At 41.7% G+C, this 53,597-nt stretch carries 52 protein-coding genes, 5 tRNA genes and 1 rRNA gene; 22 read left to right on the forward strand and 36 right to left on the reverse strand.

Features of this window, described 5'->3' with window-relative positions:
- Positions 1-97: 97 nt before the first annotated feature.
- The 18 genes from BUA59_RS21705 to lptM form a co-directional block, all read right to left on the reverse strand.
- A complete protein-coding gene (locus BUA59_RS21705) occupies positions 98-1,648 on the reverse strand; it encodes an HD-GYP domain-containing protein (RefSeq protein ID WP_072842056.1) in 1,551 nt (516 codons plus the stop codon).
- Positions 1,649-1,670: 22 nt separating this feature from the next.
- Positions 1,671-2,981, reverse strand: coding sequence for a flagellar hook-associated protein FlgL (gene flgL, locus BUA59_RS21710; RefSeq protein WP_072842058.1), 1,311 nt, complete (start codon positions 2,979-2,981; stop codon positions 1,671-1,673).
- Between the two features lie 4 nt (positions 2,982-2,985).
- On the reverse strand, positions 2,986-4,962 hold the full coding sequence (flgK, locus tag BUA59_RS21715) for a flagellar hook-associated protein FlgK (protein WP_072842060.1): 1,977 nt from the start codon (positions 4,960-4,962) through the stop codon (positions 2,986-2,988).
- Between the two features lie 108 nt (positions 4,963-5,070).
- Complete coding sequence (gene flgJ / locus BUA59_RS21720; protein WP_072842062.1) at positions 5,071-6,057, reverse strand: flagellar assembly peptidoglycan hydrolase FlgJ; 987 nt, start codon at positions 6,055-6,057, stop codon at positions 5,071-5,073.
- A gap of 8 nt (positions 6,058-6,065) precedes the next feature.
- A complete protein-coding gene (locus BUA59_RS21725; protein WP_072842064.1) occupies positions 6,066-7,154 on the reverse strand; it encodes a flagellar basal body P-ring protein FlgI in 1,089 nt (362 codons plus the stop codon).
- A 49-nt stretch (positions 7,155-7,203) separates the two neighbouring features.
- The gene (locus BUA59_RS21730; RefSeq protein WP_072842065.1) at positions 7,204-8,055 is read right to left on the reverse strand and encodes a flagellar basal body L-ring protein FlgH; all 852 of its coding nucleotides are present in this window, start codon (positions 8,053-8,055) and stop codon (positions 7,204-7,206) included.
- A 13-nt stretch (positions 8,056-8,068) separates the two neighbouring features.
- Positions 8,069-8,854 carry a flagellar basal-body rod protein FlgG gene (flgG, locus tag BUA59_RS21735; protein ID WP_072842067.1) on the reverse strand — a complete coding sequence of 262 codons (786 nt, stop codon included), beginning with the start codon at positions 8,852-8,854 and terminating at the stop codon, positions 8,069-8,071.
- Positions 8,855-8,922: 68 nt separating this feature from the next.
- Complete coding sequence (flgF, locus tag BUA59_RS21740) at positions 8,923-9,666, reverse strand: flagellar basal-body rod protein FlgF (RefSeq protein ID WP_072842068.1); 744 nt, start codon at positions 9,664-9,666, stop codon at positions 8,923-8,925.
- A 140-nt stretch (positions 9,667-9,806) separates the two neighbouring features.
- Positions 9,807-11,504 (reverse strand): flagellar hook-basal body complex protein, encoded by a 1,698-nt coding sequence (locus BUA59_RS21745; RefSeq protein ID WP_072842070.1) that lies wholly within the window; start codon positions 11,502-11,504, stop codon positions 9,807-9,809.
- 12 nt (positions 11,505-11,516) lie between these two features.
- Entirely contained in the window at positions 11,517-12,221 is a 705-nt protein-coding gene (locus BUA59_RS21750) for a flagellar hook assembly protein FlgD (protein ID WP_072842072.1), read from the reverse strand.
- Between the two features lie 10 nt (positions 12,222-12,231).
- The gene (gene flgC, locus BUA59_RS21755) at positions 12,232-12,681 is read right to left on the reverse strand and encodes a flagellar basal body rod protein FlgC (protein WP_048814395.1); all 450 of its coding nucleotides are present in this window, start codon (positions 12,679-12,681) and stop codon (positions 12,232-12,234) included.
- A gap of 5 nt (positions 12,682-12,686) precedes the next feature.
- Positions 12,687-13,079, reverse strand: coding sequence for a flagellar basal body rod protein FlgB (gene flgB / locus BUA59_RS21760; protein ID WP_072842074.1), 393 nt, complete (start codon positions 13,077-13,079; stop codon positions 12,687-12,689).
- A gap of 265 nt (positions 13,080-13,344) precedes the next feature.
- Positions 13,345-13,671 (reverse strand): thioredoxin TrxA, encoded by a 327-nt coding sequence (trxA, locus tag BUA59_RS21765; protein ID WP_072842076.1) that lies wholly within the window; start codon positions 13,669-13,671, stop codon positions 13,345-13,347.
- A gap of 104 nt (positions 13,672-13,775) precedes the next feature.
- Complete coding sequence (locus BUA59_RS21770; RefSeq protein WP_072842078.1) at positions 13,776-14,489, reverse strand: HAD family hydrolase; 714 nt, start codon at positions 14,487-14,489, stop codon at positions 13,776-13,778.
- Complete coding sequence (locus tag BUA59_RS21775; protein WP_072842080.1) at positions 14,486-15,151, reverse strand: DUF484 family protein; 666 nt, start codon at positions 15,149-15,151, stop codon at positions 14,486-14,488. The genes BUA59_RS21770 and BUA59_RS21775 overlap by 4 nt, the downstream gene beginning before the upstream one ends.
- Before the next feature lie 7 nt (positions 15,152-15,158).
- Positions 15,159-15,989 carry a diaminopimelate epimerase gene (dapF, locus tag BUA59_RS21780; RefSeq protein WP_072842082.1) on the reverse strand — a complete coding sequence of 277 codons (831 nt, stop codon included), beginning with the start codon at positions 15,987-15,989 and terminating at the stop codon, positions 15,159-15,161.
- A 10-nt stretch (positions 15,990-15,999) separates the two neighbouring features.
- Entirely contained in the window at positions 16,000-17,253 is a 1,254-nt protein-coding gene (gene lysA / locus BUA59_RS21785) for a diaminopimelate decarboxylase (protein WP_072842083.1), read from the reverse strand.
- A 14-nt stretch (positions 17,254-17,267) separates the two neighbouring features.
- Positions 17,268-17,387, reverse strand: coding sequence for an LPS translocon maturation chaperone LptM (lptM, locus tag BUA59_RS23720; RefSeq protein WP_198432149.1), 120 nt, complete (start codon positions 17,385-17,387; stop codon positions 17,268-17,270).
- Positions 17,388-17,611: 224 nt separating this feature from the next.
- Between lptM and BUA59_RS21795 the strand changes: the two genes are divergently transcribed.
- The gene (locus BUA59_RS21795) at positions 17,612-18,490 is read left to right on the forward strand and encodes a hypothetical protein (RefSeq protein WP_072842087.1); all 879 of its coding nucleotides are present in this window, start codon (positions 17,612-17,614) and stop codon (positions 18,488-18,490) included.
- Positions 18,491-18,576: 86 nt separating this feature from the next.
- Here BUA59_RS21795 and argH read toward each other — a convergent pair whose 3' ends face one another.
- Positions 18,577-19,977: an argininosuccinate lyase gene (gene argH / locus BUA59_RS21800; RefSeq protein ID WP_072842089.1), complete on the reverse strand. Its 1,401-nt coding sequence runs from the start codon at positions 19,975-19,977 to the stop codon at positions 18,577-18,579.
- A 156-nt stretch (positions 19,978-20,133) separates the two neighbouring features.
- Here argH and hemC point away from each other — a divergent pair, with 156 nt between their 5' ends.
- The 4 genes from hemC to BUA59_RS21820 are packed head-to-tail and all read left to right on the forward strand — an operon-like array spanning position 20,134 to position 24,359.
- The gene (gene hemC, locus BUA59_RS21805) at positions 20,134-21,072 is read left to right on the forward strand and encodes a hydroxymethylbilane synthase (protein ID WP_139248945.1); all 939 of its coding nucleotides are present in this window, start codon (positions 20,134-20,136) and stop codon (positions 21,070-21,072) included.
- Positions 21,073-21,113: 41 nt separating this feature from the next.
- Complete coding sequence (locus BUA59_RS21810) at positions 21,114-21,866, forward strand: uroporphyrinogen-III synthase (RefSeq protein ID WP_072842093.1); 753 nt, start codon at positions 21,114-21,116, stop codon at positions 21,864-21,866.
- 1 nt (position 21,867) lies between these two features.
- On the forward strand, positions 21,868-23,133 hold the full coding sequence (locus BUA59_RS21815; protein WP_072842095.1) for a uroporphyrinogen-III C-methyltransferase: 1,266 nt from the start codon (positions 21,868-21,870) through the stop codon (positions 23,131-23,133).
- Positions 23,130-24,359, forward strand: a complete 1,230-nt coding sequence (locus BUA59_RS21820; RefSeq protein ID WP_072842097.1) for a heme biosynthesis HemY N-terminal domain-containing protein — start codon at positions 23,130-23,132, stop codon at positions 24,357-24,359. The genes BUA59_RS21815 and BUA59_RS21820 overlap by 4 nt, the downstream gene beginning before the upstream one ends.
- Positions 24,360-24,477: 118 nt before the next feature.
- Here the strand turns inward: BUA59_RS21820 and BUA59_RS21825 are convergent, their stop codons facing one another.
- The 3 genes from BUA59_RS21825 to BUA59_RS21835 form a co-directional block, all read right to left on the reverse strand.
- Positions 24,478-26,025 carry a methyl-accepting chemotaxis protein gene (locus BUA59_RS21825; protein WP_072842099.1) on the reverse strand — a complete coding sequence of 516 codons (1,548 nt, stop codon included), beginning with the start codon at positions 26,023-26,025 and terminating at the stop codon, positions 24,478-24,480.
- A gap of 99 nt (positions 26,026-26,124) precedes the next feature.
- Complete coding sequence (locus BUA59_RS21830; protein WP_072842101.1) at positions 26,125-27,036, reverse strand: bile acid:sodium symporter family protein; 912 nt, start codon at positions 27,034-27,036, stop codon at positions 26,125-26,127.
- A gap of 55 nt (positions 27,037-27,091) precedes the next feature.
- The gene (locus BUA59_RS21835) at positions 27,092-27,277 is read right to left on the reverse strand and encodes a hypothetical protein (RefSeq protein WP_072842103.1); all 186 of its coding nucleotides are present in this window, start codon (positions 27,275-27,277) and stop codon (positions 27,092-27,094) included.
- Between the two features lie 91 nt (positions 27,278-27,368).
- On the opposite strand from BUA59_RS21835, the gene yaaA reads away from it, so the two are divergent.
- Positions 27,369-28,151, forward strand: coding sequence for a peroxide stress protein YaaA (yaaA, locus tag BUA59_RS21840; protein ID WP_072842105.1), 783 nt, complete (start codon positions 27,369-27,371; stop codon positions 28,149-28,151).
- Positions 28,152-28,185: 34 nt separating this feature from the next.
- On the opposite strand, the gene prmC is transcribed toward yaaA, so the two are convergent.
- Genes prmC through hemA form a run of 3 tightly spaced genes read right to left on the reverse strand, consistent with a single transcriptional unit; the run spans position 28,186 to position 31,423 of the window.
- Entirely contained in the window at positions 28,186-29,034 is an 849-nt protein-coding gene (prmC, locus tag BUA59_RS21845; protein ID WP_072842107.1) for a peptide chain release factor N(5)-glutamine methyltransferase, read from the reverse strand.
- 28 nt (positions 29,035-29,062) lie between these two features.
- The gene (gene prfA, locus BUA59_RS21850) at positions 29,063-30,151 is read right to left on the reverse strand and encodes a peptide chain release factor 1 (protein WP_072842109.1); all 1,089 of its coding nucleotides are present in this window, start codon (positions 30,149-30,151) and stop codon (positions 29,063-29,065) included.
- Positions 30,152-30,154: 3 nt separating this feature from the next.
- A complete protein-coding gene (gene hemA / locus BUA59_RS21855; RefSeq protein ID WP_072842111.1) occupies positions 30,155-31,423 on the reverse strand; it encodes a glutamyl-tRNA reductase in 1,269 nt (422 codons plus the stop codon).
- A 222-nt stretch (positions 31,424-31,645) separates the two neighbouring features.
- Between hemA and BUA59_RS21860 the strand changes: the two genes are divergently transcribed.
- From BUA59_RS21860 to BUA59_RS21920, 13 genes are all read left to right on the forward strand, one after another.
- The gene (locus BUA59_RS21860) at positions 31,646-33,433 is read left to right on the forward strand and encodes a tetratricopeptide repeat protein (RefSeq protein WP_245813222.1); all 1,788 of its coding nucleotides are present in this window, start codon (positions 31,646-31,648) and stop codon (positions 33,431-33,433) included.
- Complete coding sequence (lolB, locus tag BUA59_RS21865) at positions 33,430-34,008, forward strand: lipoprotein insertase outer membrane protein LolB (protein ID WP_072842115.1); 579 nt, start codon at positions 33,430-33,432, stop codon at positions 34,006-34,008. The genes BUA59_RS21860 and lolB overlap by 4 nt, the downstream gene beginning before the upstream one ends.
- Positions 33,993-34,868, forward strand: a complete 876-nt coding sequence (gene ispE, locus BUA59_RS21870) for a 4-(cytidine 5'-diphospho)-2-C-methyl-D-erythritol kinase (protein WP_072842116.1) — start codon at positions 33,993-33,995, stop codon at positions 34,866-34,868. The genes lolB and ispE overlap by 16 nt, the downstream gene beginning before the upstream one ends.
- 84 nt (positions 34,869-34,952) lie before the next feature.
- Positions 34,953-35,900 carry a ribose-phosphate diphosphokinase gene (locus BUA59_RS21875; RefSeq protein ID WP_072842118.1) on the forward strand — a complete coding sequence of 316 codons (948 nt, stop codon included), beginning with the start codon at positions 34,953-34,955 and terminating at the stop codon, positions 35,898-35,900.
- Between the two features lie 69 nt (positions 35,901-35,969).
- Positions 35,970-36,548 carry a 50S ribosomal protein L25/general stress protein Ctc gene (locus BUA59_RS21880; protein ID WP_072842121.1) on the forward strand — a complete coding sequence of 193 codons (579 nt, stop codon included), beginning with the start codon at positions 35,970-35,972 and terminating at the stop codon, positions 36,546-36,548.
- A 21-nt stretch (positions 36,549-36,569) separates the two neighbouring features.
- Complete coding sequence (gene pth, locus BUA59_RS21885; protein ID WP_072842123.1) at positions 36,570-37,154, forward strand: aminoacyl-tRNA hydrolase; 585 nt, start codon at positions 36,570-36,572, stop codon at positions 37,152-37,154.
- 25 nt (positions 37,155-37,179) lie between these two features.
- Positions 37,180-38,271, forward strand: a complete 1,092-nt coding sequence (ychF, locus tag BUA59_RS21890) for a redox-regulated ATPase YchF (protein WP_072842125.1) — start codon at positions 37,180-37,182, stop codon at positions 38,269-38,271.
- Positions 38,272-38,385: 114 nt separating this feature from the next.
- Positions 38,386-38,460, forward strand: a tRNA-Gln gene (locus tag BUA59_RS21895).
- 10 nt (positions 38,461-38,470) lie between these two features.
- Positions 38,471-38,547: transfer RNA gene (locus BUA59_RS21900), tRNA-Met, on the forward strand.
- Between the two features lie 11 nt (positions 38,548-38,558).
- A tRNA-Gln gene (locus BUA59_RS21905) sits at positions 38,559-38,633 on the forward strand.
- 32 nt (positions 38,634-38,665) lie between these two features.
- A tRNA-Met gene (locus tag BUA59_RS21910) sits at positions 38,666-38,742 on the forward strand.
- A gap of 22 nt (positions 38,743-38,764) precedes the next feature.
- Positions 38,765-38,839, forward strand: a tRNA-Gln gene (locus BUA59_RS21915).
- Between the two features lie 114 nt (positions 38,840-38,953).
- A complete protein-coding gene (locus BUA59_RS21920) occupies positions 38,954-39,553 on the forward strand; it encodes a TIGR04219 family outer membrane beta-barrel protein (protein ID WP_072842127.1) in 600 nt (199 codons plus the stop codon).
- 115 nt (positions 39,554-39,668) lie between these two features.
- Here the strand turns inward: BUA59_RS21920 and clpB are convergent, their stop codons facing one another.
- The 3 genes from clpB to rluD all read right to left on the reverse strand — a co-directional run bounded on the left by clpB (position 39,669) and on the right by rluD (position 44,175).
- On the reverse strand, positions 39,669-42,251 hold the full coding sequence (gene clpB, locus BUA59_RS21925; protein WP_072842129.1) for an ATP-dependent chaperone ClpB: 2,583 nt from the start codon (positions 42,249-42,251) through the stop codon (positions 39,669-39,671).
- A gap of 124 nt (positions 42,252-42,375) precedes the next feature.
- Complete coding sequence (pgeF, locus tag BUA59_RS21930; protein ID WP_072842131.1) at positions 42,376-43,122, reverse strand: peptidoglycan editing factor PgeF; 747 nt, start codon at positions 43,120-43,122, stop codon at positions 42,376-42,378.
- A gap of 69 nt (positions 43,123-43,191) precedes the next feature.
- Complete coding sequence (gene rluD, locus BUA59_RS21935; protein ID WP_072842133.1) at positions 43,192-44,175, reverse strand: 23S rRNA pseudouridine(1911/1915/1917) synthase RluD; 984 nt, start codon at positions 44,173-44,175, stop codon at positions 43,192-43,194.
- A gap of 160 nt (positions 44,176-44,335) precedes the next feature.
- Here rluD and BUA59_RS21940 point away from each other — a divergent pair, with 160 nt between their 5' ends.
- Positions 44,336-45,178: an outer membrane protein assembly factor BamD gene (locus BUA59_RS21940; protein WP_072842135.1), complete on the forward strand. Its 843-nt coding sequence runs from the start codon at positions 44,336-44,338 to the stop codon at positions 45,176-45,178.
- Between the two features lie 40 nt (positions 45,179-45,218).
- On the opposite strand, the gene BUA59_RS21945 is transcribed toward BUA59_RS21940, so the two are convergent.
- Together BUA59_RS21945 and BUA59_RS21950 are read right to left on the reverse strand one after the other, a co-directional pair.
- Complete coding sequence (locus BUA59_RS21945) at positions 45,219-45,881, reverse strand: glutathione S-transferase (RefSeq protein WP_084122642.1); 663 nt, start codon at positions 45,879-45,881, stop codon at positions 45,219-45,221.
- A gap of 123 nt (positions 45,882-46,004) precedes the next feature.
- On the reverse strand, positions 46,005-46,217 hold the full coding sequence (locus BUA59_RS21950) for a cold-shock protein (RefSeq protein ID WP_012071281.1): 213 nt from the start codon (positions 46,215-46,217) through the stop codon (positions 46,005-46,007).
- Positions 46,218-46,719: 502 nt separating this feature from the next.
- On the opposite strand from BUA59_RS21950, the gene BUA59_RS21955 reads away from it, so the two are divergent.
- Entirely contained in the window at positions 46,720-47,931 is a 1,212-nt protein-coding gene (locus BUA59_RS21955) for an ammonium transporter (RefSeq protein WP_072842137.1), read from the forward strand.
- 88 nt (positions 47,932-48,019) lie between these two features.
- Entirely contained in the window at positions 48,020-48,514 is a 495-nt protein-coding gene (locus tag BUA59_RS21960; RefSeq protein ID WP_072842139.1) for a tRNA-uridine aminocarboxypropyltransferase, read from the forward strand.
- Here the strand turns inward: BUA59_RS21960 and BUA59_RS21965 are convergent.
- The 6 genes from BUA59_RS21965 to rrf all read right to left on the reverse strand — a co-directional run bounded on the left by BUA59_RS21965 (position 48,504) and on the right by rrf (position 53,420).
- A complete protein-coding gene (locus tag BUA59_RS21965) occupies positions 48,504-49,211 on the reverse strand; it encodes a fumarylacetoacetate hydrolase family protein (RefSeq protein ID WP_072842141.1) in 708 nt (235 codons plus the stop codon). The two genes, BUA59_RS21960 and BUA59_RS21965, sit on opposite strands and share 11 nt — an antisense overlap.
- A 27-nt stretch (positions 49,212-49,238) precedes the next feature.
- A complete protein-coding gene (locus BUA59_RS21970; protein ID WP_072842143.1) occupies positions 49,239-49,877 on the reverse strand; it encodes a cupin domain-containing protein in 639 nt (212 codons plus the stop codon).
- A gap of 259 nt (positions 49,878-50,136) precedes the next feature.
- Positions 50,137-51,096: a porin gene (locus BUA59_RS21975; protein WP_072842145.1), complete on the reverse strand. Its 960-nt coding sequence runs from the start codon at positions 51,094-51,096 to the stop codon at positions 50,137-50,139.
- A gap of 398 nt (positions 51,097-51,494) precedes the next feature.
- Positions 51,495-52,040, reverse strand: a complete 546-nt coding sequence (locus BUA59_RS21980; RefSeq protein WP_072842147.1) for a DUF2058 domain-containing protein — start codon at positions 52,038-52,040, stop codon at positions 51,495-51,497.
- A gap of 164 nt (positions 52,041-52,204) precedes the next feature.
- Positions 52,205-52,414: a cold-shock protein gene (locus BUA59_RS21985; RefSeq protein WP_012071288.1), complete on the reverse strand. Its 210-nt coding sequence runs from the start codon at positions 52,412-52,414 to the stop codon at positions 52,205-52,207.
- A gap of 891 nt (positions 52,415-53,305) precedes the next feature.
- Positions 53,306-53,420, reverse strand: a 5S ribosomal RNA gene (gene rrf, locus BUA59_RS21990).
- Positions 53,421-53,597 lie beyond the last annotated feature (177 nt).

Consider the following 53,597-nt stretch of genomic DNA (forward strand, 5'->3'; position numbering starts at 1 on the left):
TGAACGGTGAACGGTGAACGGTGAACGGTGAACGGTGAACGGTGAACGGTGAACGGTGAACGGTGAACGGTGAACGGTGAACGGTGAACGGTGAAGATTATGAGATATGATTAATAAACTGCAAGCCAAACACTTGCGGATCGACCTCTTTTTCTATTCTCACCTCCGTCCTTAAGTTAGCTGATTTATTTAACTCAATATCAGAAGCTTCAACAAACGCCTTATTTGTAGCACTATAAACCTGACGAATTAAAGAAGGCTGGAACGATTTATTCAATGTCAAAACGAACCCAATACGCCCGTTAGATAAAGACACACAAGAGCCAACAGGAATACTGCCAATGCTTTTTAAGAAGACCGCAAGCAGTTGTTTATCGAATGCTAGACCCGACTCTTTACGCATCTGCTGACATGCTTTAATTGGCCCCATAGAAGGTTTATGTGGTTGCTCAGATGTCATTGCATCATACGCATCAATTATTGCTGCTATTTTCCCATAGACTGAAATCTCTTGATCTTGTTTACCCGCAGGGTAGCCAGAGCCATCAATTTTTTCATGATGATCAGATAACATCTGATAAACAGCCTTAGGTACACCATCACATTTCTGTAATATCTGCTCTCCGAACTGAATATGTTTACGAAATAAATCAAACTCGCTATCCGTCATTTTTGTGGTTTTTGTTACCATGGCTATTGGCAAACGAAAGCGCCCCAAATCAAACAACAAAGCGCCAAGCGTAATCACCTCAACATAAGCACTCGATAATTTCATTGCTTTGGCAAAATGAATACCAAGCACAGCCATACCCATAGCATGCTGTTCTAAATAAATTGAAGCATCTTTTATATGACGTATTGCCATTAGCGAAAAATTATTACGAGTATGCGACTCAATAAGTCGACGGCAAAACTTCATAAGCTCCAGCATTTCTAGCTGGTCACCACGCTTAAAGCGCTCCACCTGAGTAGACAGTAAAGAATACCCATCCTGAAATATTTTAAGCGCTGTGGCCGTTTCATCATCAAATGAAGTAGGAATGAATTTACTTTCTACTGGCGTTTTTTTAAGGGCCGCAGATTTTGGCGTTTGTTGCTCAACTTCCACGGTCGAATTTGAGACATCAGTAGCAGCTTCTTTAATTAATTCACCACTTTTATCCATTCGAGCTTTGTAACTAAGGATATATTCTCTTGTCTGCTCGTTTAGTTCTTGTCTAAAGTAGCGAAAAAGACTTTGACTTCGGGCATGCTTACCACGTAACTCTTTTGTGTTTAGATCCGGATTAAGCTTCTTAAGACTTCTGACAGATCGACCGCTGGCAATAGACATGCACAAAATAAGAAATCGCTCTTGCGCATCATAAAGACGCTCGCGTCGGCTGTTTAATAATTTACCGTCAGAAAAATACGGATCATAAGGAAGGAATTCAGAATCCAATGTGGGACGTAATAAATCAAATGTCAGTTGGCGCATAGCGACACCGACAATTCTATCTTTTCTACCATGGAGCTTTATAAGGCTTTGAACACGCTTACTCCCAACAACCTTATCTTTAATTTCTAAGATACCGAGTATTTCATGCATATCAAAATACCCAACATTGATATCAGCCCCAAAACAGGACTCCATTTTAAATACTGACATCTTTTACCTTATATCCTAGAGCTTACATCTTATTAAACAGAGAAAGATTACTCATGCGAGTAAACACCTTTTGTGAAGCGCTGAGTGCAGATTCTTTCATAGACAATTCTGTCGCAGCGGCAGCAATATCCAATCCAGCAATGCGGTCTTGACTAACGGCATTAGATAATTGGTTTGCAGAACTAAAACTCTCTCTATCACGAAGGATATTCAAACGCGCACCAACCGATGAACGACCTTCACTTACTTTACGTTGAGCATTATTAATGCTGGCATTGGCATCAGAAAAAGCACGCTCTCGATCTTCAGATGACGAATTACGATCACTTAACACCGCCAAAGTATCATTAATTTCATTCAAAACATTGTCACGCCTTGGCTTCTCTAAGGTAACATCAGCCGTTGCTCCAGGCTCGCCTTTCATAAGAAATGACATACCGCCAAAATTAATTGGCTTACCAGCTGTATACAAGCCTGAAGACACCTCTTCACCTAAATTATTGGTGATACTGTATGAACCTGGCGTACCATCAAAAGCTCTGCGCCTATCCTGATCTGCTTTAGTATCTGAGCCAAGATTAGTCGAGTCAACTGGCGGCGGTGTTGCACCAGCAGCAATAATTGGAGTAGTTGTTAGGCGAAAAATATTAGAAGACGGATTTTCAGGATCATAGTTATTCGCCATAAACTGATTAAAATCGCCTTGGTTTCCTACTTTGGCAGAAAGCATTACATCGCCAGTCAAAGCTTGCGCTGAAAAAGTTCGATTTGTCCAAATATCTTGAAAGAGTTTTTTCCCAGAGTCTGACACAGGAATCTTCATATCTTCTGAAATTTGAGCGTACTTTTGCCCTTCATTGCCGGCCCACTGATAACGACCTTGGCTGTCTAAGATAAACGGTGGCCCTTGGGTATCTGTTCCCGCAAAAATATAGTTTCCATCGGCACTTTTTGAGTTCATCAACTCGGCCATAGATTCTGTTATCAAAGCAACTTCTTGGACGATCGCATCAATATCTTCTTGGGTGTTAATATCATTTTGCGCTTGAATGAAGAGTGTACGGATATCATCCATAGAATCATTCAAACTTTCTAATGCCACTTCTTGATACTCAAGATGACTTGTAGCCATCTTCATAGATTCGTCAAAGAGCTTCAGGCGATTATTACTACCTTCGTACATCAATATTTGACTGGCGCCAACGGGATTATCACTCGGTCTAACAATGTCAGTTTGCGCCGAAATCTTCTCTTGGGCGTTCAGAATTTTTTCATTTGCTTGACCAATCGCTCTGCTCGACTGACCATAAATTAAATTATTCGTCACTCGCATAAACTTACCTCATAATCCCTAGCAAAGTTTCAAACGTCGTACGAGCGGCTGTGACAACTTGAGCGGAAGCAGAATAAGATTGTTGATATTTCATAAGATTCACCGCCTCCTCATCAAGGCTCACCGCCGACAATCTGTCACGACGATTGACACTGTCGTTCATAATCACTTCACTAGATTCTGCATGACCTGCCGCCTCTGCTGTTTTCGTTCCGACATAGGAAATAAAACCTGCGAATGCTTTGGTTAAACTTGCTTTACCTTCCACCAATGACTGATTTTGCAAATCAATTAATGCCAATCCATTAAAGTTATCGGATGGCCCCATTTCATCAGTGCTAATAGAAAACTCATCACCTTGTTGCGGCATAGACGAAACAGACACATCAAACCCAGCCTCTCCTGCCAATCCAGCTTGCTCCAACAAATTAGTGTACTGAAGCACGTTGTCCACTGCTGCAATATCAACACCAGAAGCATCTCGAACAACATACGAACTAGGTGATGTAAAATAAATTTTATGTGGCGCACTCGGATAAAGAGAACCATCTGATGCAAATGCCGATGAGTCTGGTCGAGTATTCGTCACTAAAGACAAAGATATTCTCGCATCCGATAAGTTGTCTGAGTTCGTCGATACTCCCACTGGCGCACTAAGTGCAAGAGCATCACCATTTTTAGCCTGTAAGCTTAAACCTGCGGCAGCACCCGCTGTAGGGGTAAAACGAAAAACGTCATCATGATCAATCGTATTAAAATCACCGACTCGAATATCTAAACCCAAGTCTGCGACTTTGTAATAGCCATTGCTATCAGGTGTCATAATTGATGGGTCAAAGATAGTAGATTGACCAACAGACTTACCGTTTAAATCGTATTTTGTGATAGCAAATCTATCATCATCAGTTCTAGTAAGTTCATAGGTATCAGTGGTAATTTTAGACGCTTCTCCTGCCGAGACTCTGACAGAAATATCAGATAGTTTATTAGTATTATCCGGACTGGAGTAAATACTAATTGCCCCCAATGCAAAGAGATCTTTACCAAAGTTTCCATTCGCATCAAGCCCTTTAGCATTCTGGGTGTTCATAGCGTCTGATATGGAAATAGCATGCTGGCCCAAAGTACGACCCGAATACTCACTAAATTCGGATCGAAAATCCACCAATCCGCCAACGCTACCGCCTAACCTTTCGGTTTTCAGAGCAACATTGTAATTTCCAAAGCTCACAACCAAATCAATTTTCTTTGGATTTAACGAATTAGGAATTACTTTTAATTCAGTGGGAGTTTGGTCCATTACCAAAGGCTGACCATTAGCCAGTTGAATCGTCATTAACCCTTTATCATTAAATTGGGCATCGATGTCTAAATATTTAGAAAGGTCTTTCGCTAACAACTCTTGCTGATCTCGCAATTCATTCGCAGGCGAAACAGACAAACCTTCTTCTCTTAGTATTTTGCTATTTAAATCAGAAATTTTTGTTGTAATCGCGTTTACATCTGTCAGAGATGTAGACAACTGCTGATCAACTAGGTTTTCCTGATCAGTCACCATACGTGAAAGCGTTTTATACTGATCAACAAGGTTATTTAAACTTGAATGAGCAAGCTGCCTTAATGAAGGCGAGGTAGGATCATTATTTGCTGCCTGCAACGCGCTAAATGCCTTATCCAGATAACCAGTAAGAGAAACGCTGTCTTCTGCAAGAAGGCTATCAGATGCAGTTAGTAGAGAGTGGTAGGTATCGTGATATGAAAAATCAGAGGTATCAGAACGCACTTGAGCGCTAACAAAATTATCAACAAGGCGTGAGGTATCACGAAGCACAACGCCGCCAACAGGTGAACTAGTGGTATCTGTTCTTTGACGACTATAGCCCTCTGTATCCACATTGGCTGTATTTTGCCCAGTCGTATTAATACGGGCATTACTAGACAGTAGTCCAGACAAACCAATTGAATATAAATTTGAGCCCATAGCTCACACCCCTAGTACGTTTTTCAAAATAACCTTGAACTCTTCTTTAGCTCTATCGGCTATTAATGCAAGAACTTTACCAAAGCTGAGAATTGAGTGGTTTTATTATTACAAACCTTGAAACCACTTACTTGAAAGGATGTTGTCGATTTTTTCGGAGTACTTTGGATCCGTTGCGTAGCCGCCTTTTTGCAAAGAAGCGGCAAACATTGACGCGTCATCCCCAGCCCGCAAGGCATCTTTATACCGCTCACTAGAAGATAAAAAAATCGCATAATCATCAAAGCTTTGCGAAAAAGAATCATAAGCACGAAACGCTGCTTTTTCACGCTTGGCCACACCATCACGAAACTCTAAGGTATTTACAACCGCCCTGTCGCCTTGCCAACGATTATCCGCTTTTATACCGAATAGATTAAAACTCGCTGCGCCGTCTTCTTTAGCAATCGGATATTTCCCCCACCCCGTCTCTAATGCTGCTTGAGCCAATATTGCTTTGGGATTTACACCAAGTTTCTCGGCGGCCTGCTGAGCATGTGGCCATAGGTTTTCAACAAACTCATCAGGCGACCCGAACACCACAGAAAGTGCTGAGGGTGCGGAAGAAGACCCAGTAGAGGAAACATTTAGAGATTTTTGCTCCACCTCGTGCTGAACTGATTGTATAAATTCAGTAGAAGCACGGTGGGCCAAAGCTTGAATTCGAACCAAGTCTTGTTTGGCGACCTGATTCAAAAAATCAGTATCTCCTCGTTCTTTCGCTTCAGGCGAACTACTCCGACCTTGCTGTTGAGTTTGGTACTGACGAATCAAAGCTTCGGATAGTCCTATACCACCAGACTGAGCCATACTCTGAGACATCTGTGAATCCATCATCTCTTGATATTGCTTGGTTTGAGCGCTGGAAAACAGGCCGCTACCAATCGCTTCATTCGTACTACGCATGTTTTTTAACAGCATATTAATAAAGATAGACTCAAACTGCTGAGCAACGTCTTTTAACGCAGCATCAGGATCTTTTTGCGCCTTGGTCTTTAAATCGGTTAGCGTAGAAAAATCAGCAAAAAAATCTTGCTTTGGCGGTACTGAGTTCATAACCAAGCCTATATCACCACTAAATCAGCGTTAATCGCACCGGCTTGCTTTAAGCCTTCCAAGATCGCCATAACATCACCTGGTGCAGCACCGACTTGATTGACTGCACGAACAATGTCATTAAGCGAAGCACCTGGATCAAACACAAACATATGACCGCTATTTGGCGCTATTTCAATACCTTCTCGTGGTGACACAATAGTCTGTCCACCAGTGACCGTGCCGTCTTTTCCGACAACCGGCGGCACTTCTTTGATAGTCACCGTCAAGCTACCATGCGTAATCGCAGCTGGAGATACTTTAACGTGCTGACCAATAATAATGGTTCCAGTACGAGAGTTAACCACGATGCGCGCACGCTCTTCAGCCACTTCAACATCTAGATTTTCCAGAATTGACAAATAGGTAACCCGCTGACTCGAATCTCTTGGTGCAGACACTCTAATCGATGTAGCGTCTAGTGTCGTCGCCACACCTGGTCCTAAAAGATTATTAATTTTATCAGTGACTTGTTTTGCTGTAGTAAAGTCTGGGCGATTAAGGTTAAACGTCAAGGTGTCACCCGTATTAAAACTACTGGGAACGATACGCTCTACACTTGCGCCATTGGGTATACGACCAACTGTAGGGACATTGCTTGTGGTTCGCGACCCATCAGCCCCATTGGCACCCAAACCACCAACAACTAAATTGCCTTGAGCAATCGCGTAAACCGCGCCATCAGCACCTTTTAATGTGGATAAAAGTAGCGTCCCACCACGTAACGCACTCGCGTTGCCAATAGATGAAACTGTCACATCAATTTTTTGACCTGGTTTAGAGAAAGCAGGCAAAGTAGCCGTTAAAGAGACCGCTGCAACATTTTTAGACGTAGCATTCACACCTTCTGGCAAGGTCACACCAAAACGAGACAGCATACTAGCAAAGCTCTGATTGGTAAAAGCTGTACTATCACCCGTTCCATTAAGACCAATCACCAAGCCATAACCAAACAATTGGTTTTCTCGGACACCCTGAACACTAGCAATGTCCTTCAGACGTTCGGCCTGAACAGAAAAAGATAAAAAATATAAGACAATTAGTGCTATGTGCTTCATCACATCACCTATTGAAAGGAGCAAACCTCTCAGTTGTTAGATCATTAAATTAATAAGGCATATCACTAGAGTTAAGTAAACGACTCACCCAACCTTGCTCACTTCCTGCGGCAACATCTCCGGTTCCAGAATACGTAATTCTCGCATCCGCAACACGTTCAGATTCTACTGTATTGTTTGGAGAGATATCTTGTTTACGCACCACCCCAGAGAAACGAATGTATTCGTCCCCTTGATTTAAACGTAGCCATTTCTCTCCACGCACTGCCAACAAGCCATTTGGATAGGCTCTATAGACAGTCACTGAAATCGTTCCACTTAAACTATTATTTTGATTCGCCGATGCATTTCCTGAAAAATCAGTTCCTTGCTGAGGGAGCGTTGTATCTACTTTTAACTCTTGACCTAATACTGTCGGATTTTCAATCGTTGCCGAAGAGGACTTAGAAACGGTTGCAGCATTAGCTTTCGTTGACGTCGTCGTTTCATTCAAATTAATGGTTAAGATATCACCCACTTTACTGGCTTTCTGATCTCCGAAAAATACATCCCCCATACTGGTCTGGTAAATACCACCAGTTGGTGCTTGCGAAGGATTCATACCATTCGGGTACACTGGCGCATAATAAGGATCATCCGACTGAATGGATTGACTAATATTAGGTCCATTTAATGGATCATTAGGATCTGGTACAAAACCTTTACGCGGAACATCTGATGAAGGCTCTGCTGGTGTTTCACTATTATCACCAGCAACTGCGTCAATAACCGCATCCGTTGCAGCCGCCGCAGCTCCAGCCGCTGCTGCATTGGCAACCGCTTGTTCGTTAACATCCCAAGAGAGACAACCAGACAAACAAGCACTTAACAAAACCAAGAACGCAAATTTAATCTTCATCATATTCCACACGTTACTATAACTGCTGTATTGCAAAGCTCATCATACCATCGGCAGATGCTATGACTTTTGAGTTCATTTCATAGGCCCGCTGCGTCGTGATCATATTGACAAGTTCTTCAATAGAATTAACGTTGGAAGCCTCAAGCATTCCCTGAGCTATAGTACCTAATGAGTCAGTTCCAGGTACACCAACTAATGGCGGACCACTAGCATTCGTCTCAGTAAAGATATTCTGCCCTGAAGCACTTAACCCAGTTGGGTTTATAAAACCAGCAATATTGAGAGCACCAACCTGCTGAGCATCAGCATCGCCATTTTTACGCACAGACACAACACCATCTTCTGCAATCATGATTTCAATCACATCAGGATCAATTTGAATCCCGGGTTCAACCACCAAGCCGCCCGATGTCGCAAGCTGTCCCTGACTATTTAATTGAAGACTACCATCACGTGTATAAGCGATAGTGCCATCAGGTTGCAATACTTGTAAAAAGCCTTTGCCTTGGATAGCAATATCAAGCTGCCTATCCGTCATATTATAGTCACCATTGGAGAAGTCTTTTTGCGTTGCTCCAACTTTTACACCAGTACCTAACTGCAAACCTGATGGGAGTTCAGCATTCTGAGCACTCAAACCACCCGGTGCACGTACGGTTTTGTACATCAGATCTTCAAATACAGCTCTATCTTTCTTAAATGCAGTTGTCGAAACGTTTGCCAAGTTGTTGGCTACTACGTTTAACTGCTTATCCATCGCACTCAAACCGGTTTTACTGACCCATAATGCTGAATTCATAAAAGCCTCTTATTTAATTCCGTTATATTCTTTACGTTATTTGTTACGCACTTGCAGATCGATAGCTATTAAGACGTACGCTGTAGTATACGAGCGGAAGAGTCTGCATTGTTTCTAATTGAATCCATCATCTTCACGTTCATTTCGAAGCGGCGCGCTAAGTTCATAATATGCGTCATCTCTTCAACCGCATTAACATTGCTGCCTTCGATGAAACCACTTACTAGCTGTACATTAGGATCAACCTCATAAGTCTGACCATCGCGCGAATGAATCAAACCATCTTCTTCTTTGCGTAAATTTTGTTTATCAGGATTAACCAATTTAATCTGATTAAGCACCGCAACTTCGTTGTTTGCGCCACCTTGAGGAACAATAGAAATAGAACCATCGGCAGTAATGTTGATACTATCTGCAGGTGGCAAAAATATAGGACCATCTACACCAGCAACTGGCAAACCTCGTCCTGTTACTAATTGCCCTGCGGCATTAATTTGGAAGTCGCCAGCTCGAGTGTAAGCCTCTTGCCCACTTTCATCATAAACAGCAATAAAACCCTCTCCGGCAACCGCAACGTCCAAATTCCTACCAGTCTGTATCATGTCACCTTGGGTGTAACGTGTGGCTGGATTCTCTGTCATCGCATAGACACGACTAGGATGATAGTCACCATATACCTGCATAGAGCGAGCTTGTTCAAAATCAGAACGAAAGCCAGTCGTACTCACGTTCGCCAGATTGTTAGCGTGTATTGTTTGAGCATTCATGGTTTGTACACCACCACTCATTGCTAAATATAAGGCCTTATCCACTACAATTCTCCCAGAAGAATTTACATAACTAAGGTAGCTACTATCAAAAAACGTACCAACTTATAAAAACAATAAAAAAAGCAAAAAAAAAGCCGAAACAGCGAGGCTGTTCCGGCATCAAATCTTCTCTCTCCAGAAAATTAGCGGAGGTTAATTATCGTCTGTGTGACAGTATTTTCTGTTTCTAACGTTTTACTGTTCGCTTGGTAATTACGCTGCGCCTCAATAAGCGCAACCAATTCAGACGTAAGATCAACGTTAGACTCTTCTAACGCGCCCCCTTGAATTTTTCCAAATGTTCCTGTATTCGGACGACCAATGTCAGCAGGACCAGAACCCTTACTTGCCAGCCAAGAAGTATGTCCTGACGGCATAAGTCCGTCCGTACTGTCAAATGTTGCCAAGGCAATCTGGCCAAGAGTTGCCGTTTGTTGGTTTGTATAATTGGCCATTAAGAAACCATCACTATCAAACGATACGCCTTGCAACTCGCCAGCAGAAAAACCGTTCTGATCAAAATTATCTGTATTATTTAAAGCAAACTGCGTCGAACCGGTTAAGTCCAATGGTGTAATTTGACCTCGATTAGTTGGATCTATCCCCGAAATCTCTAACGTAATTGGTTGCGCAACACCAAAAGGAGGAAGTCCACGGTAAGACCCCAACAAATTACCAGCAGCATCAAAAGAGACTGTAGTATTTTTTTCTAAATACCGCGTATCTTCACCTGTCAAAGGATCTGTATAGCTTTCCTCACCATCCAAAGTAACGCGTAGTTCGTAGGTATTATTTTCACCTTGTTTAATAAAATAATACCCCAGCGTGTGAGTCTCACCCAAAGAATCAAAGACGGTTCTTGTATTACCGTAGTTGTAAGTTTCAGGACTCAGCGGATCAAAAACTTCTCGAGCAACAGCACTAGGCTCTCGCATCTCAGCTGGAGTAAGAGCAGAGGCTATGGCAACACCACCCAATGTTCCAGCGATAGCTAAAGGCGTTTTCGTTCCAGTAGCGATATCTGCTTCACCAGGCTCAGTTGCACCAAGATACAGAAGCTCAAACGGCTGCTCTTCTGTACCATCGCCGTTATAATCAGTACCACCTTCCGCAGAGTTAAAAGTAGCGAAAGTTTCACCCAAGAACGCAGCACCAGTATCATCAGTCAGGTTTCCATCAACTGTGGCATTTACTTTATAAGTATTAGGCAACTCACTTTTTGAATAATAGTAAGTAACAATGTGTGTTTTACCATTGCCGTCTGCGACACCTTGAGTTTGGGTGAAGTTATAAGTATCTGGATTCAATGGGTCAAAATCCGCTTTAATAAAGGCAGGTATGTCTTCATTCTTTGAATCCAAGTTCACTTTCAAGCCCATTGTTGTGGTTGGCTCTGGTGGAATCCGATCAGTTGGAACCTTTAGATCTTCTAAATTACCACCAACAACACCGTCTACAGCGTTAAAACCTAAAACATTACTCCCCGTATTCGTTACTAGAAAACCATTTTCATCCAGCTTAAAATTACCAGCACGGGTGTAGGATTGAGCAATACCAGAATCAAGAACAAAAAAGCCACTGCCATCAACGGCAAGATCTAGGTTGTTATCTGTATAAGATATATTACCTGCTGAAAATTCTTGAGAAACCTTACTCACACTTACACCAGAACCAATACTGTTACCGCTTCCGGCACCAAGCACACTGGTATTATAGAGATCATCAAACTCAATACGTGACTTTTTAAAGCCCGTAGTATCGGCGTTGGCAATATTATTACCTGTAACACTTAAATAATCGGCAGAGGCTTTAATGCCAGATAATGCAGTATTGAATCCCATAATGCTCTCCAATCACCCTAATATTTCTAATTCGTTCGTAAGTTTGATTTTGCCGTGGTTTTCCACATTTAAAACCGTGCCATTTTCACCATTAATGGTGACGCCTTGAATACGTGTTGGAAGCTGAGTACTCATCGCTGATATTTCGCCTTGCTCATTGGTTGATGACGCGGCAAAACGATATTCACCAGGCGGCAAAACATTTCCGTCATCATCTAACTTGTCCCACTTGTACTCACCCGTGTTCAGCGCAGCAGTACGAACAAGGCGGTTATCCGCATCGTATATTTTTAATGTTGCAGCCTTAGAATTCTCTGGTATTACCGTTCTCAACTGAACTGCCTCTAAACCATCGGTAACTTTCGCTTTATTCCCATCCATTAAGATAGACTTACCCACTAAGGTAGAGGCACTAAGTGCTTGATTAGACGTAAGCGAAGTGGCCATATTCTCTAATTGATCAGAGATACTAGTCAGTCGTTCTAACGAACTAAATTGAGACATCTGCGCCACCATGTCGTTTGTGTCTTGCGGCGCGGTCGGATCCTGCCCTTTAAGCTGCTCTATATAAAGCTTCAAAAAGACATTTTGGTCAGCAAGTGCCGCTTCATCTTTCTGCACCTCTGGCTTTTCAATACCAGCTTTTGTCTTAGCCGCTTCAGTCCCATATTGGGAAATCAACCCATTAAGACCTTTCGAGTCAGATATATTTGCCATCTGTCAGCTCCTATGACTGCCCAAGCGTGAGCATTTTCTGCATCATACTTTTGGCTGAGTTCATAATTTCTACGTTTGTCTGAAAAGAACGAGACGCTGACATCATATCTGCCATCTCTTCCATCGGGTTTACGTTCGGATAAAACACGTAACCATCTTCATTTGCCATTGGGTGATCTGGTTCGTATCTAGGCTGTAAAGGTGCGTCCGATTCCACAATGCCATCTACTTTTACCCCAACACCAGCACCGGTATCATCTTTGTTCGCATTGTTCCAACCATATTCACGCATGCTGTCATTCATCATTTGTGAAAATACGGGCTTACGGGCACGATAAGTTTGATCAGCCGAACTTGCAGCACTGTCTACGTTTGCCATGTTGCTTGCAATCGTATTCAAACGTATGGTTTGAGCACTCATTGCAGATCCAGAAATGGTAAAAATATTACTCAAAGACATCGTCATTAATTCCCAGTAAGCGCTTTTTTCATGCCGTTAATTTTTCGATCCAAGAACATAAAACTCGTATCAAACTGTAATGAGTTTTGAGCGTACTCAGCCTGCTCTCTTTGCATATCAACCGTATTACCATCCAAAGATGGCTGGTTAGGATTTCGGTACAACAAACCTTCAGACTCACCAGAAAAACCTTCCGCAGAAATATGACGTGAGTTTGTCCCAGCAAGCTGTAATTTTTTACTTTCATTATTTAAAAGCGAATCGAACGAAATATCTCTCGCCTTATAATTTGGCGTATCAGCATTGGCAATATTGTTTGCAAGCACAGCCGCTCTCGCGCTACGAAACTCAAGCGTCTTATCATGTCCAGCAAATGCACTTGCAAAAGAAATAGCCATTGGATCCTCAAAGAAAAATATTATTCATCTATACAAGCAACATAAAGCAATTATAGTGCCAATAAATAATAACCTTATTTTTCATACACTTAATTAAAATTAAAATAAGAACGGCAAAAAGCGGCAACAAATATAGGGAGAAAAACAGACCCACTTTGTTGTAGTTTGATTATAGGACAGGATAGTAAAAACAAAAAAAGCAGCCATCAGGCTGCTTTTTTATAACGCAATAACGATCTAACTAGGACAACGGCCCTATTAGCAATTAGATAGCGCTGTTTACAAAGTCTACCAATTGAGATTTAGACACTGCACCCACTTTAGTCGCTACCACTTCACCACCTTTAACGATAAGCAAAGTAGGAATACCACGTACATTGTACTTAGGTGCTGTTTCTTGGTTTTCGTCAACGTTAAGTTTAACAACTTTTACTTTGCCTGCGTATTCAGCAGCAACGTCTTCCAAAACTGGCGCAATCATTTTACAAGGACCACACCATGGAGCCCAAAAATCTACAATCACAGGGATGTCTGAATTAAGCACTTCTTCTGCAAATTGAGCATCAGTGATTTGAATTGTGTTCTCACTCATAATAATTCCTCAAAATTCTATATTTAACTAATGAATGTAGCTAGTGTATCACTAAATGATTGGGGTAAAAACGAGTTCTCTTTAATTAAAGCGATAGAAAAATGCTATAACATTAAAGATCGAATGACTGTTGGCAATTCAAGTAAGGAATGTATTTCTGCATGAGAGCGAGCGCCCCAATCATCCCCCCAACGCTGGGCACCATGACGATTAAACCAAATACTTTTTGCTCCAGCATTTGACGCACCAAAGACATCATCCATAGGGTGATCACCAATATGAATAAGCTCAGATAAGTCTACACCAGCTTTTTTTGCTGCCATTGAAAATACATCAACAGCAGGCTTTGCAACACCAACTTGGTCTGCTCGTACAGCAAAATCAAAATACTGTCCTAAACCGACATAAGGATGAAATACATCAGCATTACCGTTGGTGATAACAGCCAAAGCATAGTCCTGGCTCAAAGCCTCTAAGACATCCACTACATGAGGGTAAAGATCAACCTTTTGGCGCCACTCACAAAAGTGCGCCAGCGCAGCACCAGCAACGGATTCAGCTTCTTCAGAAGGCAACCCAAATTGCTTTAGCGCAAGCTTGTATACAGCCAGACGAATCGCGGTTAGATTAAAAGCCATCTCTGGATTCTTAGATAAGACTTGACCTTTTAACTCCTCTCGGGCGAGAAGCGAATATTGCAGAGAGAAACCTGGAAAGCGCTCTTCAAACCAAGACTCCATGGCATATTCCGCTCGCATAATGACCGGAGCGACATCCCATAAAGTATTATCAAGGTCAAAGGTAATAAGAATGCTCACGGCAACAGCCTCAATAGAATCGCACTCAATAAATCAGCGAGGTACTGAAGAAACAAGGCGCCTTTTTCCTTTTCAAAAGCCGATTTACTTTCTGCCCCTAATACCAGAACGCCACATTTTCTAATCTCTCCGCCTTCTCGTGAAAGAAGCGGTAAAACAGCAACAGAACGAATAGATGTAGCATCATCAAGGAAAAGAAAGCTCATTTCATTTGCTGGCAACATTCCACAAAAACAGTCCGTAAACCCAGCAGCATGAGACAAAAACACATCGTCTTCCACCAGCTTATGAGACCTAACAGCACTATCCGGAAACTCGCCGTATAAAACCAATTCATGATGAGACACTTCAAAATCGTCTCTCACCATATCGTCGACAATAACTGCTAGGTCGTCTAAGGAGCTACAGGTAAGACCTGCTAATACTAAACGACGACTTTTTTGCATAGTAGACTCATTTTCACGAGCCACTTCGACTAGACGCTCAAACTGAGCACGATAATCAGCCGTCGACTTGCGTAACAAATTCACCTGATATTCAAGTAACGAAACTACTTTCCCATTAACTGGATGAGGAAGTGTCAGACTCTCCAACAAATCAGCATGCCGAATAAAAAAATCCGGTGTTTTTGACAAATATTGAATCACTTCTTCTTCGCTCATAATCCCTCTATAGGTAAATTTGACCTTCGAATACTTTCTCAGCGGGACCTGTCATAAGAATAGGCGAGCCTTCACCCTGCCATTCAATATGTAAATCTCCGCCGCGCAAATGGGCTGTCACTTTAGGTGATAACCATCCCTGTTTGATTCCAGCAACAACCGCCGCACAAGCACCAGTTCCGCAAGCCTGAGTTTCACCAACGCCACGCTCATAAACACGTAAATTGATTTCATCAGGATTAATAACCTGCATAAAGCCAACATTCACCTTTCTAGGAAAGCGCTCATGACACTCAATCAACGCACCAACCTTAGCAACCTCATCATCCATTAGTTGATCAACTTTGATCACTGCATGGGGATTACCAACAGACACTGGTGTCATTAAATATTCAGTACCATCAGCTATTATGCTGTAAAGAGTGTCACAAGGTTCTGCTGTAAACGGCAAATCCTGCGGTTCAAAACTTGGTGCTCCCATATCTACCGTAACTAAACCACCGTCTAGCACACGTAATTGGATCGCACCGCGCTTTGTTTCAACATTGATAATGCGCTTATTTGTTAACTCTCGATCTAAAACAAATTTAGCAAAACAACGAGCACCATTTCCACAATGCTCAACTTCACTGCCATCTGAATTATAGATACGATAACGGAAATCCATATCTGGATCAGTGGGTGGCTCAACCACTAAAAGCTGATCAAAGCCAATCCCCCAGTTACGATCACTCAACCTCTCGATTTGCTGTTTATTAAAAAACACCTTACGAGACACCGCATCGACTACAACAAAATCATTTCCTAGACCATGCATTTTGGTAAATTTTAATAACACGACGAACTCCTTAGTCTGGCAAGATTTGCTCACCAGCTAACTGATGTTCAATCGTTTCACGAGCACGAATCAAATAGGTTTTATCGCCATCGACCATAACTTCCGCAGCACGATTACGGCTATTGTAATTTGATGACATTGTGAAGCCATAAGCTCCCGCAGAGCGAACCGCCAAAAGATCACCGGCCTGAATATCTAACTCACGATCCTTACCCAAAAAGTCGCCGGTCTCACAAATAGGACCGACAAGATCGTAGTTGCGCTTGCCCTCTGGCGTTGGCAACAAAGAGACAGGAACAATGTTCATCCACGCGCCGTATAAAGATGGGCGGATAAGGTCATTCATCGCACCGTCAATGATGGCGAAGTTTTTATGCGGATTGCATTTCAAAAACTCAACTTGTGTTAATAAGATACCAGCGTTCGCTGCGATAGAACGACCTGGCTCAAAAGCCAGTTCGAAATTTCTACCTTTTACTTTCTCAAGCAGTAGCTTAGCGTAATCAGCAGGCTCTGGTGGTACTTCGTCACGATAACGAACACCCAACCCGCCACCCAGATCAAGGTGTTTAATTGTAATGCCGACTTCAGCTAGTTCATCTACCAAACCAATAAGACGATCGAATGTATCTAAGAAAGGTTTTAGTTCTGTCAATTGTGAGCCGATGTGGCAATCTACGCCCATAACATTTAAGTTAGGTAATTCATGAGCAATTTTGTAGATACGAACCGCGTCTTTAATATCGATGCCAAACTTGTTTTCTTTCAAACCCGTTGAAATATAAGGATGAGTTTTAGCATCGACATCAGGATTGACGCGTAAAGATACAGGCGCCACTTTGCCCATTTCGCCAGCAACTTGATCCAATCGGTATAGTTCTGCTTCAGATTCGACGTTAAAGCAATGAATACCGACTTCTAACGCACGACGCATTTCCACAGCTTGTTTACCTAAACCGGAGAACATAACTTTTGAAGGCTCGCCACCCGCTTTTAAAACACGCTCAAGCTCACCAACAGAAACAATATCGAAGCCTGATCCCAAGCGAGCTAAGACATTCAAAATCGCAATATTAGAACAGGCCTTTACCGCATAGCAGATCAAGGTTGGGTGTGATGCGAATGCATCCGCGTAAGCTTTATAGTGACGTTCAAGAGTGGCACGAGAGTATACGTAACAAGGCGTACCATACTGATTTGCAACATCTGACAAGGCAACATCCTCTGCGTGCAGAGTCTGATTCGAATAATTAAAAAAGTCCAAAAGGGAATCCTCAGCTATAAAGACGATTCTTGCTGCGTTTCAGCCGTGTCACTCGGTAAATAAAGCGCACCTTTATTTCCGCAAGCTGTAAGGAAAACAGCCAACACACACACTGAAAGCAACTTAAACATCATCTTATCTCTTCTATTTTTGATTGAGACAGTATACCTTGCAGCCAGTTCGTTTCCCAACCCCAGCGAGCTAATTACATAGATATTCTTTGGACAGTATTCTTTAGACAGAATAGGCATGCGCTTTGCCTTGAATTTGCTATATTTACCTCAAGCTATAAAGACACTGACTTAAGTTGGACTCAAACATCGCTAACTTCAACAAAACACAAAAAACAAGAAGCTTAATGAAAAACAAGATTGCCCCATGGATGGCTGCACTTGTCTGTGCCATCGCAATACACATACTCATAATCGAAGTATCAGACAGCCAACATTGGTTTGATGTAGACACTCAACCCTCCACTTTTGAATTGTTTTTATTACCGGCAACACAAAAAACACCAAATAATGAGCCAACTGAAGCGGAAGTATTTAACCAGAGCGAAGAAACTAAACCAGTGGATGCTCAGCAAGCTGAAACAACGCTAGCCACAGAAGAAACACTACCTGCAAAAACTGAGCAAGCGGAACAAATAGAAGAAACAGACTCAATAACACCAACTGAGCCACCAGCCAGCATTGTGTCTGAAAAACCTACAGGCAAAGAACTAAGTGAAAGAAATAATGGATTTGATCCTCAAGAAGTAATAAACAACATAGACAATGAGCAGGTGTTATCAGAAACGCCTTTACAAGATAATGCACTGAATCCAAATATTAATACGGCTCAGTTAAGCTCCGACAAACCAGAACTACTTGATTTATCAAAAGTATCTTTGTCGCCAGATATAAAGGATGAAGCACTAACTGGTGTTTTCTCTGAAGAATTGAGAGATAAAATTACAGAGTCGAAGAAAGCACAAAAAGACTATTTGAAAGGCTTAACAAAAGAAGTCGACTACCCAATCACCAAAGACGCAGATGGTACACGCTACGTCAATATCAAAGGTGTCTGCTGGCGACTACCGAAAGAAGGCAGCAATGAAGGTTGGGCCATTGTATTTGATGGTTGTGGGGTAAAATCCAAGTTATTTCACTTTGAGTTGAATATTTCCCCCAGCATCATCACAAATGAGTTATTAGGGCCAGACTCACCATTCAATTTAGATCAAGCAGCAAAATAACTGTCTTCCTAAAAAGTCACCTAAACAAAAACGGCTACTCAAAGGTAGCCGTTTTAAATAGTTCCAGTCAGTCTAACTAAACAAACTTATCTTGCAGAAAGGTCTGCTTTAGCGCGTTCGACTGCTATTAATACTTGAGCAGGTGCCGTTCCACCAATGTGGTTACGAGCTGCTACAGAACCTTCAAGAGTCAAAACATCAAAGACGTCGGCTTCGATCATGCTACCGAAAGATTGAAGTTCTTCCAATGTCATTTCAGATAAATCCTTTCCGGTTTTCACACCGTAACCCACAGCTTTACCCACTACTTCGTGAGCATCACGGAATGCAACGCCATGACGTACCAAGTAGTCAGCTAAATCGGTAGCAGTAGAAAAACCACGACGAGCAGCTTCGTACATATGTTCTTTACGAGACTCAATTGCAGGAATCATATCGGCAAATGCACGTAATGAGCCTTTTAGAGTATCAACCGTATCAAACAATGGCTCTTTATCTTCTTGGTTGTCTTTGTTGTAAGCCAAGCATTGTGACTTCATCAGGGTTAACAGGCCCATCAAATGCCCATAAACACGACCTGTTTTACCACGAACCAATTCTGGCACATCTGGATTTTTCTTCTGCGGCATAATGGACGAGCCGGTACAAAAGCGGTCTGGCAAATAAATGAAGTTAAACTGAGCAGATACCCACATCACCATTTCTTCAGCCCAGCGGGACATGTGCATCATGATAATAGACGCCGTTGCCGTAAATTCGATGGCAAAATCTCGGTCACTTACTGAATCCAAAGAGTTGTAAGTTGGGCGTTCAAAACCTAGCAACTCTGCCGTCATATGACGATCGATTGGGTAAGTTGTTCCCGCAAGCGCAGCTGCGCCAAGCGGTAAAATATTAATACGTTTACGGCAATCAACTAGACGCTCGTAATCACGCTGCATCATTTCATACCAAGCCATCAAATGATGACCAAAGGTCACTGGCTGAGCCGTTTGCAAATGCGTGAAGCCAGGCATAATGGTGTTCGCTTCTTTTTCAGCTAAGCTCAAAATGCCTTGTTGTAAACGAGTAACCTCCTCTAACAAGAAATCCACTTCGTCACGCATATAAAGACGAATGTCTGTAGCTACCTGGTCATTACGAGAACGGCCAGTGTGCAATTTTTTACCTGTTATGCCGATTTTTTGCGTCAAACGAGCTTCAATATTCATGTGAACATCTTCTAACTCAATCGACCACTCAAACTCACCGCGAGCAATTTCGTCTTCGATTTCAGTCAGCCCCTGAATAATCTGATCTCGCTCTTCTTCAGTCAAAACGCCAACACTGGCAAGCATTTTGCCATGTGCAATTGACCCTTGAATATCCTGTTTTGCCATACGTTGATCAAACTCAACAGAAGCAGTAAAACGCGCAACAAACGCATCAACAGGCTCAGAAAAACGACCACCCCATTGCTGGTTCGTGGTTTTATTAGTATCAGTCATTCGGTTGGTTCCCACACAAATTCAAACAGCTGCCAAGAGTACATTAAGCGCCTCGACTTATAAAGCATTGAAAGATGACGGACTCCTTCTTAACGAGTATCATTGATGAAGAAAAGTGAAAGATATTTGTCCATCTACAAGTCATTAGGAGATGAAGTGAAAGATAAGATTGTGATCGCAACCAGAGAAAGTCAGTTAGCCCTTTGGCAAGCCAATAACGTCAAAGCGCAACTAGAAAGCCTCTACCCTGACATGAAAGTTGAATTACTTGGCATGACAACAAAAGGCGATCAAATTTTAGATTCACCTCTTTCTAAAATTGGCGGCAAAGGTCTTTTTGTTAAAGAACTAGAAAACGCACTTACAGAAGGTCGAGCCGATATTGCTGTGCATTCCATGAAAGATGTACCAATGGCCTTTCCTGAAGGATTAGGTCTCGCCGTAATTTGTGAGCGCGAAGACCCTAGCGATGCCTTTGTTTCTAATAAAGTGGAATCACTTGATCAGCTACCAAGCGGTGCAGTCGTAGGTACATCCAGCTTACGCCGCTCTTGCCAGTTACGCATGAAACGCCCCGACCTGATAATCAAAGACCTTCGCGGCAACGTGAATACGCGCCTCAGAAAAATGGATGACGGTGAATACGATGCCATTATTTTGGCGACGGCTGGCTTAGTTCGCCTAGAAATGCTTGACCGAATTCGACAAAGAATTCCTGCTGAAACGAGCTTACCAGCAGGCGGACAAGGTGCTATGGGAATAGAATGCCGATCTGATGATGTTCAAACCATTAATTTATTAGCGCCATTGCAACATGAAGAAACGGCCATTCGAGTTACTGCAGAACGCGCAGTGAATGAGCGCCTTAATGGGGGGTGCCAAGCCCCTATTGCTTGTTTCGCGATATTAACAGGCGACTCTATTTGGTTAAGAGGCTTGGTCGGTAGTCCTGATGGCAAAACTATGATTGAAGGCGAAATTCGTGGTCATAAAGACGATGCAAAATCCCTTGGAGTTCAATTGGCCGACGACTTACTTGCTCGCGGCGCAGACATCATACTTGATGCCTTATACAATGAAGAAAATAGTAATTAAGAAGTTCAACTAGAAAGCAAAATAGAATAGGCAAAATATTAGTGCAAGACTGTCGTATCCTAATAACCCGCCCCGAGCCTGAAAATTCGCTTAGCCGTGAACGCGTTCGCGCTTACGGCTGGGTAGCAGTACCTCTTCCAATGCTGGAAATTACACCTGTAGAAGATATAAACAAAAAAGCTATTATTCGGGCACAAATTTTTGATATCGATACGTTTGATTACGTTATATTTGTTAGTAAAAATGCCGCTCGTCTCGCGTGCGATTGGCTAGATGAATGCTGGCCAATGCTACCAATTAATGTTCATTGGATCGGCATAGGCCAAGGTACGACACAAACATTATTAAATGAAGGCGTTCCAGCTCTATCGAATCCTGGACATACTACTGAAGCCTTACTTGAATGGTTAAAGCCTGCCAGAATGAAAGATCAGAAAGTATTGATTGTTCGTGGCGAAGGTGGACGCCCAGAACTTGCCAATAAGCTGAAGGAGAGAGGCGCAAAAGTCAGCTATCTTTCGCTCTACGATAGAAAAAAACCGATCTATTATGCTCAAACTTTCTTCATGCTGCCCGATATCAATTTAATATGGGTAACAAGTGGAGAAAGTTTACTCAATCTTTCAGAATACGTGTCGCTGCATAAACCAGAATGGAAAACGCTGCCTATACTCACACCTAGTATTAGGGTCAATCAGCAAGCAAAAGAAATGGGTTGGATAAATGCCTCGTGCGCAAATGGCGCTGACGATAATAGCTTGATCAAAGCGACAGAATTTCACACAGGAAAATAGAATGACTGAGAATAACAAGCAAGAGCAACATCCAAACGCCGCTATTGAGACAACGCCTGAAGCTGAAACTAAAAGCCAAAAGAAGCAGCCAGATCTGCTTGAAAAAGCTAAAGAAAAAAACACACCACAACCAGCAATCAATCTACTTGTCTCACTTTCTCTTGGCCTATCAGCTGTCGCCCTAGCAACAAGTGGTTGGTTATATTTCCAAAGTACTCAAAGCACACTTCACAAAGACATTCAGCAATTAACAACTCAACAAACTAATTTCGATAATAAGTTAAACGCCAATACGCTGAATAAATCTCAGTTTAATCAACTAATTGAACAAGTTAAAACGTCAGAGCAAACAATCCTATTGCAAAAAAATGAACTCGCGGTCCAGCAAGCTCAACAGGACGAAAAGCTACTATCACTTGAATCAAGGCTTAATCGACTCAACAACACCACTAAAGAAGATTGGAAGTTAGCTGAGGCTGAGTATTTAATTCGTCTTGCTAATCAACGTTTATTACTTGAGTCTGACAATAGCGGCGCTGCCACATTACTCATCAATGCTGATGATATTCTTAATGAACTCGAAGACCCTATCGTATTTGCAACACGTAAAGCCTTGGCAAAAGACATCCAAGCGTTAAAGTCCATCAGCCAATTTGATTTAGAAGGCGCTTACCTCAAGCTAAACGCTTTGTATGATAATGTTCAAACTCTGCCTCAACGAGAACCATCCAAAGAGTGGCAAGCAAATACCACAGAGAAAACAAAAGAAGCTGAAGACTCTACAACCAGCAAAATAACCTCAGTTCTAGAAAGCTTTTGGAAATCCATACGTTCACTAGTGGTCATAAATTACAATCACAAACCAATAAAAGCGTTGCTGCCACCAGCAGAATACCAAGAGCTCATTACTGGTATACAACTACAACTGGAAATTGCTCAGGTAGCCTTAATCAAAGGCGAGCCAATGATTTACCAACAAGCGCTGTCTCGTGTTGCAAACGCAACAACAGAGCATTTTGAAACTCAATCAAATATTGTTACGACATTCTTGGCCAGTCTAACCGTATTACAACAGCTGAATCCATCACCAGACCTACCACTCCCTAGAGAATCATTAATGGCGATGAAATCATTAATGAAGGAATGGAATGACCGCAGCTCAATCAAACCAAATACCTCCGACAATGTTGAGCAATCTCAAATAGAGAGTGAGAAAAAAAGCGAAAGCACTACCGCACCTCAAACCGACCTAGGAGATAAAGCATGAGAAAACTCCTTTTCCTACTTGTCATCATGATGGCAGTGGGTGGTGTATTAGGGCTACTGATGCGTCAAGACAGCGGCTATGTACTCGTGGCTTACAATGGCGTTACCGTTGAAACCAGTTTATGGGTCTTAGTTGTAGCCATGGTTATCGCGCTATTTGTACTTAGCTGGGTAAAACGAATTCTGTTTATAGCTCTAAGGCCCAGCAACTCTCTAGCAAAAGTCACTGGCAATTTGGCGCAAAAAAGAGCCTCACGAAATACTATTCGAGGCATGTTGGAACTCGTTGGTGGCAATTGGAACAAAGCAGAGAAATTACTAACCAACAGCGCCGAAAAAGTCCCTTACCCACTGATCAATTATATCGGTGCCGCTTATGCCGCCAGCGAACAAGATGAACATGAACGCTCAAAAGCATTATTACGCTCCGCCCATAAATCAACACCAGAAGCAGAATTTGCTATTGGCTTTGCTCAAAGCCAAATCCAAATAAAGCAAGAACACTACGAAGGCGCTCTCGCCTCGCTTTTGCGTCTACAAAAGTTGAAACCAAAGCACAAACAAGTATTAAAAATGCTAGTCACGGTTTACAAGCAGCTAAAAGACTGGGATGCCTTGCTCACCCTAACCCCAATACTCAAAAAAGATGGCATATTCGATGATGATAATATGCTTGAGCTAGAACGAAATGCATTTTTAGCTCTACTTGATAAGATAAAGTTTCGCAATAAGCTTGGACAAAACAAAAAAGAGCTGGTTGCTGAAGTAGAAAACCTGTGGAATAAATTAGACACTCTGTCTCAAGATGACAGGATGAGACAACTATATGCTCACACCCTCATTCATTTCGGAGACGATGCAAAAGCTGAAAGCTTTATTCGCAATAGCTTAAATAACAGATGGTCTGAAGAGTTGGTTTATGAATATGGCAACATAAAACAAGACAACACTAAAAAGCTATTAACCCATTGTGAAAACTGGCTTAAAAAAGAGCCAGCAAGTGCAAACTTATATCTTGTCTGTGGCCGCTTGAGCCAATCAATGATGCTGTGGGGTAAGGCAAGAGACTACTACGAACAAGCGCTTTCTCTTGATACACAAAACGAAGCGCTTGCAGAGCTGAGTCGCTTACTAAAAGCCATGGGCGATACCAAAGCAAGCCAAGAGCTAATGATGATTAATCTGAGTAATGCTAGTAATCAATTAAAACCACTACCTCTGCCTTAGCAACCTCATTCGCAAAATATATAGACATAAAAAAACGCTGTTATTTTCATAACAGCGTTTTTTATTATTCATAAATAGAGCTAATCGTTAAAATGTAACAGCCATCCAAAGTAAAGCGTTATTTAAAACGCACCACCAATTCATGCATATTATTCGCTACATCTTGCAAAGCTCTAATACTATCGCTTGATTGATTTGATTTCTCAGAGCTCTCAACAGACAAATCTGAAATTCGCACGACTTGACGATTAATATCCTCAGATACATGTGCTTGCTCTTCGACTGCAGCCGACATCTGTATTGCCATATCAGATATTTTCGACACGGCCTCAACAATGCTAACAAAGGCGCTTTCCATCGCTATGATTTTTTCTAAACCTTGTGCTGCATCTTGCTTACCTTGATTGGCAATCGATACCGAGTTTTTAGCGCCACTGCGAAGCGTTTCTATAATGTGGTGAATATCCTTTGTGGAACCCTGTGTTCTTTGAGCCAGTTGACGCACCTCATCTGCCACTACAGCAAAACCTCGACCATGCTCGCCTGCACGCGCAGCTTCAATCGCTGCATTTAATGCCAACAGGTTCGTTTGCTCGGCAATTTGATCTATCATCTGCGCAACTTGTGCAATTTGTTCAGAGCGATCTGCCAGTTCCTGTACCGTAGCACCGATATCATTCACTGTTTCACTTAATTGGCGAATCGACTGACGTGTTTCTTCAACAGTTTTTTGCCCACTTTTTGCGGCTTCAGAAGAAGATTTAGCGCTATCCGCAGTCATTTGTACATGTTGAGCAACATCATTAATGGTTGTCGTCATTTGCTGCATAGCGGCAGCAACATCTTGGGTTTCATGCTGCTGACTTACCATCCCTTTAGTCGTTTCGATTGTAAGCCCAAGGCCAATTTTAGATTGTTCGGAGACTTTTAAAGACTCATCTTCAAAACGAGTCAATACTGCATCCATTCTTGATAAAAGACTCTTTACACCAACATCTAAGGTAGCAATATCTAAGGAGGTATCTGAATAAGTTATGCCAGCTAGAGGATGAAGAAAAGCAGTTGATAATCGCTGCTTTAAAGTCGCCTGTAATTTAGAATGGTTCAGAAAAAACAAGGCATTCGCCAATAAACTTGCCACAGTCAGAACGCCTGCACCGTACATAATGTTAACACTGCCTGCAGCAACAGCCAGAACGATACCAACCAAAGGCAACACTAGCTTCCATGACATAAAGGTTCTTGGCAGAACATTTTTACCACTATTGATTCGTTGATAGATTTTTCCTGCTCGTGCTACGTCTTCTCTATTAGGCACGGTCCTAACAGATTCATAACCAATAACTTTTCCACCTTCAGTGACAGGGGTTACGTAAGCATCCACCCAGTAAAAGTCGCCATTTTTACAGCGATTTTTCACCAAGCCCATCCAAGCTTTTCCTTGCTTTAAAGTGTCCCACATAATTTGGAACGCCTCTTTAGGCATATCAGGATGGCGTACGATGTTATGAGGGCTGCCAATTAACTCGCTTTTATCAAAGCCGCTAATTTTTACAAATGCATCATTGCAGTGAAGAATTTTTCCTTTCAAATCTGTAGTCGTAATGAGCTTCTCATCTTTAGAAAATGTTTTCTCTTGATTTGTCACTGGCATATTTTGGCGCATAGAAAAGCTATCCTTGAAACTTTATATAAAGGTAGTTTTAGATAGAAACCAATTTATCTTAACTTAACCATAAGATGAATTTATCAAAATATCTAAATATTATTTTAGTAAGCTTCTATTTAGCCAGCGAGTAAAAACGGGTAATAAATATGTAGGTATTTGTAAAGCACCAGCTAAGGGTAAAAACGCCGGCCCCAATAAAGTCCCTGCAATACTATACGTAAGTAAGACATTTCGATTCCCAGAAGTAATCGCTGCCGTTAGTGCAATAGCTTTGCCGTGCTTGCGATAAAAAAGATAAGACAAAGCAAAAAATAGACAACATAAACCCGTTGCTATCAGAAAGTAATTCAATGCCATCATTGGATCTTGATCAAATAACACACGAAAACTACCAACTAATCCAAATGGAAAAGCAAACACCAACAAAATGGTATAAGGCGATATTTTCATCAAAAACCGACTTAATGTTTCTTCAGGTAAAAAACGATGAACAAAAAATGAGAACAACATGGGGCCAAATATAAAAACCACTAAGCGAATGAAATAACTTCCCCAATCCAATTTAACACTTTGTGTCTGAAAAAATATCAAAGTAATAAAAATAGAAAGAGGTAAAACTAGTGTTGTTGCAATAGTCATTGCCATAGCCTGTAGGCTATCAAAACCTAACGCTCTAACAATCGCAGGTGTCGCAAATAAAGATCCAGTCGCGCCCACTGCAACAATGGCTAATAAAAGATCAGAATCAAACGCCAACCACCAGCCAATTACACTGACTACCCCCATAAACACAGCAGAATGCAACATGGCATAGAGCCATATTCCTTTACTACTCAATCGTTTAATTAATTCATTTTGTTTCATACCTAACAGCGTCAATGACATTAGGGTAAACAGCACAATAGGTAAAAAAGGGAAAAAAGCTAACGAAACCGAGGGAAGTAAAAAGCCAAGAACAGCAAACACGAACATAAAAGGAAGGGAATTTCGAACAAGGAAAAGCAACATGGGTTAAACACCTTAATAGGCAGCCCAATATAAAAAACAACCGTAAACTATCTAATTATTTTTTAGAGCCGCAGCAAATTTTATTATTTTCAGGTAACTCAGCAAGCTCAACCACCCAATCAGCTCGAGCCTTATCAAAAGCCGTTCTGAGAGCTTTTAATTCATCACTTGATGCAAGAGGAGCTTCTTTTTCATCATGACTCTGACGAGAAGAAGGGAATGGTATCAGATTATTCTTCATAAATTGTCTCTATTAAAGCATTGTCTGGATATCTATCGACACTCTATGGATAATCTTTAGCAAACGCAATGATCAAGCAGATGGAATACCTATGAAGTTTTTAATATCACCAGCGAAAACATTAGACCTAACCTCGACCCCTAGCATTGATACGTTCAGCGTACCTGAACTGCTAGATGAATCTAAAGAGCTCATCGATACGATCAAACCGTATTCACCGGCGGACATCGCTTCCCTCATGAAGCTCAGTGACAAGCTTGCTACGCTTAATGTATCTCGCTACCAAGAATGGCAAAAAGAGCATACTAAAGATAACAGCCGCCCTGCTATTTATACTTTTATGGGCGATGTGTACACAGGGCTAGATGCTTACTCATTAAATGAAAGCGATATGAAATACGCACAAGAGTCCCTACGTATTTTAAGTGGTCTGTACGGGCTGCTAAAACCATTAGATCTGATGCAGGCCTATCGATTAGAAATGGGGACTAGCCTAAAGAACGACAAAGGCAGCAACCTCTATCAATTTTGGGGAGACATCATTGTTGACAAGATTAACGAAACTCTTGAAGAAGGCGAATTACTGGTCAACTTAGCCTCTAACGAGTACTTCAAAGCGGTTAACAAAAAGAAGCTAACGTCACCATTAATTAGCCCAAACTTTCTCGACGAAAAAAATGGCAAGTTTAAAGTGATTAGCTTTTATGCAAAAAAAGCCCGTGGTTTGATGGCTCGCTACCTAATAGAAAACCGATGTGAAACGCTAGATGAACTTAAGGCATTTGATCTAGCTGGTTATCGCTATGATCCTCAGCAATCAACAAAAGACACTCCTGTGTTTATTCGCCCAGAAAGCGCACAGCCAAATAAATAAAGCGTCCAAACGAAGTAAGCGCTAACTCTAGCGCTTACTTCTTTAAACTATATTGCCCAATGGTAACCCGATCATTGCCACCTAAATCTTGAAAACTCTCGACGGCAGCAAAGCCCGCGTCAATCAGACATTTTTGAACCGCTGCAGCCTGATCATAACCATGCTCGAACATTAAATAGGCATTTGGCATCATAAAATTAGGCGCTATTTGAATGATATGCTCAATGTCAGCCATACCATGATTATCCGCCACCAAAGCGCTTTTAGGCTCAAAACGCACATCACCTTGTGACAAATGTTCATCATCAGGGTCAATATAAGGCGGGTTCGACACAATCAAATCAAATGGCTCGCAACCTTCCAAAGCATCAAACCAACTACTTTGCAGGAAATCCACGTTGCTAAGTTTATTACGTAGCGCATTACGCTTAGCCAAAGCCACAGCCTCTTCAACTAAATCCACGCCAACAACAGTCGATTTAGGCTGCTCTGACGCCAGCGATAAGGCAATTGCGCCTGTTCCAGTACCAAGATCTAGAATGCGATTTACTTTGCTTATATCAAGCACAGACAAAGCCACTTCCACCAGCAGTTCAGTGTCAGCTCGAGGAATCAGAGTACAAGGAGCGACCTCAAGGTCTAGGCTCCAAAACGCCTGCTGACCCAATAAATACGCAACAGGCTCACCAAGCTCCCGACGAGCCAATAAGTCATTAAAGCGCCCTACGTCTGATGTACTGACTAGTTTTTCTGGCCAGGTATAAAAATAGGAAGTTGACACAGCTAAGACATGAGCAAGCAGTAACTGCGCATCTAACTGAGCAGTCTCAGAGACAAAAGTAAGGCGCTCGTAAGCGCCTTTTAGTAGTTCATCAATTCGCATATGCGATGATTACCTTTATTTATTCAGATTAATTGTCGCCACTCAACGCTGCCAACTGCTCCGCTTGGAACTCGTTCACTAGCGGGTTGATCAAAGAGTCTAATTCACCAGCAACAATTTCATCTAGCTTGTACAAAGTTAGGTTAATACGGTGATCAGTAACCCTGCCTTGTGGATAATTGTAAGTACGGATACGTTCAGAACGATCACCACTACCCACCAAGGATTTACGCGCTTCGGATTGCTCACTCGCCGCTTTTTCTTGTTCAGCCGCTTGCAAACGAGACGCGAGCAAAGACATGGCTTTGGCACGGTTTTTATGCTGCGAACGCTCTTCCTGACACTCTACGACAACGCCTGTTGGAATGTGCGTCAAACGAATGGCCGAGTCTGTTTTGTTTACGTGCTGACCACCCGCACCAGAGGCACGGAAAGTATCAATGCGCAAATCGGATTTGTTGATGATGATGTCATCTAATTCATCCATTTCAGGCATGACCGCGACAGTACAAGCTGACGTATGGATACGGCCTTGAGATTCCGTCGCTGGAACACGTTGGACTCGATGAGCACCGGATTCAAACTTCAGTTTAGAATAAGCACCTTCACCAACAATCCGAGCAATCACTTCTTTGTAACCGCCATGCTCACCATCGCTTGCACTGACAATTTCAACTTTCCAACGTTGTGTCTCTGCATAACGAGAATACATGCGGAATAAATCGCCAGAGAAAATAGATGCTTCATCGCCACCAGTACCAGCACGCACTTCTAGGAATACGTTACGAGAGTCGTTCGGATCTTTAGGTAAAAGCAATTTTTGCAATACTAGCTGAAGCTCTTCTTTTTGTGCTTGACCGGCTTTGTATTCTTCCACACCCATTTCTTTTATGTCTGGGTCAGCATCCGTCATCATCAATTCGGCTTCAGCAATGTTTTCATCTATTTGCTGAAACTCATTAAAACACTTAACAACAGGCTCAAGCTCTGCGTATTCTTTGGAATAAGCACGGAACAAATCTTGATCCATAATGACTTCAGCCACACCTAAAAGCGCTGATAATTCGTCATAACGATCAGATAAACTTTCTAATTTTAACTTTATGGATTCTTTCATTTTTTAATTATCTTTTTCTTCGTAAATGCCCAATACATTTGAGGCAATGATTAATGCATCTTGATCGGCGTCGGCACCAGCATCACGCAAATAGCGTGTTGGCGCATGAATGAGCTTATTCATTAAACCATGAGCAAGTTTGTTAAGCACTTGCTCAGGAGACTGTCCCATTTCAAGACCTTTTAGAGCTTTTTCCAGTTCTGTATTTTTTATGGCCTCAGCGGATTGCCTAAAGGTCACTATCAGGTCTGACACTTTCCTCGACTCAACCACTCGTCGATAAGAATCAACCCCTTCTTCGATCATTTGCTCGGCCGCTTTCGCCGCATCTTGCCTTGCTCTGACATTTTCTTCAATCACTGAATGAAGATCATCGACGGTATAGAGATACGCGTCGTTTACTTCTTCCACTTCTGGCTCAATATCACGAGGCACAGCGATATCAATTAACAACATTGGTGAATGGCGACGTTGCGACGTTGCACGCTCTACCATGCCCTTACCGATAATGGGTAATTGGCTCGCTGTAGACGATATAACGATATCAGCCTGAGATAAATAATCGCCAATTTCACCCAACATAATGGCTTCAGCATTAAGCTCATCCGCTAAGATCTGAGCTCGCGCCAAGGTTCGGTTGGCCACTATGATGCGTTTAATACCATTTTCTTTTAGATGCCGCGCTACCAGCTCAATAGTTTGCCCAGCGCCAATTAATAGCGCCGTACTGTTTCTAATATCTGCGAAAATACGTTGTGCCAGACTCACTGCAGCAAACGCAATGGAAACCGGGTTTTCACCGATGGCTGTATCCGTGCGTACACGTTTAGCAACTGAAAAAGTACGCTGAAATAAAGACTCTAGTTCCGGACCAATACAAGAACCTTCTTGCGAAACCGCATAAGCAGACTTTACTTGCCCAAGAATCTGAGGCTCGCCTAGAATCAACGAATCTAAGCCTGATGCCACACGCATAACGTGGCGCACACTATCGTCATCAGAATGTGTATAACAGTATTGCTGTAATTCAGGCAAAGCAATGCCATGATACTCGCCAAGCCAAGCAATCACGCCATCCACCTTGCTAAGATCTTCAACCGAACAATAAAGTTCGGTGCGATTACAGGTCGATACTATTACTGCTTCATTGGCTTTATTCTCAGATATCAGAGAAGACAAGGCATCGATCATCTTTTCAGGCGCAAAGGCCACACGCTCACGTATCGAAACCGGCGCAGTTTTGTGATTTATACCTACAGTGATTAGCGGCATTCAGGACTCTTCTCAAAGATCGAGATCTTAAGGTAATGACAGGAACAAGCATTGCTCCAACATGACTCTTTACATAAAGAAGACACATTATACGAGAAATTCGCTTTTTTTCGCACCCCATATGCTCAATAAAAGTAATAGGATTAGTTTATAGTTATGACTGACATAAAGAGCCGCTAACGATACCATAAGGGTTGTATGAATTTAGCATCGAGAAAAAACATGCCTGTTGTTTTAGGCCCTGTACACAAAAAACATCCCCAAAAGCCCATTACAAAAGGGATTTTGTTATTTTTCACTCTTCTAAGCTTGCCTCTACTGAATGCATGTAGCCAAAACACGACTCAACAAAATACCTTGCCACCAAGTAAAGAGACACCTATAACGGAGAGCTTTGCTAATAAGGGTAAAATTGAGGAATTACTCAATGCCGAATTCACCTTACAAAGAGAAGGCCCAAACAAAGCCTTTGAACCTTTTTATGGATTAGCCAGCAAATCTGGCGATATTGCACTGATAGAAAGACTGACACACATTGCAGTGGTATCTCAAAATCACCTTTATATAGAAAGAAGTGCGAACTTATGGCTGTCTGTCGACCCAACATCGGAAGCCGCCTATTCATTAAAATTGCAGGTTCTCATCAAAGACAATCGCGCAGAAGAAGTAACCACTCTACTCATTAACGCCATGAGACATAAGGTTTCGTTGCGTTTTTTACCTATCTACCTCGAAGATAATGTCCGCGATAACGACCAAGTCAATACGATAGAAACAGCAATTTATGCACTTCCGCCAGAGTTAAAAAATAATCAATACATACAAGTAAGTTACGCACATCTTTTACTACTTTCAGGTAAATATCAGCTTGCTATTAATGCATCAGAAAAACTGTTAGCCCAAAAAAATACAGACAAAAATGAAGCACTTTATCTTATTTTGGCCTTTAGCCAAAAAAGCCTTGGACTGCTAGATGATGCCATCAAAACACTACAAACAGCATCTCAATATTTTCCCAAAAATACGCGAACAATCACACCTTTGATCGATTTCTTAGTTGAAAATGAACAACCAAAGGCGGCTACCGAGTTTTTCCAAAAAACAGATTTAGAGACACCTGAAAAACTACAAGTTGGCATTAACTTGATGCGTACCTTGCTGGAACACAACCAACCAGGATTAGCATTAGCAACAGCCAACGATCTCCCCGAAAAACAACTAGGTCTATCCAATCAGGTTCAATACTTAACAGCCATTGCTCTAGCTCAATTGGATAAAAAAGCACAAGCCGTAAAGGTGATGGAAAAAGTTGACGGCGCCTTACGAACCAATGCCACCAATCAAATAGCCCTGTGGCTTTATGATGACAACAAAGAGAATGATATCAATAACATGGTGCTGCGTAGAACAACGCGAGAAAACATGCCTGAGCAAGTTGCCGCTATCAGTCGTCTTCATGAAGAAAAAGGCCATACTGATTTATCATTCGAATTGATAAATAATGCTCTTATCGCACTTCCAGAATCTGACGCTTTGCGCTATCACAAAGCGCTACTCGCTGACACTCTAGGTAACTGGAAGATCACGGAGAAAGAGTTAACAACCTTGCTGCAAAAAGACCCAGACAATCCGCAGTACTTAAATGCTCTCGGCTATACGTTACTCACTCGAACCAAAAGAATAGATGAAGCCATGAGGTACATAGAATCGGCTTATGAAAAAGCAGACAATGACCCCGCTATTATTGATAGCCTAGGCTGGGGATTCTTTCTGAAAGGAGAGTTTGAGCAGTCTTCTTATTATTTGAAAAAAGCTTGGTCAATTTTACCAGACGCTGAAATCGCGGCCCACTACGGCGAATCATTATGGAAACAACGCCATTACAAAGAAGCAATAGCCGTATGGGAAGCTGCTTTAGAGACATCACCCGATACACCACTTTTACTCGACACCATTAAACGACTGTCACCGTCGTTACTTGAAGAACAAAAACAGGACAAACCGTCATGACTTATCGCACGCTCTGTATTCTTGCCTTTACCGCACTTATTAGTGCCTGTAGTTCCAGACCAACAGGACCAATAACACCACCGCCAGAAAGCGTTAGCGCCATTTCGAAATGGGAAACATCAGGCAGAGTAGGTATACGAACAAAGAATGATGCCGTTTCCGGCAATTTTAATTGGCAAAAGGATCCAAAAACATTTGCCTTGAGTATCGTTGGTCCTTTCGGACAAGGTGCTACTCATCTAAACCAATCGAATGATGGTATTGTGACATTAGCTTATGAAGATACTGTCGTTACAGGTAACAACCCAGCGACTTTACTACAACAAGAGTTAGGCTGGGAGTTCCCTGTCAACCAAGTCACCTATTGGATTAGAGGGTTAGCCTATCCAAATTCGGCTGCTAGAATAAGCAAAGACCCAGATAGCCAATTGCCAAATAAAATAGAGCAAGATGGCTGGCTTATTACCTATAGCAATTTCACTAAGGTAGATGGCTTGTCTTTACCGCAAAAAATGCAAGTGTCAAACCCGCCATTCAGAGTCAATTTAATTATTAACCAATGGACCATTCAGTAACCAATATGCAATTACCTTCTCCTGCAAAATTAAATTTATTTTTACACATCACTGGTCGACGAGAAGACGGCTACCATGAACTACAAACACTGTTTCAGTTTATTGATTTATGCGACACGCTCGATTTTTCACTAACTAGAAATAACCAAATCACAATTACACCTATTATTGAGCATCTTCCTACAGAAGATAACCTCATTTATAAAGCGGCAAAACTGCTGACACCATTCAAGAAAGATTCAACATTCGGCATCGACATTATCCTAACAAAACAATTACCTATGGGTGGCGGAATTGGTGGCGGTAGCTCAAACGCAGCAACCGCTTTGTTGGCGCTAAACGTATTATGGGGATGCCAGCTTTCTTTGGAAAAACTGGCAGAATTAGGCGTGCAATTAGGTGCTGACATTCCTGTTTTTGTCATGGGGTTCGCAGCGTTTGCTGAAGGCGTTGGAGAGAAGCTACAAAAAGTCGAGTTAGATACACCATATTTTTTGCTCATTAAGCCCAATTGCCACGTCTCAACTGGTCAAATATTTACCGATAAATATTTGACAAGAGACACCCCTCCCATCAGAATATCGCACGCCTTGAAGCTGGGTGGGCATAATGATTGCTTAGACGTGGTAAAAAAGCACAATCCTGAGGTCAATGAAGCGTATCTATGGTTGAAAAATTATGGTGACGCGAAGCTTACAGGAACAGGCGCTTGTCTATTTTTAGCATTCGATAATTTGCGCGACGCCGAACGAGTAAGATCGTCTACACCGACAAAATGGCAGAGTTGGGTTTGCCGTGGCTGTAACACTTCTCCAACACACGCTGCGCTAAACCAGTGGATTGAGCAAAATCGAGGTTAGTGTGCCACATAGACAACACCACCTCAGCCAGTCTTTTCTTGGCTAATAAATAGTCATCGCTACAAAATACAAAGGGTATACACAGTGTCCAAGTTGATGGTTTTTACCGGTAATGCAAACCCTGAACTCGCTCGCAGGGTGGTTCGCCGCCTAGGGCTACCTATCGGAAATGCAACCGTAGGTAAGTTTAGCGACGGAGAGATTACGGTCGAGATCAATGAAAATGTTCGTGGTAAAGACGTTTTTATTATCCAATCTACATGCGCACCTAGTAATGATAACTTGATGGAACTTATCGTCATGGCAGACGCTTTACGCCGCGCATCTGCCACTCGAGTTACCGCTGTTATACCTTACTTTGGCTATGCTCGTCAGGATCGTCGTGTACGTTCTGCTCGTGTGCCAATTACAGCAAAAGTGGTTGCTGATATGATTTCCGCAGTGGGTATCAATCGCGTACTAACGGTTGACCTTCATGCAGACCAAATCCAAGGATTCTTCGACATCCCTGTTGATAACGTCTACGCCACACCATTACTGCTTGATGATTTGCAACGCCAAGGCCATGAAAACATCACGGTTGTTTCCCCCGATGTGGGTGGTGTTGTTCGTGCACGTGCTTTTGCAAAATTACTAGATGATGCGGACTTAGCCATCATCGATAAGCGTCGTCCTCGCGCCAATGAAGCGCAGATCATGCACTTGATCGGTGATGTAGCAGGCAAAACGTGCGTTCTAGTGGACGACATGTGTGATACTGGCGGCACATTGTGCGCTGCAGCAAAAGCCCTAAAAGAACATGGCGCAGCAAAAGTGCTTGCTTACTGTACTCACCCTGTACTGTCTGGCAAAGCCATTGAAAACATTAAAAATTCCGTGCTTGATGAGTTGGTCGTGACTGATACCATCCCATTGACACAAGAGGCGCTTAATTGCCCTCAAATACGCCAATTGTCGATGTCTGACATTATGGCGGAGGCTGTTCGTCGTGTATGCAACGAGGAGTCTATCAGTGCCATGTTTGGGGCCTAAGCCAAACACTAACGCTCGGAACGGGTCGCATTTCTGGGCACAAACTTTATTAATTATTAGGAAAATACCATGTCATTATCTATTAATGCCGTAGCACGTACTCAAGAAGGTAAAGGTGCGAGCCGCCGCCTTCGTAACGAAGGCCTAGTGCCAGCTGTTATTTATGGCGGTGAGACTGCTCCAGTATCTATCTCTTTCAAAGACAACGAGCTACTTAAAGCTGTTGGCACTCCTGGTTTCTTAACTGGCCTAGTTGAAGTAACTGTTGAAGGCAAAACTGAACAAGTTCTTGTTAAAGCGCTACAACGCCACCCATCAAGCGGCGCAGTAATGCATATGGATCTTCAGCGCGCTCAAGCTGATAAAGTGATCACTACTCGTGTTCCTTTAACCTTCATCAACGCTGCACAAAGTGAAGGCGTTAGCAAGCAAGGTGGTCGTTTGACTGTAGAGTCTAAATTGGCTGAAGTTCGTTGCCTACCAGCAAACCTTCCAGAAGTATTGACAGTAGACGTGATCAAAGGCCAACTTGATCAAATCTTCCACCTTTCTGATGTTATCCTTCCTGAAGGCGTAGAGCTTGTGTCTTTGCTTAAAGGCGAAGATCACGACCAACCTATCGCTCGTATCGGTAAGTCTAAACGTTAAGATCTCATTGAAGGCAGTATTGTGGCAGGTTTCAGATTATTAGTAGGCTTGGGGAATCCAGGCAGCGAATACGAGAACACTCGCCACAATGCAGGCGCTCAGTGGATTGAGGCATTGGCTCGTCAGAGCCAATGCTCTCTTCGTTCTGAAAAAAAGTTTTTTGGCCAATTTGGCAAAGTTTATATAGCTGGTGAAGAATGCTATCTCCTTATTCCCACCACCTATATGAATTTAAGCGGTAAAGCGGTTCAGGCCGTCTGTCAGTTTTATAAAATCCCTCCTGAAGAAATCCTTGTTGTTCACGATGAGTTAGACATCTCCCCAGGTACCGTCAAATTAAAACAAGGCGGTGGGCATGGTGGTCACAACGGATTAAAAGACATTATTTCAAAGCTGGCGAACAATCGAGAATTTGGTCGCCTCAGAATAGGCATCGGACATCCTGGTCATGCAAGCCAAGTTGCCAATTACGTTCTGAAAAAAGCCGCTCCAGACGATTACACGAAAATAGAACAAACAATCGACGAATCATTACGCTATGTGGATGACATCGTTCGCGGCAATCTAAATGTCGTAATGAATCAGCTACACAGCTTCAAAGCATAATCACTTAATTATTAGGAATCTCACTATGGGTTTTAATTGCGGCATCGTTGGGCTACCTAACGTTGGTAAATCGACTCTATTTAATGCATTAACCAAAGCAGGCATTGGCGCAGAAAACTTTCCGTTCTGTACTATCGAGCCAAATGCTGGCGTTGTTGCTATGCCAGACCCTCGCTTAGACGCACTAGCTGAGATTGTAAAACCTGAACGTGTTTTAGCGACTACAATGGAATTTGTTGATATTGCCGGCCTTGTAGAAGGTGCTTCAAAAGGTGAAGGCCTTGGCAACAAGTTCCTAGCTAACATTCGCGAAACAGATGCCATTGCTCACGTAGTTCGCTGTTTTGAAGACGATAATGTTATTCATGTTTCAAACCACGTGAATCCAAAACTAGATATTGAAGTTATTAACCTTGAGTTGATCTTTGCTGATATCGAATCCATCGACAAACAACTACTCCGCACAGCAAAAAATGCCAAAAGCGGCAACAAAGAAGCTATTGCTCATAAAGCATTCTTAGAAAGCATTAAAGAACATCTAGAAAACGGCTTACCTGTACGCTCTATGGAAATGTCTGACGAACAGAAGAAAGAAGTTCGTTCATTGCACCTGTTAACAACTAAACCAACCATGTACATCGCTAACGTTGCTGAAGATGGTTTTGAAAATAATCCACATCTTGACCAAGTACGCGCAATCGCAGAAGCAGAAGGAGCAATGGTGGTTCCTATCTGCAATCAACTTGAAGCGGAAATTTCTGAGCTTGATCCAGAAGAGATGCAAGAGTTCCTTGACGAGATGGGCATGGAAGAACCAGGATTGGATCGAGTGATTCGTGCGGGCTATGAATTGCTAGGCCTTCAGACCTACTTCACAGCGGGTGTAAAGGAAGTACGTGCTTGGACAGTCAAACAAGGCGCAACAGGCCCACAGGCTGCTGGAGTGATCCACACAGACTTTGAAAAAGGTTTTATCCGTGCGGAAGTTATCAGTTATAACGATTTCATCCAATACAAGGGTGAAAGTGGCGCTAAAGAAGCAGGGAAATGGCGTCTTGAAGGAAAAGACTACATAGTAAAAGACGGCGATGTAATGCATTTCCGCTTTAATGTTTAACAGATAATGAAACATTTTTAGAAAAACACTTGACCCATTAACAGGTTATATGAATAATATCGCGCCACAGAGGCAGTAGATCAATTTGTATAAACTGTTTTTGTGTCAGTCTGTTGGGGTATAGCCAAGCGGTAAGGCAACGGGTTTTGATCCCGTCATGCGTAGGTTCGAATCCTTCTACCCCAGCCAACAGACTAAAGGCTATGTAGCTCAGTTGGTTAGAGCACATCACTCATAATGATGGGGTCACTAGTTCGAATCTAGTCATAGCCACCAATTCGATATGTTGGGGTATAGCCAAGCGGTAAGGCAACGGGTTTTGATCCCGTCATGCGTAGGTTCGAATCCTTCTACCCCAGCCATCGATATATTATTAGTAATAAATTACAGTTAAGGCTATGTAGCTCAGTTGGTTAGAGCACATCACTCATAATGATGGGGTCACTAGTTCGAATCTAGTCATAGCCACCAGTTTAAAAAAGAAATCCTTTATTGGGGTATAGCCAAGCGGTAAGGCAACGGGTTTTGATCCCGTCATGCGTAGGTTCGAATCCTTCTACCCCAGCCATCTATGTAAATATTCTTCACAATACGTCATCTCTTCTCCTTATTTCATTGGTTTTTACTTCTCTTCAACCTATAATTAGACAAAATTTATCCACTCGATATATGGACACTAATTATGAAATCAGCTCTTTTACTTTCGACTGCTTTGTTGGCAAGTGCCGCTCATGCTGATGTGCTTGGTTTAACCGCTGAAGCTGGCTCCTACATAACCAATGACGGCGAAGACTTTAACACCTACTTTGGTGTTGCAGTAGAACACCCAATCCCACTGATTCCTAACTTCCGTATTCAACACCAAGATTTAGAAGGTAAAGTAGGAAGTACAAAAATTGATACGTCCTATAATGACTACACACTTTATTACGAATTCCTAGACGGCCTTTTATGGCTAGACCTAGACGCAGGTATTACCTTGCGCAGTATCGATGGCTCTATCGGCTCAACCGATGTGAGCGATTCCTATCCGCTAGGCTATCTATCTGCTTACGTTACCTTCCCAGGTACAAGCCTGTCTGTCGGTGGTGAATTGAAAACTGGGGGCGGTAGCGATGCCAACATTACTGATACAACCTTTAAGATTAAATATCAGGCTCTATACTTCGCAGGCTTAGAAGCAGGCTACCGCAAGGTTAGCGAAAACATCGACGACATCGACGGCTCATCATTTGATGTTGACTTTACAGGTGTATTTATTGGCGCCTTCGTAGACTTCTAATTATTAGCTCTCTAGGCTCTAATCTTAGCCACTAGTTTTCAAAATAAAAATCCCGCTGAAATCAAAATATTTCAGCGGGATTTTTTACATTATTTGTAAAATATTAAATCTAATACTATTTAGCTTTAGAGAAGCTAATCACGCCTTCAGAAACATCCGCAACAATACTATCTCCCGTAACAAAATGTCCTGATAGCAACTCATTTGCCAGTGGGTTTTCTATCCATTTCTGTATCGCACGTTTCAATGGACGAGCACCGTATACAGGATCATAACCCACCTCAACCAACTGATCGGACGCGGCATCCGTTAATACCAACGACATCCCCATTTCAGCCAGTCTATCATTCAAATGCGAGAGCTGAACTGTAGCAATACCTTTAATTTGCGACTTCATCAATGGATGGAAAACAACGGTCTCATCGATACGGTTAATAAACTCAGGACGGAAGTGCATTCCAACCACCTCCATCACTTTTGCTTTAATTTCTTCATATTGATCAGCAGACCGATACTCTTGAATCAAATCAGAACCCAAGTTCGACGTCATGACAATCACAGTGTTTCTAAAGTCCACAGTACGTCCTTGCCCATCGGTTAATCGGCCGTCATCCAGAACCTGCAAAAGAATATTGAAAACATCAGGATGCGCTTTCTCCACTTCATCCAGTAATAACACTGAATAAGGTCGGCGTCTTACCGCTTCAGTCAGATAACCACCCTCTTCATAACCCACATAGCCTGGAGGCGCACCAATCAAACGAGCAACAGAGTGTTTTTCCATAAATTCAGACATATCGATTCGAACCATGGCCTGTTCAGTATCAAAAAGGAACCGCGCCAGAGATTTACATAACTCAGTCTTACCCACTCCTGTAGGGCCCAAGAAGAGGAAAGAGCCATTAGGTCGATTAGGGTCAGACAAACCGGAGCGAGAGCGACGAACTGCGTTAGAAACAGCTAAAACGGCTTCATCCTGACCCATAACAGATTCATGTAACGCATCTTCCATACGCAACAATTTATCACGCTCTCCTTCAAGCATTTTATCTACCGGAATACCTGTCCATCGCGAAACGACCGTCGCAATCTCTTCCTCGGTAACACGTCTTTTCAGCAATCGCGTTTCTGTGGTTTCTTCCGCCTTACTGGCTTTTTCTATTTCAGCCTCTAACATTGGAATTACACCATATTGGAGCTCTGACATTTTCGCTAAATTGCCACTACGGCGAGCTTCTTCCATTTCATGACGCACGGTTTCAAGATCTTCTTTAAGTTTTTGAGCACCTTGCACTGCAGCTTTTTCGGCATTCCAGATCTCTTCTAAATCAGAAAACTGTTTCTGCAAGCTATCAATTTCAACATCCAACTCCTCCAAGCGAAGCTTGGACGCTTTATCTTTTTCTTTTTTAAGCGCTTCTTTTTCAATCTTCAATTGAATCAAGCGACGCTCTAAACGATCCATGTCTTCTGGCTTAGAATCCATTTCCATGCGAATGCGACTACCAGCCTCATCAATCAAATCAATCGCCTTATCCGGCAATTGACGATCTGTAATATAGCGTTGCGAAAGCTTGGCGGCTGCAATGATGGCAGAATCGGTGATATCAACACCATGATGGACTTCGTAGCGCTCTTTTAGACCACGTAAAATAGCAATGGAATCCAATACACTTGGCTCTTCCACCAGCACTTTTTGGAATCGTCTTTCCAATGCCGCATCTTTTTCAATGTACTGGCGATATTCATTCAATGTTGTCGCGCCAACGCAATGTAACTCGCCACGAGCAAGAGCAGGTTTAAGCATATTGCCGGCGTCCATTGAACCTTCAGACTTACCTGCACCAACCATAGTATGAATTTCATCAATAAATAAAATCACTTGGCCTTCTTGCTTAGCAAGCTCATTAAGAAGGGTTTTTAGACGCTCCTCAAACTCACCTCGATATTTAGCACCAGCAATCAAAGCGGCCATATCAAGAGACAAAACTCGCTTATTTTTCAGACCTCCAGGCACTTCGCCGTTAATGATTCGCTGCGCCAAGCCTTCGACAATAGCGGTTTTACCCACACCAGGCTCACCAATCAAAACAGGGTTATTCTTACGACGACGCTGCAAAACTTGAATAGTACGGCGTATTTCGTCATCTCGACCAATAACCGGATCAAGTTTTCCTTCCGCTGCTCGTGCTGTTAAATCGACGGTATACTTGTCTAACGCTTGACGGTTTTCTTCTGCATCTGGATCATTCACAGAATCACCACCTCGAATACTATCAATTACCACTGCGATATCTGCCTTAGTGACACCACTTGCTTTTAAACTTTTTGCAAGGTCATCTTTACCATCAAACATCGCCATCAACACGAGCTCAGAAGATATATATTGATCTTTTCGCTTCTGCGCCTCTTTGTCAGCTAAGTTAAGCAATCTACCCAACTCCGGAGACATCTGCACATTGCCGTCGTGATCATTTACTTTTGGAAGACGAGACAATAGCTCATTGAGGCTCTCACGGAATTTAGCAACAGGAATACCTGCTTGCTGAAGAATCGGACGAGTACTACCACCCTGTTGATCCAGCAGAGCCATCATTAAATGAAGTGGTTCGATATAAGAGTGATCTTGCCCAAGTGCGACGGATTGAGCATCGGAAAGTGCTAGTTGTAATTTACTGGTTAAACGATCTATACGCATGACCTGACATCCTTTGTAAAATAAGATGGAATATTTCAATTAAAAACTTAATAGCCTTTAAAAATGACTTTTCAAGATCCTTAGTGTCATTTTTTTGACACCCATCAATAAAACAGAGGATTATCTACTCAGCAATCCAAATAACAGAGGCCATTCGCCCTGTTTTACCATCACGCCGATAAGAATAAAAACGCTCCTCATCGGTAAACGTACAATAGTCGCCACCGTATATTTGTGTAATACCTGCGGCCACTAAACGCTGTTTCGCCAATAAATACAAATCACCTAGCCACTTACCAGCTTCATCAGCAGGCTTAAAAGCCGCTTCAGCATCTGAAATAACTGACATAAACGCCTCTCGCACCTCATCTCCCACTTCAAAAGCATTTGGCCCAATAGCCGGCCCCAGCCAAACCATAACACCGTCCTTTTCATCAAACTGCGTCAAGGTAGATTCTAAAACACCAGTACAAAGTCCACGCCAACCAGCATGAGCCACAGCTACCTGCGTCCCAGCTTGATTGCAGAAAAATACTGGCAAACAATCCGCCGTTAGCACAGCACAAACCTGATTAGCAAAGCTAGAAACAGCCGCATCAGCACTATCTGGCAAAGACTCACAAGGCAAGCAGGCCACATCCGTACCATGCACCTGATTTAGCCAAGTCATTGAATCTGGCATATCAATATAAGAAGCGAACAGTTGGCGATTCTGCTGAACCGCAGCAGGATCATCCTGTACATGAAGACCTAGATTCAGACTATCAAACGGCACGCTACTAACTCCACCAATACGAGTGGAGACATAAGCACGAACAGATGAAGGCGCAGGCCAAGTAGGGCTAATATAAGATGAGGCATGAGAAGACATTATAATCTCCAAAAATAAAAAATAAAAAATAAAAAAGGCAGCCGAAGCTGCCTCTATAACACGACCAAATTAGAAATATTCAGAGTCGTTACTACCAGACTCCACCATATCTTTCTTAAGGGCGTCTAATAGTTTCTTCATATCATCTGGTAAATCAATTTCCCATTCCATCCATTCGCCAGTAATCGGATGAGACAATTCTAATTTTTTAGCATGCAATGCTTGGCGACGGAAATGACGTAGCTCATCCTGCAACTCAGGAGAACACGCCTTTGGCATTTTCAAACGACCACCATATTGAGGGTCGCCAACCAACGGATATTGAATAAACGCCATATGAACGCGAATTTGATGAGTGCGCCCTGTTTCTAGCTTTAAACGAATATGCGTGTGATTTTTAAAACGCTCAACTAAGCGATAATGCGTTACCGCATCTTTACCATTAACAGGCTCTACCGCTTGTTTTTGACGATTATGTGGATGACGACCGATAGGCTCATCCACAACACCACCGCCAGTCATCACACCAATAGAAACTGCTTCGTATTCACGACCCATACTACGCTCTTGCAACTGAGTCACAAGATCTGTTTGCGCAGCCAAAGTCTTAGCAACCACCATCAAACCAGTTGTTTCTTTATCAAGGCGATGCACGATACCAGCACGCGGAATATGAGCCGTCTCTGGTGCATGATGAAGAATCGCATTCATCAAAGTACCATCTCGGTTACCAACAGCAGGATGCACAACCAAACCCGCAGGCTTGTTTATGATCATGATGTCATCATCTTCATAAACAACATCGAGATCCATTGCTTGAGCTTCATGCTCTTCTTGAGCTTCGATAACAATATCCAATGTCACTACTTCACCGCCAAATAATTTTTCTTTTGGTTTAGTGATTTTACCATCGACCTTCAAGACACCTTCTTTGATCCAGCTCTGTATCCGCGAACGAGAATAGTCACTAAACAATTCTGTTGCGATCTGATCGAAACGGTTGCCACCCAAATCGAAAGGAACTTGGGCTTCTTTTACTATGCGCTCTGCCATACAATGTACTTTAGTCTGTTGTTTTCAGCTCAATAAATTTATCATTGGGCTTGAATGTGAAAAAACGTGTAGCGCCTTGCACTTCATCATCTTTCGCAATATAACGCTACAAAATGCCGATTGAGGCTTACCTACTACCATATCAAGGTTTTGATTATACATGGGATTTCATCACTCGTTGCTCCGATTCTCTGGAATAGTTAGTTTTTCTTTATTCATTGTTGCCTGTTCAAGCAAACAGGTACAAGAACCAGACCTACCTGAACGCGTCTATTACGACAAAGCTCAGCAAGCTCTAAAAGAAAATCTTCCTACTACCGCCATTAAACACCTAAAAGATTTAGATTCTCGCTATCCATTTGGTGAATTTAGTACTCGCGCGGAATTAGACTTAATTTACGCACAAATGGAGGCAAGCGATTTTATCGCAGCTCATGCATCAGCTGAGCGATTTATCAAAAATCATCCAGAACACGATTCTGTAGATTATGCTTATTATATGCGTGCTTTATCAACCTACAAAGGTGCAGAAAGCTTAATGTCTCGCTACTTAAATCTTGATCCAAGTGAAAGAGATTCGAAAGAACTTGCCAAAGCATTTAATGAACTTGCAGATTTTACATCTCGTTTTCCCAAAAGCACTTATGCTCCTGATGCAAAAGCACGTATGTATTATTTGCGAGAAATGGTGGCCCGTCACGAACTACAAGTGGCACGCTATTACCTTAAAAGGAAAGCACCGCTTTCTGCACTACGTCGTAGCCAAGAAGTAATTCAACATTACCCAAGCACACGCTCTGTAGAGGAAGCGCTGGCCATAAGCATTCAATCATACAATGATTTGAAACAAACAGATTTGGCACAAACCAATCTAGCAGTATTAAAACAAAATTTTCCAAATACATCGTACATTGACAATAATGGTAACTTTGTCACCCTGAAGCTACCAAGCGATGCTGACCCCGGGTTTCTATACTGGGTTTCATTTGGTCTAATTAACTAGATACCATCTAGTTAGGTAGCAGGGTACAGAGTATTTTTAGTTAGGTAGCAGGGTACAGAGTATTTTCTTGCCCTGCGTGCCAAGCTGGATGTTTTGCCATGACTACAGAAATAAACCTATCCGAGTTTACGAAATAAGCAAGCCAACGTTTCACATTAGTGTACTCAGACAAATCAAACCATTTCGGATTCACAGCTGCAAACTGACGGATGAAGGGAAAAATGGCAATATCCGCCAAACTTCTCGCCTCACCTGCTATAAATACCCTATTTTCTAAACGCTTTTCCAGTCGAGACAAAAATACCGCTCCTCTACCGCGATAATAGGCTTCGCTACGTTCTGGGTGTCGATCCGCATATTTATATCTATCCAGCCAGTACTTAAAAAAATGATCATTGTAAGTAACCCAAGACATTATTCGATGCCGTTTCTGACTGTCTGCAGGCCACAATTCATCAGCCTTTTGCTTATCACCTGCCCGCGCTAGAGCCCAAAAAATAATATCCAAGCTCTCAGGATATCGCGCCCCATCAAGGTCAATTAACTGAGGAACCGTCGAACGCCCTCCCAATAACAATAATTCTGGCGGTTTAGACTTTAAAACCACCTCGCGCAAATACACATAGACATTCAGTTCAGCTAGCGCATATCTAGAGCGCATTGCATAAGGACAACGCCTAAACGAATACAAAACCGGCAGCAAAAATATCTCCTACTTTTTATAAGCTATACAAATTATAAACATAAAAAAACCATGCTCATAATAAATACCTCATATAAAGTAAGATATTCAAGCGCATGGTTTTTTGGTCAATCAAAAGCTTAATTAAACTGGTGTAACATTCTCAGCTTGGGGACCTTTCTGTCCTTGGGTCACTTCGAACGTTACTTTTTGACCTTCTTGTAAAGTGCGACGACCACTACCATTTATTGAACGAAAATGAACGAAAACATCAGGTCCGCCTTCACGCTCAATAAAACCAAATCCTTTTTCATCATTAAACCATTTAACAATACCTGATACTAACTGACCTGACATAACAACCTCATTATTTATGTTGCCCTTAAATGGGCAATCTTTTAACTATGCTAAAAGCCTTTAAAGCTTGAGTAACTTCTGAATGTTAAGCATATTAAGTTAAGATTTATCCTAAAAAATACACCAACTCATCGATAATAAGTCGTAAAAAATAAAATAGAAAGCGGATGAAAAACAAGTATTGTTAAAAAAAGTAATAACGCTCAACCAAAATATTAGCCCTATCCTATAAAGCCAACCGAAAATCATAACCATACTAAGCCATAAAACAACAAAAACTCCCAAAACTTCAAAACTTCAAAACTTCAAAACTTCAAAACAGTGCAATTTAGGAAGAGTTTAATTAAATAGCACCAAATAAAAGCACAGATGGAACGTTTATTGCTTAATCCAAAATAAATTTGAATTAAACAATCTAAAAAAACCAATAAAGCCCCAAAAAAGAGCAATTAAGGACAATAGCAAACCTTTTCGGTGCAAAAACAAACGTTAGGAGCCACCTTTGACATCCACAAACAGTGCAGTAGAGATGCTAGTTTCCAGTTCAAATACTCTTTTTATACTACTTGGCGCCATAATGGTATTCGCCATGCATGCAGGGTTCGCTTTTTTAGAAGTGGGAACGGTACGGCATAAGAATCAAGTAAATGCGTTAGTCAAAATAATGACTGATTTTGCAATTTCGGCGCTCGTTTACTTTTTTGTTGGCTATCAAATTGCCTATGGCATTAATTTTTTTGACAGTGCAACAGTACTATCGCAGGAGCATGGCTATAGTTTAGTAAAGTTTTTTTTCCTCATGACTTTTGCTGCTGCGATACCTGCCATAATTTCTGGTGGTGTTGCTGAGCGAGCAAAATTTTATCCCATGCTAATTTCTGCAGCAATAATTGTTGGCATTGCCTATCCATTTTTTGAAGGCATTGTATGGAATGGTAATTATGGTCTTCAAGATTGGCTAGAAAAACAATACGGGGCGCCTTTTCATGACTTTGCAGGCTCCGTTGTCGTTCATGCTTTTGGGGGCTGGGTTGCCCTTGCTGCCATTATCCTACTTGGTACACGCAGAGGCCGTTTTAGACACGGAAAATTAGTCGCATTCGCACCGTCCAACATCCCATTTTTGGCCTTAGGCGCTTGGATACTTTGCATAGGTTGGTTTGGTTTTAACGTCATGTCAGCACAAACACTTGATGGCGTAAGCGGTTTAGTGGCTGTTAATTCTTTAATGGCGATGGTTGGTGGCATTATAGCAGCCATGTTATTTGGAAAAAATGACCCAGGCTTTATCCACAACGGCCCCTTAGCAGGTTTAGTTGCCGTATGCGCAGGTTCCGACATAATGCACCCTATTGGCGCTTTAGCCACAGGAGCGTTTGCCGGTGTAATATTTACTACTTTGTTTACTATTATTCAGCAAAAATTCAAACACACAGATGATGTTCTCGGTGTTTGGCCTCTACATGGCGTTTGTGGAGCCTGGGGAGGCATTGCAGCAGGTATTTTTGGATCTGAGGCACTTGGTGGGTTAGGTGGTGTTAGCTTCCTATCTCAACTCGTAGGAAGCTCTGGTGGAATTGCAATAGCAACACTAAGCGGATTCATTGTTTATGGAATAGTTAAATTAGTAAGCGGATTACGCCTTAGTGAAGAAGATGAATTTAACGGGGCAGATTTATCCATTCATAAAATAGGCTCTATTGGCAAAGAATAATTTTACTTTGTAAAAGCCTGATGTCGTTTTGGTTAACTTATAACTAAATCGACATCAGGCTTTCTTATTTTCTAGTTCATCTAGAGATATGTATAATTGCCGATTTATTGAAGCGAAAATATTAATGAAGATTTGGCTACTCACACACAGTGAAGAACTAAAAAAAACATCAGGAACAGGAAGACTAGTAAAAGAAACCCTAGGAAAAGAGTGTGAAATTATCGTATGGTCCAGAGTCGCGCCAGATGAAGCGATATTAAACCTATCACCATCCGACACTCTACTAATTTATTTGTGTGAAAATGAAGAGCAAAAAGCTGTTAGTGATAGCCAGATATCCAAGAATAACACCATTATTATTGACGGAACCTGGCAACAAGCTCGCAAAATATACAATCAATCTCCCTACCTACAAAAATTCAAACATCATGAAATTCAAGGTGTAAAATCCGTATACAACAAACGCCGTAATCAAAAAAACATCGGTCTTTGCACTGCTGAAGTCGCTATTCATATTTTGACTGAATACAAGCATCCAGCAGCGGCAGAATTATCTAATAAATTCACTAAATTCAACCAGTAACACTTACTCTGATTTCACCCAAATGCTCAACCCAAGCCTGCATTTCATCCCCAACAACTACAGCCCCTACATTCTCAGGCGTCCCCGTCATTATTAAATCACCTGGTCGTAACTCAAAGACCTCTGATAACTTACAAATAACCTCTTCAATAGACCAAGTTAAGTTTGTAACATTGCTAATTTGCTTAAGATCACCATTAACTTTTAATCCAATTTCAGCCTTTGAAACATTATCAGCAAGTAAGTCTGTTTTTAATAAAATAGGGCTTATTGGTGCAGACTCATCAAATGATTTACCCACCTCCCAAGGACGTCCTTTCTTTTTAGCTTGCGACTGAAGATCTCGACGAGTCATATCCAAACCTACTGCATAACCGAGAATGGCCTCTCTAGATTGCTGCATCGTTAAATTACGACCACCCTTTCCTATCGCAATAACAAGCTCCACCTCATACTCAAACTGTGATGTAGCCATGGGATAAGTAATAAGAGTTGATTCAGAAAAGCAAGCAGGTACAACACAAGAGGAATCTTTTGCAAAAAAGAATGGTGGATCTCTTTCAGGGTCATCACCCATTTCTTTTGAATGTTCAGCGTAATTACGGCCAACACAATAAACACGACCAACTGGATATACTTGATTACTTTCAGCAATGGGTAAATAAACTCTATCTTGCTCAGGTACAATATTTTTCATTTAAGTCTCAATAAAGAATAGTAGGATTTAGAAATGGCCTGACTTTAACCAAATAAAGCAATTTGACGGCACAACCCAATGATCTAATCTGAAGCTAGGCTCTCGTAGCCATGCTCCAGAAGCCATTTGAAGGTCTCCGTACTCAGCTTGCCCAGATAGAATAAATAACTCAACGGAAGTCGCTAAGTCCAATTCACTTAATATATCTTCACCATTCTGAATACGAACAAACCAAACTCGCTCAGCGCCAAATTCGTAAAGAGGAACAACTTCGGATTTTTGAGATGACCAGATATTAGGAGTATCTATATAGATTTGATTTAAATCGGAGACTTGAAACTGATGTAATTTAACCAGTAAAAAGCAGCCATCACGGCTATGAGGAGCATGACTACTCCCGGGAGGATTTCTAAAATAGCTTCCTGCTTTAAAATCACCTTTTTCATCCGAAAAAACACCATTTAAAACCAGTATTTCTTCTCCAAGAGGATGTGGGTGAGCACGAAATACCGAGCCAGCCTCATATCTAACAAGACTCGTTGCATGACCTCGCTCTGCCTCCTCTCTTGCTAAAGGCTTTCTATAAACACCAGACATAGGACTAGCGATCCAATTAATTTTATCCGTATCCATGAATACTGTCTGAGCAAAATCCATGTTAAGCATAACTGACCGCCAATCTCATATTAAAAAATCAGTTTAACGGTTTGATCAAATAACAATCAAGTTTTTATTAATAACAAAAACCTAAATATCAGACATAAAAAAAGCACCAGATGCTGCCACCTGGTGCCGAAAAATGTTCCAACAAATCCGCCTACAAGAGAAGAAATATGGAACCTTGAATGATCTTACTTAACATAAGGCTCCCACCTTATTATTAGATAGGAGCCTTAGAGTAAATAAAATCCTCTAGGAGAAGATCTTAGAAACCGTAGTAAACACCAACAGCTGTTTGAGTGTCTGTAGTGCTAGATGTAGCATTTTCAAACTCACCTAATTCAGCATATACATAAACATTTGATGCTAGGTCATAAGTTACACCAGCAGCATATTCATTAAAGCTACTAGAACCAGCAGCATCAGGATCTACATTTTGGTAAGAAGCATATACATCACCAGCACCGTAACCGTAACGAGCAGCTAGACCTAGGATATCCTGAGTACTTTCTGTTGTTTCATATTTAGCAGTAACAGAAAGATTTTCTAGTGGCAAAACAGTCAAAGCTAGACCAGTTGTCGCTTTAGCATTTTTAGATGTAGTAGGACCTGCAATATTGCTACGAGTATCATGAGCTAAGGCAACAGAGAACATATCTGTTGAGTATTTCAAAACAGTCATGCTCGACATGTTATCGCCATTAGGATTAGCTGCAGTATTTGTTTCACTAGCTTTACCCTTAACTTGAATAGCTACTTGCATTTCAAAGCCACCCATAGAAGGTGTAAAGAAGGCAATAGTGTCACCTTCTGAGGAATTAGAAGCTTTTGTTGGGCTTAAATACTCAAACTGGTTGATCTTATCTTGGATAGCATTGTTATAAATAGTATCAAACGAACCAATTTGAACTTTACCGAAAGAACCCTTCAAACCAACATACGCTTGGTCTAAGTTAGATTTACCAGAATCAGTAAGGCCAGATTTTTGATCAGCTTTGATTTCAATTTCATATTTGAAGAAAGCAGTCAAATCGTCATTGATTTTCGTGTCGCCTTTCAAGCCAATAGTTGAACCATTGTCTTCAAAGTTTCCGCCAGCTTCTTTATCAACGTATACGTACTGGATGTTACCGTAAACATCTACTGTAGAACCTTCAGCAGCTTGAACTGATACAGAAGCAAGTGCTGCACTTGATACAGCAATAGCAATAATCGATTTTTTCATTCTCGTTTCCCTTTTAAATGTGTGTACGCTTTTCTTGTAGGCGCTTGATATGTGCAAGCAACAATCAAACAATTTAAACATTTCGTAGAAATAGACAACCACATGCAAGCTAATTGCATCAAGTATCCACTATAAATGCTTATTTCGTGAAATATATCATATATAAAGGATTTTTTGTATGAAAAATAGCCGTGCAAAAACAAAAAAAACAATAGATTAAAAATAATTCGATCAGAATGTGCATAAAACAACTAAATGTATAAAATACTAAATAGTCACTCTAGAAACACATCGTAAAATAGACACTTAATGCCGAATGAAAGCTATCAAAGGGAAATAAAGAAAGTAGAAAAAGGCGGGGCTAGAGGGCTAAAAACCCTCCAAGCATAAAAATATATTTACCACATCAAATCATCAGGAATCTGAAAGTCAGCATAGGGATCGTCATCAATACTTTCAACCCGGTTATTACAAACAAGCACATAAGATGGATCACGCTCAGTTATCTTTACAGCAACAGGCTCAGGAACAAGTTCATACTGCTGCTCAAGCTTAACAATTGCCAACCGACCTCGACTCAAGTCATCGTGCATGGATTGACTAATATATAGCTGCTTTACCTTTTTATTATCTGTGAAATGATAAGCAATATCCCCATCCTGCTTTCGAATTCGATTTTGCTCTATCATTTGTCGAATTTGCCCCTGTATTGCTTTCTGCTCAGCGAGCTTTTGTCGCTCCATATTCAAAGCTCTATCTTTCTCAGCTTTTTCTTCCCTTTGACGCTTCAACTCCTCTTGACGGCCATCATCTCCAGTCGCTAAGGCTTTACCTTTTTTAATTTTCTGCTTGAGCTGTAAAGATTCCGCCTTTAACTTCTTAACTTTCTTTTTATCAACAAGCCCAATACCTAATAATTGTTCTTGCAATGATTTCGTAGCCATATTTTCCTCCCTCAGAACATCTAGCCAGTACTTTAAAGTATTATTGTAGAAGCCCCCTTATAGCTTTAAACAAATCAAATACCAACCTATAAAAACAAAAAAAGCGACTTTAAAAGTCGCTTTTTAGCATTCGCACTGCTGAGAGTATCCTCAGCAACGTTACCTTATAAAGGAGTAACGTTTTGAGCTTCAGGGCCTTTTTTGCCTTGAGCTACTTGGAATTCAACTTTTTGGCCTTCAGCCAAAGTTTTGAAACCAGAAGTGTTGATTGCAGAGAAATGAACAAAAACATCAGGACCTTGATCCTGAGTGATGAAACCGAAACCTTTAGTTTCGTTGAAAAATTTTACTGTACCAGTTACTACGTCAGACATGTCTGTTTATCCTGTAGGTTAAGTTAATTTATACGAAGATGTAAATCATCTACGTTATAGTGCTAAAAAAACTCGGTATTACTTATGACTTAACAGGACCGAACATACATGACGTAATATTCGCAACTCTGGACATAAATATTGCCAACTCTTTTAAACGAAATTGATTGTAGTCCGCTTTGAGTCACTGGGTCAATCATGTTTTCCATAATTTTTATCTATTTAGATAAAATAGGGGTTATCTAAAATCTCAAAAAAAAGCTATCTCTATGTATTATAAGCATTTATTACTAAATGAGAGTCGGAAAAATATCTATAAATATATCTAAGAAATCTTATTTAAAAATCACTTCCAAACGTTTTTCAGGATAAGTTATCGCAGGAGAATGAGTTCTATTTTATATTTCAAGCATAACTTGAAGATCCCCCCCCCCTATTATTACTAGTTGCATTAGCCTTATCATGAGTTTCTGTAGATTAAAATAGACGCAATCTAAAACATTAATCCGCAAACCGCGCTCCCATAGCAATGCGTAAGTAGAGAGCTCCCTCCACAAGATAGCTAATCAAACCGTTATTAAATATTGAAAAAATCAAATTTTGTTTTTTCTCGTCCAAATGAAATCACTTATTACACTATATGCATGTAATATAAGAAAAGGCTCATCAGAAATTGCATTGCTTCACCCAGAATCATATATTTTCAAACGTCTCCCTATACACAAAAGAGCTTGGCAACATTATTAAGGTTCTTATGCTTACCCACGAATAAGAGCCCTACACGACCTCTCATTGCCTTATAGTCAGTGTCTTCACAATTTTCCGAAACACTTTCCTTGAGACGAAAAAAAGCCCTGACAGCGTTAGCTATCAGGGCCTTCTTAATATAAAGCTTGACGACGACCTACTCTCACATGGGATCTCCCACACTACCATCGGCGATGGCGCTTTTCACTTCTGAGTTCGGGATGGGATCAGGTGGTTCAACGCCTCTATGATCGTCAAGCAATTCGTTTTGCGTTTGTTCCGAGGTGCACTGTGTTGTGCGCTGACGTTTTATCGTTAGCTTGTCTCAAAACACGCGAATACGTGCTTGGATCTTTAACAATTCTTTTTTGAAATAGCGATAACCAAGTATCAAACCGATGTTCATCATTGCTGATGCTTTATCGTATTATGTGTC

The organism is Marinomonas polaris DSM 16579 (assembly GCF_900129155.1).
GTDB classification, from domain to species: Bacteria; Pseudomonadota; Gammaproteobacteria; order Pseudomonadales; family Marinomonadaceae; genus Marinomonas; species Marinomonas polaris.

Coding starts and splice junctions, on each gene's coding strand:
- flgK (WP_072842060.1), bottom strand. CDS start 4,962: ATGGGCTCAAATTTATATTCAATTGGTTTGTCTGGACTACTGTCTAGT.
- BUA59_RS21775 (WP_072842080.1), bottom strand. CDS start 15,151: ATGAGCGAAGAAGAAGTGATTCAATATTTGTCAAAAACACCGGATTTT.
- ispE (WP_072842116.1), top strand. CDS start 33,993: ATGGACCATTCAGTAACCAATATGCAATTACCTTCTCCTGCAAAATTA.
- BUA59_RS21960 (WP_072842139.1), top strand. CDS start 48,020: ATGTATAATTGCCGATTTATTGAAGCGAAAATATTAATGAAGATTTGG.
- BUA59_RS21745 (WP_072842070.1), bottom strand. CDS start 11,504: ATGGGATTCAATACTGCATTATCTGGCATTAAAGCCTCTGCCGATTAT.
- hemA (WP_072842111.1), bottom strand. CDS start 31,423: ATGCCGCTAATCACTGTAGGTATAAATCACAAAACTGCGCCGGTTTCG.
- flgG (WP_072842067.1), bottom strand. CDS start 8,854: ATGAATTCAGCATTATGGGTCAGTAAAACCGGTTTGAGTGCGATGGAT.
- argH (WP_072842089.1), bottom strand. CDS start 19,977: ATGACTGATACTAATAAAACCACGAACCAGCAATGGGGTGGTCGTTTT.
- BUA59_RS21940 (WP_072842135.1), top strand. CDS start 44,336: ATGGGATTTCATCACTCGTTGCTCCGATTCTCTGGAATAGTTAGTTTT.
- BUA59_RS21830 (WP_072842101.1), bottom strand. CDS start 27,036: ATGTTGCTTTTCCTTGTTCGAAATTCCCTTCCTTTTATGTTCGTGTTT.
- clpB (WP_072842129.1), bottom strand. CDS start 42,251: ATGCGTATAGATCGTTTAACCAGTAAATTACAACTAGCACTTTCCGAT.
- BUA59_RS21835 (WP_072842103.1), bottom strand. CDS start 27,277: ATGAAGAATAATCTGATACCATTCCCTTCTTCTCGTCAGAGTCATGAT.
- flgL (WP_072842058.1), bottom strand. CDS start 2,981: ATGCGAGTGACGAATAATTTAATTTATGGTCAGTCGAGCAGAGCGATT.
- BUA59_RS21970 (WP_072842143.1), bottom strand. CDS start 49,877: ATGCTTAACATGGATTTTGCTCAGACAGTATTCATGGATACGGATAAA.
- yaaA (WP_072842105.1), top strand. CDS start 27,369: ATGAAGTTTTTAATATCACCAGCGAAAACATTAGACCTAACCTCGACC.
- BUA59_RS21730 (WP_072842065.1), bottom strand. CDS start 8,055: ATGATGAAGATTAAATTTGCGTTCTTGGTTTTGTTAAGTGCTTGTTTG.
- BUA59_RS21920 (WP_072842127.1), top strand. CDS start 38,954: ATGAAATCAGCTCTTTTACTTTCGACTGCTTTGTTGGCAAGTGCCGCT.
- BUA59_RS21795 (WP_072842087.1), top strand. CDS start 17,612: ATGAAAAACAAGATTGCCCCATGGATGGCTGCACTTGTCTGTGCCATC.
- flgJ (WP_072842062.1), bottom strand. CDS start 6,057: ATGAACTCAGTACCGCCAAAGCAAGATTTTTTTGCTGATTTTTCTACG.
- BUA59_RS21705 (WP_072842056.1), bottom strand. CDS start 1,648: ATGTCAGTATTTAAAATGGAGTCCTGTTTTGGGGCTGATATCAATGTT.
- ychF (WP_072842125.1), top strand. CDS start 37,180: ATGGGTTTTAATTGCGGCATCGTTGGGCTACCTAACGTTGGTAAATCG.
- BUA59_RS21725 (WP_072842064.1), bottom strand. CDS start 7,154: ATGAAGCACATAGCACTAATTGTCTTATATTTTTTATCTTTTTCTGTT.
- pgeF (WP_072842131.1), bottom strand. CDS start 43,122: ATGTCTTCTCATGCCTCATCTTATATTAGCCCTACTTGGCCTGCGCCT.
- flgB (WP_072842074.1), bottom strand. CDS start 13,079: ATGGCTATTTCTTTTGCAAGTGCATTTGCTGGACATGATAAGACGCTT.
- rluD (WP_072842133.1), bottom strand. CDS start 44,175: ATGGCAGAGCGCATAGTAAAAGAAGCCCAAGTTCCTTTCGATTTGGGT.
- BUA59_RS21825 (WP_072842099.1), bottom strand. CDS start 26,025: ATGCGCCAAAATATGCCAGTGACAAATCAAGAGAAAACATTTTCTAAA.
- lptM (WP_198432149.1), bottom strand. CDS start 17,387: ATGATGTTTAAGTTGCTTTCAGTGTGTGTGTTGGCTGTTTTCCTTACA.
- BUA59_RS21820 (WP_072842097.1), top strand. CDS start 23,130: ATGAGAAAACTCCTTTTCCTACTTGTCATCATGATGGCAGTGGGTGGT.
- BUA59_RS21965 (WP_072842141.1), bottom strand. CDS start 49,211: ATGAAAAATATTGTACCTGAGCAAGATAGAGTTTATTTACCCATTGCT.
- BUA59_RS21975 (WP_072842145.1), bottom strand. CDS start 51,096: ATGAAAAAATCGATTATTGCTATTGCTGTATCAAGTGCAGCACTTGCT.
- BUA59_RS21985 (WP_012071288.1), bottom strand. CDS start 52,414: ATGTCTGACGTAGTAACTGGTACAGTAAAATTTTTCAACGAAACTAAA.
- prmC (WP_072842107.1), bottom strand. CDS start 29,034: ATGCGAATTGATGAACTACTAAAAGGCGCTTACGAGCGCCTTACTTTT.
- prfA (WP_072842109.1), bottom strand. CDS start 30,151: ATGAAAGAATCCATAAAGTTAAAATTAGAAAGTTTATCTGATCGTTAT.
- BUA59_RS21750 (WP_072842072.1), bottom strand. CDS start 12,221: ATGGCAAATATATCTGACTCGAAAGGTCTTAATGGGTTGATTTCCCAA.
- lolB (WP_072842115.1), top strand. CDS start 33,430: ATGACTTATCGCACGCTCTGTATTCTTGCCTTTACCGCACTTATTAGT.
- BUA59_RS21980 (WP_072842147.1), bottom strand. CDS start 52,040: ATGGCTACGAAATCATTGCAAGAACAATTATTAGGTATTGGGCTTGTT.
- BUA59_RS21950 (WP_012071281.1), bottom strand. CDS start 46,217: ATGTCAGGTCAGTTAGTATCAGGTATTGTTAAATGGTTTAATGATGAA.
- BUA59_RS21860 (WP_245813222.1), top strand. CDS start 31,646: ATGCCTGTTGTTTTAGGCCCTGTACACAAAAAACATCCCCAAAAGCCC.
- BUA59_RS21815 (WP_072842095.1), top strand. CDS start 21,868: ATGACTGAGAATAACAAGCAAGAGCAACATCCAAACGCCGCTATTGAG.
- BUA59_RS21880 (WP_072842121.1), top strand. CDS start 35,970: ATGTCATTATCTATTAATGCCGTAGCACGTACTCAAGAAGGTAAAGGT.
- trxA (WP_072842076.1), bottom strand. CDS start 13,671: ATGAGTGAGAACACAATTCAAATCACTGATGCTCAATTTGCAGAAGAA.
- flgC (WP_048814395.1), bottom strand. CDS start 12,681: ATGTCTTTGAGTAATATTTTTACCATTTCTGGATCTGCAATGAGTGCT.